The organism is Gemella sp. zg-570, from assembly GCF_018866345.1.
Taxonomy (GTDB): domain Bacteria; phylum Bacillota; class Bacilli; order Staphylococcales; family Gemellaceae; genus Gemelliphila.
In genome coordinates this window covers 1,127,912-1,185,582 of the sequence record NZ_CP076443.1, presented here as the reverse complement: position 1 = coordinate 1,185,582, position 57,671 = coordinate 1,127,912, and the positions used below count along the sequence as shown (strand labels likewise).

56 protein-coding genes, 2 tRNA genes, 1 other RNA gene and 2 other annotated features (2 of these 61 running past the window's edge) are annotated in these 57,671 nt (G+C 27.6%); of the genes, 49 read left to right on the top strand and 10 right to left on the bottom strand.

The annotated features are described in order from the left end of the window. Both murB and KMP11_RS05955 read right to left on the bottom strand, forming a co-directional pair. Positions 1 to 193, bottom strand: the 5' end (the start) of a protein-coding gene (gene murB / locus KMP11_RS05960) for a UDP-N-acetylmuramate dehydrogenase (RefSeq protein WP_216279707.1). The gene continues 704 nt to the left of window position 1, outside the view; 193 of the gene's 897 nt are visible here — the first part of the coding sequence; the start codon lies at positions 191 to 193; its stop codon lies off the left edge, out of view. After that, positions 177 to 704 carry a GrpB family protein gene (locus tag KMP11_RS05955; RefSeq protein ID WP_253195944.1) on the bottom strand — a complete coding sequence of 176 codons (528 nt, stop codon included), beginning with the start codon at positions 702 to 704 and terminating at the stop codon, positions 177 to 179. Before KMP11_RS05955 ends, murB begins: the two co-directional genes overlap by 17 nt. 159 nt (positions 705 to 863) lie before the next feature. Here KMP11_RS05955 and KMP11_RS05950 point away from each other — a divergent pair, with 159 nt between their 5' ends. Continuing rightward, positions 864 to 3,278 (top strand): transglycosylase domain-containing protein, encoded by a 2,415-nt coding sequence (locus KMP11_RS05950; RefSeq protein WP_216279706.1) that lies wholly within the window; start codon positions 864 to 866, stop codon positions 3,276 to 3,278. Positions 3,279 to 3,389: 111 nt separating this feature from the next. Beyond that, positions 3,390 to 3,929 (top strand): competence protein ComK, encoded by a 540-nt coding sequence (locus tag KMP11_RS05945; RefSeq protein ID WP_216279705.1) that lies wholly within the window; start codon positions 3,390 to 3,392, stop codon positions 3,927 to 3,929. 386 nt (positions 3,930 to 4,315) lie between these two features. Here KMP11_RS05945 and KMP11_RS05940 read toward each other — a convergent pair whose 3' ends face one another. Then, on the bottom strand, positions 4,316 to 5,950 hold the full coding sequence (locus KMP11_RS05940; RefSeq protein WP_216279704.1) for an Rqc2 family fibronectin-binding protein: 1,635 nt from the start codon (positions 5,948 to 5,950) through the stop codon (positions 4,316 to 4,318). A 141-nt stretch (positions 5,951 to 6,091) separates the two neighbouring features. Between KMP11_RS05940 and gmk the strand changes: the two genes are divergently transcribed. The 5 genes from gmk (at position 6,092) to KMP11_RS05915 (ending at position 9,120) form a co-directional block, all read left to right on the top strand. After that, positions 6,092 to 6,718, top strand: a complete 627-nt coding sequence (gene gmk / locus KMP11_RS05935) for a guanylate kinase (RefSeq protein ID WP_216279703.1) — start codon at positions 6,092 to 6,094, stop codon at positions 6,716 to 6,718. 13 nt (positions 6,719 to 6,731) lie between these two features. After that, entirely contained in the window at positions 6,732 to 6,926 is a 195-nt protein-coding gene (rpoZ, locus tag KMP11_RS05930; protein ID WP_216279702.1) for a DNA-directed RNA polymerase subunit omega, read from the top strand. A 31-nt stretch (positions 6,927 to 6,957) separates the two neighbouring features. Beyond that, positions 6,958 to 7,333, top strand: an RNA gene (gene rnpB, locus KMP11_RS05925) — RNase P RNA component class B. An 82-nt stretch (positions 7,334 to 7,415) separates the two neighbouring features. Continuing rightward, positions 7,416 to 8,549 (top strand): THUMP domain-containing class I SAM-dependent RNA methyltransferase, encoded by a 1,134-nt coding sequence (locus KMP11_RS05920; RefSeq protein ID WP_216279701.1) that lies wholly within the window; start codon positions 7,416 to 7,418, stop codon positions 8,547 to 8,549. Positions 8,550 to 8,616: 67 nt separating this feature from the next. Continuing rightward, positions 8,617 to 9,120 carry an RrF2 family transcriptional regulator gene (locus tag KMP11_RS05915; protein ID WP_216279700.1) on the top strand — a complete coding sequence of 168 codons (504 nt, stop codon included), beginning with the start codon at positions 8,617 to 8,619 and terminating at the stop codon, positions 9,118 to 9,120. A gap of 71 nt (positions 9,121 to 9,191) precedes the next feature. Here the strand turns inward: KMP11_RS05915 and KMP11_RS05910 are convergent, their stop codons facing one another. Continuing rightward, entirely contained in the window at positions 9,192 to 10,739 is a 1,548-nt protein-coding gene (locus KMP11_RS05910; protein WP_216279699.1) for a hypothetical protein, read from the bottom strand. A 34-nt stretch (positions 10,740 to 10,773) separates the two neighbouring features. Beyond that, positions 10,774 to 11,511, bottom strand: a complete 738-nt coding sequence (locus KMP11_RS05905; RefSeq protein WP_216279698.1) for an ABC transporter ATP-binding protein — start codon at positions 11,509 to 11,511, stop codon at positions 10,774 to 10,776. A 157-nt stretch (positions 11,512 to 11,668) separates the two neighbouring features. Between KMP11_RS05905 and trpS the strand changes: the two genes are divergently transcribed. The 4 genes from trpS to KMP11_RS07705 all read left to right on the top strand — a co-directional run bounded on the left by trpS (position 11,669) and on the right by KMP11_RS07705 (position 14,423). Then, complete coding sequence (gene trpS / locus KMP11_RS05900) at positions 11,669 to 12,685, top strand: tryptophan--tRNA ligase (protein WP_216279697.1); 1,017 nt, start codon at positions 11,669 to 11,671, stop codon at positions 12,683 to 12,685. Positions 12,686 to 12,868: 183 nt separating this feature from the next. Continuing rightward, positions 12,869 to 13,351, top strand: a complete 483-nt coding sequence (locus tag KMP11_RS05895) for a hypothetical protein (protein WP_216279696.1) — start codon at positions 12,869 to 12,871, stop codon at positions 13,349 to 13,351. Between the two features lie 704 nt (positions 13,352 to 14,055). Further along, the gene (locus KMP11_RS07710; RefSeq protein WP_252344707.1) at positions 14,056 to 14,268 is read left to right on the top strand and encodes a hypothetical protein; all 213 of its coding nucleotides are present in this window, start codon (positions 14,056 to 14,058) and stop codon (positions 14,266 to 14,268) included. Continuing rightward, positions 14,265 to 14,423 carry a rhodanese-like domain-containing protein gene (locus tag KMP11_RS07705; protein WP_252344706.1) on the top strand — a complete coding sequence of 53 codons (159 nt, stop codon included), beginning with the start codon at positions 14,265 to 14,267 and terminating at the stop codon, positions 14,421 to 14,423. The genes KMP11_RS07710 and KMP11_RS07705 overlap by 4 nt, the downstream gene beginning before the upstream one ends. A 235-nt stretch (positions 14,424 to 14,658) precedes the next feature. Here KMP11_RS07705 and KMP11_RS05885 read toward each other — a convergent pair whose 3' ends face one another. Continuing rightward, positions 14,659 to 15,921 carry a competence/damage-inducible protein A gene (locus KMP11_RS05885; protein WP_216279695.1) on the bottom strand — a complete coding sequence of 421 codons (1,263 nt, stop codon included), beginning with the start codon at positions 15,919 to 15,921 and terminating at the stop codon, positions 14,659 to 14,661. Between the two features lie 77 nt (positions 15,922 to 15,998). Continuing rightward, on the bottom strand, positions 15,999 to 16,958 hold the full coding sequence (locus tag KMP11_RS05880) for an IS30 family transposase (protein ID WP_216279571.1): 960 nt from the start codon (positions 16,956 to 16,958) through the stop codon (positions 15,999 to 16,001). 442 nt (positions 16,959 to 17,400) lie between these two features. Here KMP11_RS05880 and KMP11_RS05875 point away from each other — a divergent pair, with 442 nt between their 5' ends. The 8 genes from KMP11_RS05875 (at position 17,401) to KMP11_RS05840 (ending at position 22,184) form a co-directional block, all read left to right on the top strand. Further along, complete coding sequence (locus tag KMP11_RS05875; protein WP_216279694.1) at positions 17,401 to 18,168, top strand: tRNA threonylcarbamoyladenosine dehydratase; 768 nt, start codon at positions 17,401 to 17,403, stop codon at positions 18,166 to 18,168. A 218-nt stretch (positions 18,169 to 18,386) separates the two neighbouring features. Beyond that, entirely contained in the window at positions 18,387 to 19,379 is a 993-nt protein-coding gene (gene comGA, locus KMP11_RS05870; RefSeq protein ID WP_216279693.1) for a competence type IV pilus ATPase ComGA, read from the top strand. Further along, positions 19,351 to 20,400, top strand: coding sequence for a competence type IV pilus assembly protein ComGB (gene comGB / locus KMP11_RS05865; protein WP_216279692.1), 1,050 nt, complete (start codon positions 19,351 to 19,353; stop codon positions 20,398 to 20,400). The genes comGA and comGB overlap by 29 nt, the downstream gene beginning before the upstream one ends. 13 nt (positions 20,401 to 20,413) lie before the next feature. Next, the gene (gene comGC, locus KMP11_RS05860; protein WP_216279691.1) at positions 20,414 to 20,749 is read left to right on the top strand and encodes a competence type IV pilus major pilin ComGC; all 336 of its coding nucleotides are present in this window, start codon (positions 20,414 to 20,416) and stop codon (positions 20,747 to 20,749) included. Further along, entirely contained in the window at positions 20,724 to 21,164 is a 441-nt protein-coding gene (locus KMP11_RS05855) for a prepilin-type cleavage/methylation domain-containing protein (RefSeq protein ID WP_215756593.1), read from the top strand. Before comGC ends, KMP11_RS05855 begins: the two co-directional genes overlap by 26 nt. Further along, positions 21,154 to 21,429, top strand: coding sequence for a type II secretion system protein (locus tag KMP11_RS05850; protein WP_215756592.1), 276 nt, complete (start codon positions 21,154 to 21,156; stop codon positions 21,427 to 21,429). Before KMP11_RS05855 ends, KMP11_RS05850 begins: the two co-directional genes overlap by 11 nt. Continuing rightward, positions 21,422 to 21,931, top strand: a complete 510-nt coding sequence (locus tag KMP11_RS05845; protein WP_216279690.1) for a prepilin-type N-terminal cleavage/methylation domain-containing protein — start codon at positions 21,422 to 21,424, stop codon at positions 21,929 to 21,931. The genes KMP11_RS05850 and KMP11_RS05845 overlap by 8 nt, the downstream gene beginning before the upstream one ends. After that, positions 21,900 to 22,184: a hypothetical protein gene (locus KMP11_RS05840; protein ID WP_216279689.1), complete on the top strand. Its 285-nt coding sequence runs from the start codon at positions 21,900 to 21,902 to the stop codon at positions 22,182 to 22,184. The genes KMP11_RS05845 and KMP11_RS05840 overlap by 32 nt, the downstream gene beginning before the upstream one ends. Positions 22,185 to 22,191: 7 nt before the next feature. Here KMP11_RS05840 and KMP11_RS05835 read toward each other — a convergent pair whose 3' ends face one another. From KMP11_RS05835 to lysS, 3 genes are all read right to left on the bottom strand, one after another. Beyond that, complete coding sequence (locus KMP11_RS05835) at positions 22,192 to 23,058, bottom strand: DMT family transporter (RefSeq protein ID WP_216279688.1); 867 nt, start codon at positions 23,056 to 23,058, stop codon at positions 22,192 to 22,194. A 62-nt stretch (positions 23,059 to 23,120) separates the two neighbouring features. Beyond that, positions 23,121 to 23,426 carry a DNA topoisomerase IV gene (locus tag KMP11_RS05830; RefSeq protein WP_215756588.1) on the bottom strand — a complete coding sequence of 102 codons (306 nt, stop codon included), beginning with the start codon at positions 23,424 to 23,426 and terminating at the stop codon, positions 23,121 to 23,123. 113 nt (positions 23,427 to 23,539) lie between these two features. Continuing rightward, positions 23,540 to 25,042 (bottom strand): lysine--tRNA ligase, encoded by a 1,503-nt coding sequence (lysS, locus tag KMP11_RS05825; RefSeq protein WP_216279687.1) that lies wholly within the window; start codon positions 25,040 to 25,042, stop codon positions 23,540 to 23,542. A 386-nt stretch (positions 25,043 to 25,428) separates the two neighbouring features. On the opposite strand from lysS, the gene KMP11_RS07700 reads away from it, so the two are divergent. From KMP11_RS07700 to KMP11_RS05680, 30 genes are all read left to right on the top strand, one after another. Next, positions 25,429 to 25,608: a hypothetical protein gene (locus tag KMP11_RS07700; RefSeq protein ID WP_252344705.1), complete on the top strand. Its 180-nt coding sequence runs from the start codon at positions 25,429 to 25,431 to the stop codon at positions 25,606 to 25,608. A 4-nt stretch (positions 25,609 to 25,612) separates the two neighbouring features. Next, positions 25,613 to 26,002: an HAD hydrolase family protein gene (locus KMP11_RS07695; RefSeq protein WP_371741377.1), complete on the top strand. Its 390-nt coding sequence runs from the start codon at positions 25,613 to 25,615 to the stop codon at positions 26,000 to 26,002. Positions 26,003 to 26,053: 51 nt separating this feature from the next. Continuing rightward, positions 26,054 to 26,248 (top strand) — a binding site (T-box leader). A 222-nt stretch (positions 26,249 to 26,470) separates the two neighbouring features. Beyond that, the gene (locus KMP11_RS05815; protein ID WP_215756586.1) at positions 26,471 to 27,283 is read left to right on the top strand and encodes a transporter substrate-binding domain-containing protein; all 813 of its coding nucleotides are present in this window, start codon (positions 26,471 to 26,473) and stop codon (positions 27,281 to 27,283) included. Positions 27,284 to 27,301: 18 nt separating this feature from the next. Further along, entirely contained in the window at positions 27,302 to 27,943 is a 642-nt protein-coding gene (locus tag KMP11_RS05810; protein WP_215756585.1) for an amino acid ABC transporter permease, read from the top strand. 10 nt (positions 27,944 to 27,953) lie between these two features. Continuing rightward, positions 27,954 to 28,679, top strand: coding sequence for an amino acid ABC transporter ATP-binding protein (locus KMP11_RS05805; protein ID WP_215756584.1), 726 nt, complete (start codon positions 27,954 to 27,956; stop codon positions 28,677 to 28,679). 149 nt (positions 28,680 to 28,828) lie between these two features. Beyond that, positions 28,829 to 29,353, top strand: coding sequence for a CtsR family transcriptional regulator (locus tag KMP11_RS07955; RefSeq protein ID WP_215756583.1), 525 nt, complete (start codon positions 28,829 to 28,831; stop codon positions 29,351 to 29,353). Continuing rightward, positions 29,353 to 31,821, top strand: coding sequence for an ATP-dependent Clp protease ATP-binding subunit (locus KMP11_RS05795; protein ID WP_215756582.1), 2,469 nt, complete (start codon positions 29,353 to 29,355; stop codon positions 31,819 to 31,821). The genes KMP11_RS07955 and KMP11_RS05795 overlap by 1 nt, the downstream gene beginning before the upstream one ends. A gap of 8 nt (positions 31,822 to 31,829) precedes the next feature. Further along, complete coding sequence (gene radA / locus KMP11_RS05790; RefSeq protein ID WP_216279686.1) at positions 31,830 to 33,215, top strand: DNA repair protein RadA; 1,386 nt, start codon at positions 31,830 to 31,832, stop codon at positions 33,213 to 33,215. 22 nt (positions 33,216 to 33,237) lie between these two features. Beyond that, complete coding sequence (locus KMP11_RS05785) at positions 33,238 to 34,320, top strand: PIN/TRAM domain-containing protein (RefSeq protein ID WP_215756580.1); 1,083 nt, start codon at positions 33,238 to 33,240, stop codon at positions 34,318 to 34,320. 61 nt (positions 34,321 to 34,381) lie between these two features. Next, positions 34,382 to 34,612 (top strand): preprotein translocase subunit SecG, encoded by a 231-nt coding sequence (secG, locus tag KMP11_RS05780; RefSeq protein ID WP_215756579.1) that lies wholly within the window; start codon positions 34,382 to 34,384, stop codon positions 34,610 to 34,612. A 75-nt stretch (positions 34,613 to 34,687) separates the two neighbouring features. Next, the gene (rnr, locus tag KMP11_RS05775; protein ID WP_216279685.1) at positions 34,688 to 36,865 is read left to right on the top strand and encodes a ribonuclease R; all 2,178 of its coding nucleotides are present in this window, start codon (positions 34,688 to 34,690) and stop codon (positions 36,863 to 36,865) included. A 2-nt stretch (positions 36,866 to 36,867) separates the two neighbouring features. Next, on the top strand, positions 36,868 to 37,329 hold the full coding sequence (gene smpB, locus KMP11_RS05770) for an SsrA-binding protein SmpB (protein ID WP_215756577.1): 462 nt from the start codon (positions 36,868 to 36,870) through the stop codon (positions 37,327 to 37,329). Between the two features lie 304 nt (positions 37,330 to 37,633). Continuing rightward, a complete protein-coding gene (locus KMP11_RS05765) occupies positions 37,634 to 39,280 on the top strand; it encodes an L-lactate permease (RefSeq protein ID WP_215756576.1) in 1,647 nt (548 codons plus the stop codon). A gap of 518 nt (positions 39,281 to 39,798) precedes the next feature. Further along, entirely contained in the window at positions 39,799 to 40,236 is a 438-nt protein-coding gene (rplM, locus tag KMP11_RS05760; RefSeq protein ID WP_215756575.1) for a 50S ribosomal protein L13, read from the top strand. Positions 40,237 to 40,255: 19 nt separating this feature from the next. Continuing rightward, positions 40,256 to 40,648, top strand: coding sequence for a 30S ribosomal protein S9 (gene rpsI, locus KMP11_RS05755; RefSeq protein WP_215756574.1), 393 nt, complete (start codon positions 40,256 to 40,258; stop codon positions 40,646 to 40,648). Between the two features lie 402 nt (positions 40,649 to 41,050). Continuing rightward, positions 41,051 to 43,108, top strand: coding sequence for a hypothetical protein (locus KMP11_RS05750; RefSeq protein ID WP_216279684.1), 2,058 nt, complete (start codon positions 41,051 to 41,053; stop codon positions 43,106 to 43,108). 312 nt (positions 43,109 to 43,420) lie between these two features. Further along, positions 43,421 to 43,711: a hypothetical protein gene (locus KMP11_RS05745; RefSeq protein WP_216279683.1), complete on the top strand. Its 291-nt coding sequence runs from the start codon at positions 43,421 to 43,423 to the stop codon at positions 43,709 to 43,711. A gap of 59 nt (positions 43,712 to 43,770) precedes the next feature. Beyond that, positions 43,771 to 43,987 (top strand) — a binding site (T-box leader). A gap of 111 nt (positions 43,988 to 44,098) precedes the next feature. Continuing rightward, positions 44,099 to 44,806, top strand: coding sequence for a DNA methyltransferase (locus KMP11_RS05740; RefSeq protein ID WP_215755692.1), 708 nt, complete (start codon positions 44,099 to 44,101; stop codon positions 44,804 to 44,806). Further along, the gene (locus tag KMP11_RS05735) at positions 44,796 to 45,476 is read left to right on the top strand and encodes a hypothetical protein (RefSeq protein WP_216279682.1); all 681 of its coding nucleotides are present in this window, start codon (positions 44,796 to 44,798) and stop codon (positions 45,474 to 45,476) included. The genes KMP11_RS05740 and KMP11_RS05735 overlap by 11 nt, the downstream gene beginning before the upstream one ends. Before the next feature lie 12 nt (positions 45,477 to 45,488). Then, positions 45,489 to 48,128, top strand: coding sequence for a valine--tRNA ligase (locus KMP11_RS05730; protein WP_216279681.1), 2,640 nt, complete (start codon positions 45,489 to 45,491; stop codon positions 48,126 to 48,128). Positions 48,129 to 48,425: 297 nt separating this feature from the next. After that, a complete protein-coding gene (locus KMP11_RS05725; protein ID WP_215755695.1) occupies positions 48,426 to 49,730 on the top strand; it encodes an isochorismatase family protein in 1,305 nt (434 codons plus the stop codon). A 52-nt stretch (positions 49,731 to 49,782) separates the two neighbouring features. Further along, a tRNA-His gene (locus tag KMP11_RS05720) sits at positions 49,783 to 49,858 on the top strand. Between the two features lie 17 nt (positions 49,859 to 49,875). Further along, positions 49,876 to 49,946 (top strand) — tRNA-Cys (locus KMP11_RS05715). Between the two features lie 361 nt (positions 49,947 to 50,307). Beyond that, positions 50,308 to 51,939 carry a Na/Pi cotransporter family protein gene (locus KMP11_RS05710; RefSeq protein WP_216279680.1) on the top strand — a complete coding sequence of 544 codons (1,632 nt, stop codon included), beginning with the start codon at positions 50,308 to 50,310 and terminating at the stop codon, positions 51,937 to 51,939. Positions 51,940 to 52,137: 198 nt separating this feature from the next. Continuing rightward, positions 52,138 to 52,968 carry an energy-coupling factor transporter ATPase gene (locus KMP11_RS05705; RefSeq protein WP_216279679.1) on the top strand — a complete coding sequence of 277 codons (831 nt, stop codon included), beginning with the start codon at positions 52,138 to 52,140 and terminating at the stop codon, positions 52,966 to 52,968. Beyond that, on the top strand, positions 52,944 to 53,828 hold the full coding sequence (locus KMP11_RS05700) for an ATP-binding cassette domain-containing protein (RefSeq protein ID WP_216279678.1): 885 nt from the start codon (positions 52,944 to 52,946) through the stop codon (positions 53,826 to 53,828). Before KMP11_RS05705 ends, KMP11_RS05700 begins: the two co-directional genes overlap by 25 nt. Next, positions 53,821 to 54,609, top strand: a complete 789-nt coding sequence (locus tag KMP11_RS05695) for an energy-coupling factor transporter transmembrane component T family protein (RefSeq protein ID WP_216279677.1) — start codon at positions 53,821 to 53,823, stop codon at positions 54,607 to 54,609. The genes KMP11_RS05700 and KMP11_RS05695 overlap by 8 nt, the downstream gene beginning before the upstream one ends. Positions 54,610 to 54,629: 20 nt before the next feature. Beyond that, on the top strand, positions 54,630 to 55,652 hold the full coding sequence (locus KMP11_RS05690; protein ID WP_216279676.1) for an L-threonylcarbamoyladenylate synthase: 1,023 nt from the start codon (positions 54,630 to 54,632) through the stop codon (positions 55,650 to 55,652). 22 nt (positions 55,653 to 55,674) lie between these two features. Then, positions 55,675 to 56,622 carry a glycosyltransferase family 2 protein gene (locus KMP11_RS05685; RefSeq protein ID WP_215755701.1) on the top strand — a complete coding sequence of 316 codons (948 nt, stop codon included), beginning with the start codon at positions 55,675 to 55,677 and terminating at the stop codon, positions 56,620 to 56,622. A gap of 11 nt (positions 56,623 to 56,633) precedes the next feature. After that, positions 56,634 to 57,671, top strand: partial view of a hypothetical protein gene (locus tag KMP11_RS05680; protein ID WP_216279675.1) — the 5' portion only. 513 nt of this gene lie beyond the right edge of the window; only the first 1,038 of its 1,551 coding nucleotides appear in the window; the start codon lies at positions 56,634 to 56,636; its stop codon lies beyond the right edge, outside the window.

Below are 57,671 nucleotides of genomic sequence, written 5' to 3'. Positions count from 1 at the left end.
AACCATTGCCCAAAATAGTTACATTGATAGAATATTTATTTGCAAATTCTATAACTTTTTTTAACTCTGCGACATTTTTTATAATAATTAAGGCATCACTTTTCCCACCAGTTTTTGTGTAAGAATAATTTTTTAGTGGCTGGTCATATTTAATAATACTGTCGACTAATATTTTTTCAAGTTCTTTTAGCATTTTTATCTCCATTTAATATTTTCTTAATAAAAATATCTCGTTTCTTTATATATTCTTTGCTATTACTTTTCAGATTAAAATTTTCTTTTTTAAAATTTTGATAGTCTTCAAATATTTTATTATTATTTTTTAATAAATAGTTAAAGAAAATAAAATTTTTATGTATGTCAGTATCTTTTTGCGCAATAAATAATTTTATGTTGTAATCCATTTTAGTAAAATCTTTTATTTTGCAGTAAGAAATAAATCCTTTTCCCTTATGAGCAAACCTGTGATAGCCCATATTATTCAATCTTTTTTCATCAAAATTATTTATTTCGTGTAAATTTTCTACCACGATTAAAATATCTATTATTTCTTCACCCAAAGAATTATTAATTGCAGTTGAACCGATATGTTCATAAGTGAAGCTAGGCATTTTAGGTATATCTTTAATTTTTTTAATTTCTTCTAAAAAATTATTTTTGAAAGAAAGATTATTTAATTTTTTGATACTTATATTTCTTTTCATGATAAATCTCTAATTTTATAATTTATATACATTTTATATTATATTTGTTCTTAACATAATTGTAAAGATAAAGTTACAATTATGAAATTGATTTTTTTTTCTTTTCGCTATACAATGGTATTAGTAAAAATATATAAAAATTAAGGAAATTAATTATTTATGAATAAAAAAAATGAACAGCTATCTAGGAGAGCAAGATATAAGAGTGTAGCACCTGGAGGTTTTGTTTCTAGGAATTATGTCAATGATAATGAAAATAAAAATAATAATTCTGATACTATACGCAGAACAGCTCCTAAAAGGTCAAGATATAATGAAATAGAAGAAGATAAAAATACTCAAAGAGTATATAAGAGAAACTCTCAAAATAGACCAGTAAATAATAATCTAACAAAAAAAGAAGATAAGAGAAATATAGCTAAAAAAAGAATTAGTAAACCAAATAAACCTAGAAAAAATAAAAAATGGCTTGCTGCATTAATAAAATATTGTTTGTATTTAGCTAGTATAGGTACAATAGCCCTGTTTTTAATTTGTGTTTATTGGATATACCAAGCACCAGAATTTAATTCTAGTCTACTTGACAATAATAATAGAACAATAGTTTATGACATTAATGATAAAGAAGTAGCGAAACTTGGGAATAAAATAGGGGACAATGCTGAAATGTCAGAAGTTCCTCAACAAATGCAAGATGCAATTTTAGCAACAGAGGACAACAGATTTTTTGAACATGGAGCAGTTGACTATAGACGACTTGTTGGAGCAATATTTTCTAACATCACAAGTGGTTTTGGGTCGCAAGGGGCTTCTACTATCTCGCAGCAACTTATCAAGAGAATATTTTTAGATGATAACAAGCATATTAAAAGAAAGGTTCAAGAAGCCTATCTGGCTTACAAATTAGAACAAAATTATGACAAAGAAACTATTTTTAATATGTATATTAATAGAATTTATTATTCTGATGGAGTATATGGTTTAAAAACAGCGGCAAATTATTATTACGGAAAAGAACTTAGTGCCTTGAGTTTACCCCAGACGGCATTACTTGCTGGGATACCGCAGCAACCAAACGGATATAATCCTTATGACCATCCAGAAAATGCAAAAAAAAGAAGGGATACTGTACTTTATCTGATGAAATATCACGGTAAAATTTCTGAAGAAGAAGCCAATGCCGCTGAGCAAGTTGATATTACAGACGGTTTAGTAAGAAGAGACAGTAGCAACAGATTTATTCTTTCTAGTGAATTTGATGAAAGTTTAACAGCTTATATGAGTCAGGTTGCTATGGAGTTAAGAAATAGTAAGGAATATAGAAATTATGACGGAGATGTATTAAATCTAGGTTTAAAAGTTTATACAAACTTAGATACTAATATTCAAAAATCAGTTTATAATTCTATGGCTAATAATTCAGTTGGAATAAAAAATTCTAGTGATATAGCCATGGTTGTTCTTAATAATGAAAATAGTGGAGTGTCTGCCTTGTACGGGGGACGAAACTTCAAATTCGGTGGCTTTAATTATGCAACACAAGCTAAATTACAACCTGGTTCATCTATAAAACCAATTTTAGCCTATGGGCCGGCAGTAGAATATTTAGGCTGGGCAACTAATCAAATGATTGAAGACAAAAAAATTCCTGGTTCAGAAATACAAAACTGGGATAGAAAATATCACGGCAATGTAACGATGAATTATGCTCTGATGATGTCCTTTAATATACCTGCAATAAAAACTTATCAAGCAGTTGGATTTAATAATATTAGAAAATATGCTAACAGTGTAGGACTTGAAGTTACAGACGATTCAATCACCACTCCTATCGGAGGAAGTGCTGACGGCTATAGCCCCCTACAAATGGCTGGGGCCTATGTACCATTTTCTAATGGAGGTTACTATGCAACTCCGAAAACTGTCAGAAAAGTTTTTGATAATGAAGGATTTGAAATTGCAAGTTTTAATTCTAATGATAGAAAACAAGTTATAAAAGATACAACAGCCTATATTATGACCTCTATGCTAAGAAATGTTATCAGCGGTACAGCGCAGTATTCAGCAGTTGGCGGTGTTGACATGGGGGTTAAAACTGGAACAACTACTTTTTCAGTTTCAGAAGCAGAAAAATTTGGTTTTGATGTAGACAATTATTCAAAAGATTCTTGGGTTATTGGCTATACAAGTAAATATACAATGGCAGTTTGGCAAGGTTTTGATACTATTGATGATAATAAAAAATTCATGACAAGTCAGGACAATGTAAAAACGCAAATGCTTTATAAAACTAATATGCAAAGCATAGCAAGACTTTATCCACCAAAAGCATTTACTGCACCTAACAATGTAGGAACATATAATGGTGGTTTGAAAGTTTTAACAAATGAAGAAAAATCACAATTAGAAGCCCAAGCAAGAAAAGAAGAAGAAGCTAAAAAAGAAGAAGAAAATAAAAAAGCAGCTGAAGCAGAAAAAAATAATAATAGCACTAATAATTCTAATAATAGAAATAATGATACCGCAACAATTAACAGTAGAAATACAACTAACAACTCAAACAATGGTGGCTAAAAATATAGTAGGCGAAAGCCTATTATATTTTTTATTATTTCTCCAAGAATATTTTATAAATACTAGAATAAAAAAACACTATTTGCTATAATAAACTTGAGGTGAGGAACTATGGAATATTTTAAGTCTAAAGACATAGTAGTGCTAATAAAAAAATATGAAATAATGGCAATAGATTGTTTTTATGATGAAATGGGAGCATTAATTTCTAAATTATATTGTTTGGATAATAATGAAATATTGGTTGATATAAAACCATCAAAAATTATAAATACAATATGTGAAATTTATAATAATGATGACTATATATCTTGTAGCAAAAAAACTAAAAAAATAATATTGTGTGATAAAAAAATTCCAGTTTTTATCAATGACGATTACGGAAGTATCTGGCTTCCTTTTGGAACGACAAATAATGATACTGATGGGAGTTTTTGGCTTAATATGAATTATATTTCTATTAATCCTCACACTGCTAAGGCAGATAAAAAAACAAAAAGATTAACTTTGATACTTGAAGACGGGCAAAAATTAGAACTTGATATAAATTATAAAAACTTTATGCTTAAATGGGGCGAAGGTGCTGCCCTAAAATATGAAATTGATAAAAATAAAAGAAGAATAATTGCTCAAAATCATTTTAACTATTAAAAAATTAATTTTTAAATTTCAAGAAGATAAAGAATCGGTAATAAGTTTATTACCGATTTTTATTTATTATTTTGTTTAATTAATAAAAAAACCTACCTTACAAAATGTGTAAGGTAGAAATAAGGGAGTAAATATGAAAAGTCTTTATTATAAGCTAGGGATACTTATAATAAAAGAACAATTGAAGTAATTAATTACTTCATATAACATTATAGCATAATTTTTTTAAAATACAAGTATAAAAATCAATTTTTTTAAAAAACATACTTTGAAAACGTTAATATAACAGGGTTAAGAGAAAAATTTATATTATTTATCTATAATTTTATTTTAATTACTTAAATTTTTAAAAAATGAAAATTGTAAAAAAAAAAATGTTTTAATTTTTACATATTTATTATTTTACTAATGAGTAATTTATCTATTTTTATTTTTAAAGTTTTTTGATTTGTATAAGTAACCATCCCAGCTTTTGCACCGGATATTTTTTTTACATATTTAATTAGGGTGTAGTCAACATTAACAAAATCTTCATTTTTAAATTTTGAATAATAGGCTGCTAACATGGCAGCTAGATTTATTAGTTCTTCCTTAGGATTATTTGAAAAAATAACAACATGGCTTCCAGGTATGTCTTTGGCATGAAACCACAGATAATTTCTTTTTGCCAATTTATTAGTTATATTATCATTTTGAATATTATTTTTTCCTATATATATAGGAGTGTTTTCGTAATTAATTACAGTATATTTAATATTTTTTTGTTTTTTGTTAATCTTATTTTTTATGTATTTATGTTTAACTAATTCTTCGTTTATTTCTTCTAAATCTGATATTTCAGCATTTTCTATTTGTATTTCTAAGTTTTCAAAATAATTTATTTCTTCTTTTGTTACTAGTATTTGCTTTTCAATGTTTTCTATACTTCTCTTATTTTTTTTATTTTTATTAAAATAGTTTTCTGCATTTTTTTCTATGGATAAATTTTCATCTAGGATGATTTTAATATTTTCTAAATTTTCATCATAAAAATTTTGCAGGACTACTTCTTTTGGTGTGAATTTTTTATAAAGATAATTATTTGCTAATAATAATTGCCCCTTTAATTCATTTAGATTATCTTTTTTTGCTTTTTCTAGTTCATCTTCTAAAATATTTATTTTATTTTTTAATTTTGTTATTTTATTTCTTACAAATAAATATATTTTTTTGTTATTATCTTTATTAGATATTAAATTATTTTCTAAGTAAACAAAGTCTAAGAGTTCAGAGTAGCTAGTAAATTTATTTTCCTCGCTAAAATTATTAAAATTGTAGTAGTAAAAATCTAATTTTCCACTATCTTTAAAGGCAAGAGGTTGATTATAATTATTAAATTTAGCACAGAAGTCTTTAAATTCAGCCAAGGAAGAAAATTGTTTACTAAGTAATTTTGAAACTCCGTAAAAATTATTTAGTAAAAATTTATTATTAAATTCTTTTTCGCTTGTTGGATATTCTTCAAAATTAAAAGGATTTATTTTTTTTGCTGTTGGAGGAAATTTATATTTTATTCCAGCCATTGTTGCCCTGCTGTATTCAATACTATAAGAATTTTTAATGGCTTCAATAATAGTATAGTCTTCATCAGTTAGAATAATATTAGAGTGTTTACCCATTAGTTCAAGGATCAAATAATAATTTTTTTCATATCCTAATTCGTCAGAATTTTTGAGTTTAATAAATATAATTCTGTCATTATTTTTTTGTTCAAAAGATACAATAAATGAATTGTTGATATATTTTCTTAATACTGTACAAAAATTAGATGGTGATTTTGGATTTTCATAGTTATTATTTGTTAGATGTATTCTTGAATTTTGTGGATGTATAGAAATAAGGAGTTTTTTATTGCTGAATTTTCTTATAGAAAAAATTAATTCTGTATTAGAAATATTATTTATTTTATTAATTCTTCCAGTTTTTAATTTTTCATTTAATTCATCAACTATTTTTTTGATAAAAAAACCATCAAATGCCATAAAATCACTCCTTAAAATTTTTCTATAAAATACTATAACATATATTAAAAAAATATAATATTAATAGGTTTAAATTTACTTAAATTTATGTTATGATAGTAGTCAAATAGTTAAATAAAAATTTGATAACAAAGGTGTAAAATGAGTGAGAAAGGGTTATTAATTGTTCTATCTGGGCCATCTGGTGTAGGAAAAGGTACAGTAAGAAAAGCAATATTTAAAAATGGTGTAGATTTTGAATATTCTATTTCTATGACTTCTCGAAACAAAAGATCTGGGGAGATTGAAGGAGTAGATTATTTTTTCAAAACAAGAGAAGAGTTTGAAGAATTAATTGAACAAGGGGAATTATTAGAGTATGCTAAATATGTAGATAATTATTATGGCACTCCTGTTCGTTATGTTCGTGATACAATGGATAGGGGAAAGGATATTTTTCTGGAAATAGAAGTTCAGGGTGCAGAGCAGGTAAAAAACAAAATACCAGAAGCACTATTTATCTTTTTAGCACCACCAAGTATATTGGATTTGGAGTGTAGGCTAAAGGGGAGGGGAACAGAAAGTGATGAAGTAATCAAAGAACGTATAGCTAAAGCACGAAAAGAAATTCAAATGATGTACTTATATGATTATGTTGTAGAAAATAATGAAGTAGATTTAGCAGTTGAAAGAATTAAAGCTATAATACAAAGTGAACACTTAAAACGTGAAAGAGTAGAAATGAAATATCGTCGTGCCTTATTAGAATTAGAGGAAGAAGAAATTTAAAAGGAGAAAAATAATGTTATATCCAAAATTAGATGTGTTGAAAAAACAAATTGATTCAAAATATATGTTGGTTTCTTTAGCAAGTAAAAGAGCAAGAGAATTATTTGCTCAACCAGAAACTGCAAAATTAGAAGAATATGTATCTCACAAAGAAGTAGGGAAAGCACTAGAAGAAATAGCTGCTGGAAAAATAACAGTTTTAAAATAGTGCCTTATATGATATAATAAGCTAGTATTTACTTTTGATGTGGTCGCGCCTAACGGTGAGGAAAGTCCATACTCGCACAAGCTGAGATGCTTGTAGTGTTCATGCTAAACAAAAAAATAAGTTTGGGTACACCCAGTGTAACGGCAGACAATTAATCCTAAGTACCTGGTATATGGATTAATAAATCTTGAAGGTGCCACAGTGACGTAGTTTTTATAGAAATATAAAAAGTGGAACGCGGTAAACCCCTTGAGCGAGCAATTCAAATTTTGGTAGAAGCACTTATTTCGTAGAAATGAATACAGAAATAGGAGATTTAATATCTAGACAGATGACCACAGCTATTACTTACAAGAGCATTAGTTACTCGTTATAGTAAGAGTAGTTACAGAATATGGCTTATGATAAAGTAAAATAACTAGCTTAAAAGACCCCTAGGGTCTTTTTATTATAAAAATAATTTTGTTAAATAAAAATTAGGAGAAATTTATGCAATATAATTTGGTAGCTACAAGCCCCATGGGTATAGAAGCGATAGTAGCAAAAGAAGTTCAAGATTTAGGTTATGAAACAAAAGTAGAAAATGGTAGAGTATATTATTCTGGTGATAAGAGGGCAATAGTGCGTTCTAATATTTGGCTGCGTTGTGCAGACAGGGTGAAGGTAGTAGTTGCTAAATTTCCAGCCTATACATTTGAAGAATTATTTGAAAAAACAAAGGCGATAGCATGGGATAAATTTTTACCAGAAGATGCAAATTTTCCAGTAGATGGTCGTAGTCATAAATCAAAATTATTCAGTGTGTCTGACTGCCAATCAATCGTAAAAAAAGCAATAGTAGAAAAAATGAAAAAAAGTTATGGTCTTAGTGGTTGGTTGAAAGAAACTGGAGCCAGATATAGACTAGAAATAATTATGCTAAATGATGAAGCAACTATTTTACTAGATACATCAGGCGAGGGTTTGCACAAAAGAGGCTACAGAGAAAAGCAGGGTGTAGCCCCATTAAAAGAAACTTTAGCGGCGGCCATGGTAAAACTAACTAATTGGAATGGTGAAGTTCCATTTTATGATTTATTCTGCGGGTCAGGAACTCTATTAATAGAAGCAGCCATGATGGCACAAAATATGGCACCAGGTCTTAACAGAAAATTTGATTTTGAAAAATGGCATTGGATACCAAAAAATCTTGTTTCAGAAGAGAGAAATCGTGCAGAAGAAATGATAGATTACGAAAAAGAATTAGAATTATACGGCTCTGATATTAATCCCAAGATTATTGCTACTGCCCAAAATAATGTAGAAGAAATAGGCTTGGCAGGAGTAATAGAATTTAAACAGATGAGTGTTTATGATTTTGTTGCAAAAAAAGAAGCTGGGTGTGTCATAGCCAACCCACCTTATGGCGAAAGACTTGGAGAAAAACAAGAAGTTGAAAAAATGTATAAATTTTTAGGTCAAGCCCTAAAAGATAAAGAATATTGGTCGCTATACATATTAACTTCCCATAAAATGTTTGAACATCTTTATGGTAAAAAAGCAAGCAAGAGAAGAAAATTATTTAATGGTTCGATAGAGTGTACTTACTATCAATACTGGGGCAAAAGGTTAAAAAATTATTAAACTAGCAAATTGACAAATATAAATATATAAATTACAATGTAATTAAAGTTATAATAGGAGGTTTATTATGCACCTAACAAAGAGTACAGAACAAGCAATATGTATTATGGTCATGCTTTATATGCAGGATAGAAGAATTTACTTAAATTCAAAAGAAATAAGTGAACGCCTAGATATCTCCCCGACCTATTTAAAAAAAATAATGAGAAAATTAGTTCTTAGTGATTTAGTTTTAGCCAATACTGGAGTAGGGGGAGGATATAAATATCGCCAAAATAAAGTGATAACACTATATGATATTTATAAGGCTATCAATGGAGAAGTTAATTTATTTGTTCTGCAAGCTGACTACATAGAAAAAGTTTTTAAGGGTGCAGAAAATATGACTTCAAGATATAAGGATTATCTAAAAAAAATAAATACGATAAATCTATCCTTAAAAGAATCTTTAAAACAAATAACTATTGAAGATATAATTAGAGATATATTAAAGAAAACTGCTGATATAAGAATAGACTGGAATAATTGGGAAGTAGAATTTGAAATATTATATAAAAAATTAAAAAATTAAAAAATTAAAAAATTAAAAAAGAGTTACGAAATTTTGCAACTCTTTTTTAAAGATTAAATTTTTATAATAAATTATTTTTCAATATTTATTAATTTGAAAAATTTATTAAATATTTCAAATGCAAGTGCAAGGAGTATAATAATATAAATTAAAGTTAGTAGCCACCACAATTTAGGTAGGTATATGGTATAGAAAACAGTTATTGTTAAAATCAAAGCAAAAACTAAAAGAAATCCAGAGAAAATTAGCCACTGTTTTAAACCAGTTTTTCCTCTTAACATTAGCTGTGTGATATTGCCCCAACCTGTGAATGGTTTTTCAAGGTCATTATTAAAACCGTATGTTTCGTAAGAAAGCGAAACGATTAAAAATGTTATTAAAGAGGTTATGAAAAATATTAAATCTACACCCAAGATTAAGAGAATAATAGAATAAACTAAAAGTGCTGGTAATATCTGTAAAATAATTGATAGACGATATTTAACTAATAAATATTGTCTTATATTAATAGGTAGTGTTTTTAAAAATTCATAATTTTTATAATCAACCGAGATTGATAAAAATGATAATGAACCATGGCCATACATGGCAATACCAAATATAATAGAAATCATAATAGCAGTCGGTATAACAGCCAAGCCCTCTTTAAAATAAGGATTGCCAATCAAGGCAATAATAAATCCTAAAAATAGCATAGGAATAAATAAAGGAGTTAGTAAAACTTGAGTTATAAGACTTCCATTAGAAAAACTTTTTAGTGTCATGCCTTTATAAATTTTAATAAGATTAATTTTTTCATTTTTATCAAGTTTTTTAATTTCTTTTTTAGGGCTAGTTTTTACCTTAATAATATCTTCAAAATAAGTTTTAATAACAAACTTATTAAGTAAAATCATAGCTATTACAAGTAATAATACAATAGCTAAGATTTTAATTAGTGAATTTGTTGCAAGAGGATTAGCTACGATATTAAATAAGAAATCTCCCTTGTAATCTTTTGCACTGACAATTGAATTGTCGAGAGCATTCATAGCACCATAAAATCCAAAAACTAACAAGAAGCTAATAGTTTGTATTCCAGTATTAAATGTTTTTTTGTACTTAATAAATAATTTTATTTTTGACAGGCTAGAAAAAATTAAAATTATTAGACTTATCCATAAAGAAAATAAGGCGACACTATATACCAAAATAAGAAGGACAGCTACAATATTAAAATGTGAAAATTGTATACTAGAAAATATATTTATTAATATGTAAGATAAAAATAATCCTATGGAATTTGATATTAAAGTTAATAATTTGCTAACAAATATTTCTTTTTCAGAAATTGGTAGTGATATTAAGCTTGAAGTTTCCTTATCTTCATAAAAAACCGAAAAAAATGGTTGTATGATAGTTATAGAAGCAAATCCTAGAATAAATATCGAAATTGACATATATTTATTGGCGGCGGCAGATAAATTATTCATTCCTAAAAAAAATGTTAAAAATATTAAAAGAAAAAATTGACCTAATAAAAAGTTAATAAATAATTTTTTTTGTAAATTTTTACCCTGTTTTTGAGCCTTAATTCTTTGTAGGTCAGTTTTTGCAGGATTTACATATAATAAATTCATTAAAAATAGATTTTTTATAATAGAAAAACGCATTTTACTCACCACTTTCTTCATTAATATTTTTAATCAAGTTTAGGTATATGTTTTCTAATGAGTCGCCACTATATTTTTCTCTTAGTTCAGAGATAGTTCCCACAAAAATTAATTTTCCTTTTGAGAGAATACCTATTCTGTCGCATAGATTTTCTGCAACTTCTAAAACGTGGGTTGAGAATAAAACTGTATTTCCTTTTTGGATATGTTCTTTCATTAAATTTTTCAAATCAAAAGACGCCTGCGGGTCAAGTCCTGTCATTGGCTCATCAAGTATCCAGTATTTAGGATTGGCAATTAAGGCACCAATAATAAACGTTTTTTGACGCATACCGTGTGAAAAAGAATCTATTGCAGAGAATTGTTCGCTCAACATATTGAACATACCTGCATATTTTTTTATTCTTTCGTCAGCTTCTTCTTTAGAAAGTTCAAAAACATTTGCAATAAGTAGCCAGTATTCTAAGGCTGACATGGTTAAAAACATATTAGGATTGTCAGGAACATAATAAATTTCTTTTTTACATTCAAGGCGTTCATTTTTTAAATTTTTATTAGCAAAATAAATTTCTCCAGAAGTTGGTTCGATAACACTAACTAATGATTTTATTGTTGTACTTTTTCCTGCTCCGTTGTGTCCTATTAAACCAAAAATTTCTCCGTCATTTATTTCTAAATTCAAACTGTCTAAGGCGATTTTTTCGCTATATTTTTTCGTAAGATTTTTTATATTTATCATAGTGCAACTCCTTTTAAATTTTTATGTAAAAAAATATATGTATTAATTGTAACATATTGTCAAGTATTTTCAACCATTTTCATAATTTATAAAAGTATATTTTAAAAAATAATATGATGTGCTATAATTATTTTAGAGTAAACTAAGGAGTTATGTTATGACTAAAAAAATTATACTTACAGGAGATAGACCGACAGGAAAATTACATTTGGGTCATTATGTTGGTTCTCTTCAAAACAGAGTAAAACTTCAGGCTGAAAAATATACGGAAATGTTTATAATGATAGCAGACCAACAGGCACTGACAGACAATGCAGATAATCCTAAAAAAATTATAGAAAATGTTACCGAAGTAGCCTTGGATTATTTAGCAGTTGGAATTGACCCAAGCAAAACAACAATTTTTATTCAATCACAAATACCTCAACTAGCAGAGCTGACAATGTACTACATGAATTTAGTTAGCCTAGCTAGATTGCAACGTAATCCAACGGTAAAACAGGAACTGAGTAGCAAAAATTTTGGTGAAAGTGTACCAACTGGTTTTTTAACTTATCCAATTAGTCAGGCTGCTGACATTACAGCTTTTGGTGCAACACACGTTCCAGTAGGTGAAGACCAAAAACCAATGTTGGAGCAAACTCGAGAAATAGTTAGAGATTTTAACAGAATTTATAATAAAGAAGTTTTAGTCTTGCCAGAAATAGTTTTACCACCTAAAAATCAGGGGCGTCTTATGGGTATAGATGGTAATGGTAAAATGAGTAAATCATTAAACAACGGAATTTATTTGGCTGACTCACCAGAAGAAATAAAAGCAAAAATTATGAAGATGTACACAGACCCTAATCATATTAGGGTAGAAGACCCGGGACAAGTAGAAGGAAATGTTGTCTTTACATATTTAGATATTTTTGATGCTAATAAGGAAGAAGTAGCAGACCTAAAAGAAGATTACACAAGGGGCGGGCTAGGAGATGTAAAATTAAAACTTCGTCTTAATGATATAATGCAAGATTTATTAGCACCAATCAGAAAACGCAGGGAAGAATTTGCAAAAGATAGAGATTTAGTTTATAAGATGTTGCAAGAGGCAAGCCAAAAAGCAGAAAAAATAGCAGCAAAAACTTTAGAAGAAGTAAAAGACGCTATGGGAATAAATTATTTTAAATAGAAAAATATTTAGTGTAGATAAAATTCTGCATTAAATATTTTTTTATTTTTTAATATTATACTTCTTGTTTTTTTATTTTTTCTGTGTTATAATCTAAATGTAAGCGAATTATAAATATAATGTACTTAATCTACTTTATTCAAAATATCTATATTAATACTATTCATAAAGGGGGATAAAATTATGAATAAAAAATTAAAGTTTGCAAGTGCATTTCTTGTAACTACTTTACTTGTTGAACCTGTGGTAACTTTAATTAATGATAATAATATTATATTAGCTAGAGAAAAAAATACTATTAATGAACAGATTAAATTAAAAAAATTTTTAAAATATAATTTTAATTTAAGCAACAAAGAAAGTGAAGATGTTATAAAATTTTTAGAAAAGATAAAAGAAGAAGGTTATAATAGTCCCGAAGCAAGAGAAAGAGGAAAATTTGCGATTTTAAGAGGAATATTCAAAGTATTTGTAAGAAATGTAGATGCAATACCTTCTAAAACAATAAGACGCTATATAGATACTCATGGATACAAAATAATTGAAGCAGTTGACTATATAGAAGAAACTTCTACAGCTGGTTTCACAATAGCCTTTGAATCAGCAGGAATTCCTTATCCTCAAGCTAGGCTTCTTGCAGAATTTGTAGTCTTTTTTGTATTGTAAATTCTATAATTATTTAGAGGTATAAATGAAAGACATACATTATAAAATTTTAGCGGCATTGTATTTTATAGTACCTATAAGTGCCTATATATATATTAACTACATTATAATAAAAGACTTAAATAATATTTCTACAATACGAACTATAGTATATATGTATATTTTGTATAAGGTATCGGAATTAGTATATTATGTATTAGATAGGATAATAAAAAACAAAATATATATTTTGAATATTACTATATCTTTGCTTGCGGCCACTTGTGTACTATATATTTTTTTTAAAATAAGTTTGAAAAGCATAGTAATATTTATATTGTTTAATGTTATTTTAATACATTTATTAACTAGAAGAGGCGAGTGATTACTCTCCTTTTTATTATATATAAATTTAGATGAAGTAAAAATACAAAAAAATTACTTTTATAATGTATAATAATAAAATACAAGGTAAAAATTAATAAATGGGAAAAATTTATTTGAAAAATAATTTATTATGTAAGATAATTTTTAAATATAAAATAATAGAATTTTGCATAAAAAACTAAGTATTAAGATAGTAATAATTAAAAATATTTTTAATATTTTTTATTCATATTTATTGCAGGTAGTCAAAATAAAAATCTTTTTTAGCTTTTTATTTATTAAAGTATTTTTTAATATTATAATGATTTTGGGAAGATTGGTCTAAGGATCATACAGATATGAAAAATAAAAAATTATTATCAATACTAACAATAGGCTGTCTATCTTTATCCCTAGTTGGGTGTGGCGATAAGGTAGGAAGTGTTAAAGATGGTAATGAACAAAAAATCGAGCAAGCATCTATAAAATTAGTGAATGCAGTTGAACAAGGGAAATATAAACTTGTTAGCACAGAAGAATTAAAAAATGGATTGATGCTAAGCAAGATATGATTATTGTAGATACAATGCCGAAAGAAAATTTTGAAAAACAAAAAATTCCTGGGGCTGCAAATGCAACTTTACCTCCTAAAATGGAGTATGTAAGACCAGAGCAAAAAGAGAATTTTTTAAAAGCCTTGGGAAGATATAAAAATAAAAAATTGTAGTTTATTGTGGTTTTGTAGGTTGTCTAAGAAGTCATGTAGTTGCAATGATAGCTAAAGAAGCTGCCTATACAGATGTTTATCGTCAACCAGGTGGCATTATAGCTTGGCAAGATGCTGATAACAAATAAAATTTTTTATAATTTTTATCACTGCACTTGTCAAAGATAATTTTTTATAAACTTATAAGCAAAAATTTATAATCCTTATGGATTAACTTCCATAAGGATTATTTTATTTATATATTTTCTAAAATTAATTTTCTTATTTCGTTTAGGGCTTCTTTTGCTGCTCTATCACGAATTCTATTTCTATCTTCGTTGAACTGACATTCTTTTACACTAACTTGCCCCCTATAGTATATACCTATGTAAACAAGACCTACTGGTTTGTCAGAATTTTCTACTGGACTAGCAATTCCTGTTGTAGATATGGCTATATCACTTTTAGTTTTATTAGCCAGACCAAGAACCATTTCATGTGCTGTTTCTTTACTTACGTTTCCAAATTTTTCTAAAGTTTCTTTTTTTACACATAGTGAATTAATTTTTGATTGATTAGAGTAGCAGACTAGACCTTCAATAAATGAGTTAGATATTCCTGCATTATCTATTAAGATTGAAGATAGGTAGCCACCTGTTACCGATTCTGCTGTTGATAAACTTATATTATTTTCAATTAATAATTTTGCCACCACATATTGAAGTTCGCTTTGACTTTCTGCTATATCTTCATCACCAATTAAATAAATAAATTCTCCAACTATATCTTCAATTTCTTTAATTTTATTTTCAAGCAGTTCATTACAATAATCAATATTATTTCCACTTGCAGTTACTCTGATTAAGACTTCACCAGTTTTTGCATAAATAGCAACAGTAGGATTAGTTTGCTCATCTAATATATTTTTTATTCTATCTTCGAGTAAAGATTCTCCAATTCCATACAAGCGAATATATTTAGATATAAATTTTTGGTCGCTTAATTTTTCTAGGTAGGGCTTTACAGATTTTATAAACATATCTTTCATTTCATGAGGAGGGCCAGGCATTAGGATAATACGTTTATTATCTTTTTCTAATATTATACCAGGAGCAGTGCCGCAAAAATTTTCTAAAATAATTGCTCCATTTGGTATCATGGCTTGCTTTTTATTATTCATAGTAAGAACATTATTTTTATTAAATTTTTGAACGTAATTTTTAATTTTTTCCCAAGAGTATTCATCAAGATAAAAATCACGATTAAAATATTCAGCCGCACATTCCTTAGTTATGTCGTCATCTGTTGGCCCTAAACCACCAGTTACAATAATTGTATCAGAACTATTGAAGGCACGGTCAAAAGTTCTTAGTAATCTTCCTTTATTGTCGCCAACAGTAGTATGTTTAAAAACATTGATACCTATGTTAGCTAATTCTTTAGAAAGATAAGTTGTATTTGTGTTGACAATATCTCCTAATAAAAGTTCTGTTCCAACAGATATTAATTCTACATTCATATAATAACCTCCAAACTTTATTTATTTTATTATACTCTTATTTTCAAGAAAAATAAATTCTAGAAATATATCGCAAATTACAATAGTAAGTTAGCCACCTCAGGCAAGTCATAAGGACATACATAATTAAATAATTTACGTGGATAACGATTTATCCATTGTTCAACAGCCGTTACTTCGTTAGGAGTAACGGTTGTTGTGCCTTTTGGGAACCATCGTCTAATCAATCGATTTGCATTTTCGTTACTACCTCGTTCATAAGAAGAAAACGGATGTGCGTAATAAATAGGACAAGTGATGGCTTCGTCTAGTCTTAAAAATTCAGAACCATTATCAGCTGTTAAAGAGCGAATTAAATAGTCTTGTTGAATAGACGTCAAAGCGGTATTCACACTTTGGGCCGTTTTATCAGGAATAAGACGAATGATTTCATAGCGTGTTTTTCTGTCTGTTAATGTCAATAACTGTTGTCCACGTTTCTTGTTTAAAATGACTAAATCAATTTCAAAATGCCCAATTTCTTTTCGTTCGTTAATCTCTTGTGGTCGCTGTTCAATAGAGAGGGCATTCGTTTTTCTTGGTGGTCGTTTTTCATTTGATTTTATTGGTTTAGTTTTTCTAGGGTAAATCAGATGTTTACGTGAAATACCTGCTATCCATCCTTTATATATCCATGTGTAAATTGTCGTAAAAGACGGCATATCTGGTAATTGACTAATCATTTCAGGGGAATATTTATCCATAATTTTTTCTCTGATTACATTTTCTTTTTCTACAGTCCACGTATCCGTTCTACCTACGGCTAAACGTAAATGATTATAATCATTCTGTGCTTTTTGAGCAGAGTATTCTTTAGTGCCACCATGAAAAGATAAATCAATCAGTCCGCGTTTAATTTCGTTATTAATAGTTTGGTGATTTTTGCCTAATAATCTAGCGATTTCTCGGTTACTTTTTCCTTCTTTTTTCCATTTTTCAATTAAATAACGCTCTTTTTCTGTAATGTGTTTGCCTTTTGTGTTATAATGTTCTTGCATCTCTTGGTATCCTTTTTTTGTAGTTACTAAAAGTATATCCTATGAGATGCTTTTTTTGTACTACTGGCTAACTTAATTATATAATTTACTTTTCTAGAAATATATTGAAAATTTTAACTTGTTAAAGTAAATAATATATGCTAAAATATAAGTATAAAACTTGAGTATGCGTGTGGCTCATTTATATTCGGACCTAACACTTTTTGTAAGGGAATAAGAATCTCTTGTTAGTATGGCATGCATTTCCTCCTTATGTGACGAACTGACTTCAGAAGGCAAGGCTATTATACCCACCTGATTATAGCAGGACCAATTTTTGTGAGATACTACGATACTACGGTTTTGGGACTAGCATTTGCTAGTCCTTTTTTAGAATCAAAATAGCTAATAATATATTTTAGTGTATAATTATTGAAGTTATTAAAAATTTTAGGAGATAATAATGCTAAATCAATTTTCACGTAATGAACTTGTTATAGGTAAAGAGGGATTAGAAATTTTAAAAAATTCTTGTGTTGGTATTCTCGGTATAGGAGGAGTAGGAACTTTTGCAGTTGAATCATTGGCTAGAAGTGGTATTGGGTCTTTTGTGATTATGGACAAGGATAATATAGACATAACAAATGTAAATCGCCAAATTCATGCGACAACCAAAACAGTAGGACTTAGTAAAGTAGAAGAAATGAAAAAAAGAATACTTGATATTAATCCTGAGTGTCAGGTTATCGCTATTCAAGATTTTTATACGGAAGAAACATTTGAAAAATTTTATAAGGAAAAATTGGATTTTGTAATTGATTCTTGCGATACTGTAAAATATAAAATACATCTTATAGAACATTGCTTAAAAAATAAAATAAGATTTATCTCCGTAATGGGGGCGTCAAACAAAATGGATCCAACAAAATTTGACATAGCTGATATATCAAAAACTTCTATTTGCCCACTTGCAAAAATTGTGAGATTACATTTTAAAAAATTAAAAATCAAGGGTAAAATTCCTGTTGTTTATTCAACAGAAAGTCCCCTAGTCCCAAGAGATGAATACACAGAAAAAATTGGTAATAAAAATTCAGAAATAAGAAAAGCACAAACGCCACCAACATCTAATGCTTTTTGCCCAGCTACAGCTGGTCTTATAGCGGCAAGTTATGTATACAGAAACCTATTAAAAGATATTTCATTTAAAACTATAGAAAAAAATAATTAAAATATAGTCAAAATATTACTAAAATTCATAGTAATTTTTCAGTAGTATTTTGATTTTTTTTATTATATTTAATATAATTGAAGTGTATATAAGTATTATTAATAATAATTTTAAAAATTAAAAGAATAATATGCTCAAATTACTAGTATAAATATTTTCTTTGTTACCATTAATGAAGATATAGTATAAGTTTAATAACTATTATTTTTTTAGGAGGATTGATTAGCATAGATATAAAAGAATTAATGATAAATATTTTAAATATGGGGATAGAAAGTAATGCTAGTGATATACATATTTATCCTAAGTCAAGCGGAAGTGCTTCTATAAAATATCGTATTAAGGGTTCTTTGGAGGAGAAATTAAATTTAAAAAATTCAGAAATAGATAGTTTAATATCTCTTTTAAAATTTAATGCCAGCATTGATATTGCCTTGAATAAAACTCCTCAGTCAGGAAGATTTGAATATAAGTACAAGGAGAAAAAATATTATTTAAGAATTTCAACTATACCACTTAATGAATTGTATGAAGGCTGTGTAGTCAGAATATTTACAGATGAACTAGCTGAAGTTAATTTTAGTTTATTTGAAGAAGATGTAGAAAGTATAAATAAATTATCAAAATACGCTAATGGATTAATAATATTTTCTGGACCTACTGGCAGTGGGAAATCTACATCAATGTACAAATTAGCACTAGATATTGCAAAACAAAATCGTCAAATCATTTCCATAGAAGACCCTGTTGAAAAAAATTTTGATAGCCTTATTCAAATGCAGGTAAATGAAAAAGCAGGAATAAATTATGACAATGCCCTAAAATCCATTTTACGATGCGACCCAGACGCTATTATGGTTGGAGAAATAAGAGATAGTTTAACTGCTAAGTATGTGATTACATCATCATATTCAGGGCATTTGGTACTGACGACGCTTCATGCAGAAAATTGTATCGGAGTAATAAATAGACTTGTAGATTTAGGAATATCAAAAGAAGATTTAAGACAGACCCTCTTATGTATAATTTCACAAAGACTTGTTAACTTAGGAGAAAAACAAGAACTTATAACAGAAATAATGCCTAAAGAGAAAATAAATTCATACATACTAAATAAAGAAATAAATTTCACATCACTAAAAGAAAAATTTGAAAAAGCATATAAGATTGGAAAAATTTCTAATGAAGAAAAAGAAAAATGGGGATATTAAAAAATTATTAGTAAAAGATGAAAAAATTTATTTTATAAGAAGACTGTATGAATTAATAAATCATGGATATATGCTAGAAGATTCAATAGAATTTTTAATGCTACAATATAGTGCTAATGATAACACCATAAATTATTTAAAAACAGAATTAGCAAATGGTAAAAAATTATCTTTTATTCTAAAAAAATTAGGCTATCCCAGTTCTGTCGTAACTAAAATGGAATTTGCAGAGCATTACGGAAGAATTGAAAATATGCTTTTAGAAATAGAAAAATATCTCCGTATCCAAAAAGAACAAAGAGAAAAAATAGTAAAAACAACTAGGTATCCCTTCTTTTTAACTATGACACTAATAATACTAATAACAATTTTTAATTTATTAGTAATACCCCAATTCCAAAATATTTACACATCAACAAATATAAAAATGGATATGCAGGTAAGTATTTTAATAAATATACTTTATTATTTACCAAAAGTATTGATTAGTTTAATTTTGTTAATTGCAATATTAATTTTATATTTAACATATCTTTATCGTTATAAGAAAGCTAGATTTTTAAAATTAATAATAAAGATACCTTTAATTAATAACTACTTTATATACTATATATCATATCAATATTCACAAGAATTAAGTTTATTTTTAATGAGTGGATTTTCTATGAAGACAGCATTAAATGAAATAATAAGCAAAGAGTATAATTATTTTTTTGTAGAATTTTCAAAAAAAATAGAAATTTCATTGGCAGCTGGCGATACTTTTGAAAGAGCAACAGAAAAAATTATATATTTAGATAAGTCCATGGCAAAATTTATAAATCATGGAAGAAAAAATAGTATGTTGGATAAGGAATTAAGTTTATATAGTGATATTATGTTAGATTCCTTTTTAAAATTAGTAGATAAACGTCTAAAAAAAATTCAACCAGTATTATTTTTTATCCTAGCCTTAATAATTATAGGTTTATATTTAGTTATATTATTACCAGTTTTTAATATGGCAAGTTCAATACGTTAAAAAGGAGAACAATATGAAAGAGAAATTAAGAAAAATATTAAAAAACAATAAGGGATTCACACTAATAGAAATGTTAATTGTCATTTTTATTATAGCTATCTTGTTGGTGCTTATTATACCAAACATAACAAAAAATTTAGATTCTGCAAAAGATAAAAGTTCGCAAGCCTATGTAAAAACAGTGCAATCTCAAGTTACAGCTTATGAACTAAATGAAGGGGACAGTAATGTTACTTTTGAAAAGTTGGTAGAAAAAGGTTATCTAGAAGGTAGTGCAGCAGAGGCCAGCAAAGCACCTAACGGCAAAGCAGTAATAATAGAAAATGGCAAAGTTAGATTGCAAGAATAATCAAGGATTTAGTTTTGTAGAAGTTTTGGGAGTATTATTTATAGTATGTAGTGTTATTTTTATTTTATCATTAAATCCAGTTGCGTCTTATGAAAAATACAAGGAAAAAGTGGCAGTCAATGAACTGATTTCTAATATCTATATGGTGCAAACAAAAAGTTTAACCGACAGTAGAACTAATTATATAGAATTTTTTGAGAATGCTAACGAATATAGAATGTATTATGACGGTAAATCAGAAACAAGACATATCTCAGAAAATGGAAAAACTGGCGTGGGCCTTAGGTCTTTACAATTTAGGTATCGCAGGGGGAATGTCAACAGGGCTAATACTGTTCTAGTAAATTTTCCTAATAGTAGATATGAAATAATAATACATTTAGAAACGGGATATGTAACATTAAATGAGAAATAACAAGGGCTTTACTTTAATAGAAATTTTAGCGGGAATATTTATTTTTTCTGTTATTTTAATATTTCTTGTACCAAATATAGTAAGAGAATATGAAATTTTAAAAAAATCTGAAGACAAGTTGATTATGAAAGAAATTTTATATGAAGAAATATTAATAAATAAAGATGTTGGAAGATTCACAAGAAATAATTATGAAATAACAATAGGAGAAAATTCTGCCAGTATAAAAAATTTAGATACAGGAGAAATAATTTTATATGAATAAGGTTAGAAATGCAGGTTTCACTTTGATTGAAGTTATAATATCTTTAGCCTTATTATCAATTTTTTTATTGTTACTTTCTGCTATTTTGACTTTGACCTCAAATATATCTAAAAGTTTTTTAGATTATAGTAATTATGAATATGCTATGATGCACAAAAAAATTTTTGAAATGTATGAAGATAGTGAGCAGGTAAGTATTGATAGAAATAAAATAAAATTTATAAATGAAAAATACGACAGACAACATACTGTGATTTTTTCCAACTCAAAAATTTACAAGCAAACTAAAAATCCTGGAGAAAAATTTTCTGCAGGCTATTCACTACTGCTAGAAAAAATAAATAGCTACCAATTTAAAAAAATATCAGAAGAAATAGTAAGTGTAAAAATCATAGACAGAAAAAATAAGGAACACGTATTAAAACTAAGATTAAAAGATGAAATTAAAGAAAGAGAAAAAAATAACAGTGATGAAGATAATAAAAAAAATCAAGATGAATAATAGTGGCGGTGCAATTTTAATATCACTCTTAGTCTTAGTTTTAGTATCGCTTATTATAGCAGGCGTATCAAATATTTATGTTAGTAAGGTAAGAAGTATAAAAAACTTAAATGATTATTACGATAAAAAAATAATAGAAGAATTAAATAAAAAAGAAGAATTAAATAAAAAAGAAGAATTAAATAAAAAAGAAGAATTAAATAAAAAAGAAGAATTAAATAAGAAACAAGAAAAAAGTAGCAAGTCTGATTAAGACTTTGCTACTTTATTTTTATTTGTGCAAATAGTGATGAACCTAAAATTAATGTTGCTCCTATAATTTGGTAAAAATTTAAACTTTCTCCTAAAAAAATATAAGCAAAAAAGAGTGCTGAAATAGGGTCTACATAACTAAGAAAGGCTATATTAGTTGTTGGTAGTTTTGCTATTGCTGAAAAATATAATAAGCAAGCAAGACCAGTGTGAACTACACCAAGTATTAATAAATAAGAAATTTCAAAATTATTTTTTGGTAATTGAATAGAATCTCCATTTATAAAAATAACATAAATAGCTAAGACTAAACTTGCTACTATCATTTGAACAAAAGTAGAATTATGACCATCAATTTTTGAAATTTTTTTATTGATAATTACTAATAGAGTGTAGCCTACTGCTGAAGCTAAGCCATATACAATACCAGCATTTGCAGAAATTTCAAAAATATTTATATTTGCAACCAAGGTCATACCCAGAGTAGATAACAAAATGCAAATAGCTTTGACCAAGGGAAAACTATCTCTAAATATAAGAGGTGAGATAGCTATAACTAGAGTAGGAGTAAAATAATATAAAAGGGTTGCTATACTAATAGATGTGTAACTATAGGCTTCAAATAAAAATACCCAATTTATTCCTAGTGCAAAACCAGATAATACTAATAAAAATAAATTTCTTTGTATATCTTGCAAATTTATTTTATTTTTTGTAAAAGTGAAAAGTAATATAAAAAATATTGATGCAATAATTGTTCTGAATAATACGATATGGCTACTTGGCATATTTATATTTTTAACCAATATACCAATGCTACCAAAAATTAAGAGTGATATTATATATTTTATATAATCTATTTTTGAATAATTCATTATTTCCTCATTAATAAAAAAGACGGCAAGCCGTCTTTGAATTTATTTTTAATTTCATTTTACTATAGGTTACCGTCTGCGGCATCTTCTAACATTTTTTGATCATTAGATATACTTACTTCATCATATTCAAAATCATCTTCATCATAAGAATAATCCATTGTAAGACCAATTCCTAAAGAGTAATCAGAAAAATCATCTTCTGTTCTATCCATAATTAACTCGTTAGAGTTGTAACTTTCATCAGCATAATCAGATAAAATTTCATTTTCATAATAAATTTCGGTATTGAAGTCCTGGGAATACTCATCGTCATCAGAAAAAATGAGGTGAGGCGACTCCAAATTAGATAAGTTTGTTGTATACATATAATAATCTCCTTTTAAAATAATATATATTTTTAAAAATTATATAATAAAAAATTTTTCTAAGCAAGTAAAAAGAAAATTTTATAAAAAGAGAGGTAAGACCTCTCATAATTTTATTTGTGTTTCATATATGGGAATAATAGAACATCTCTTATTGAAGGAGCGTTAGTTAGGAGCATAACCAATCTGTCAATTCCGATACCAAGACCACCAGTAGGAGGCATTCCATATTCTAATGATTCTACAAAATCTTCGTCCATTTCATAAACTTCTTCATTACCCGCATCTTTCTCGTCCATTTGAGCAAGAAATCTTTCTTTTTGGTCGATAGGGTCATTTAATTCACTAAAGGCATTTGCGTGTTCACGTTTTACTATAAATAGTTCAAACCTGTCTGTAAATCTGCTATCTTCCTTATTTGTTTTTGCAAGTGGAGAAACTTCAACAGGGTGTCCGTATATAAATGTTGGTTGAACTAATGTTTCTTCAACAAATGTTTCAAAAAATTCATTAATAATGTGTCCAACTTTCATATCCTTGCGTGTGTGTATTCCATGTTTTTTTGCCAAGGTGTGAGCTTCTTCATCAGTAATTTTTTGCCAAAAATCAATTCCTGTTATTTCTTTTATGGCATCAACCATATGAACTCTACGCCATTTTGGAGTTAAGTCTATTAGATGCTCGCCATAAGTAATTTTAGTTGTACCGTGGATAGTCTCACAAATATAAGCTATCATATTTTCAGTTAAATCCATAATGTCATTATAGTCGGCGTATGCTTCATATAATTCAATCATTGTAAATTCTGGATTGTGTCTTGTAGAAACTCCCTCGTTACGAAATGCTCGACCAATCTCATAAACTTTTTCAAGTCCACCAACAATTAGACGTTTTAAGGGCAATTCTAATGCGATACGCATAAATAATTGCATATCTAAAGCATTGTGATGTGTAACGAATGGACGAGCTGCTGCTCCTCCAGCTATGCTGTGCATCATAGGAGTTTCAACTTCTAAATAGCCTCTTTCATTCAAATAGTTACGCATAGTTTGAATGATTTTAGAACGCAGAATAAAAGTATCTTTGCTTTCCTTATTCATTATTAAATCAACATATCTTCTACGGTATCTCTCTTCAACATCTTTTAAACCGTGAAATTTATCAGGGAGAGGTCTTAATGATTTTGTTAGTATTTGAAAACTATTAGCCTTAACTGATAATTCACCAACATTCGTTTTAAATAAAATACCTTCTATTCCGACTATATCACCAAGGTCGGCAGATTTGAAAAATTCATAATTTTCGCCAACTCTATCTTGACGAACATAAATTTGTATTTGACCACCTAAGTCTTGCACGTGGGCAAAACCAGCTTTTCCTTTACCACGCTTTGTCATAACTCTACCAGCTATAGTAACAGAAATATTTTTTTCTTCTAGTTCTCCCTTGTTAAAGTCATTAAATTTTTCAATAATTTCATTTGTTAAATGTGTTCTTACAAATTTACTTCCGAATGGGTCGATACCGTTTTTACGAATATCTTCCATTTTTTCACGGCGGACTAACATTTGGTCGTTTAAATCTTCTGTGTTTAGATTAACATTTTCTCCAGTCATTAGATAATCCTTTCTTTAATATCAAAATAATAATTTTTACATAAAGGTTATTATATCATAATTTTATATACTTTTACAAAATAAAATTTTAGAAAATGTAATATGTAGAAAAAAGAAATGTGCTATAATATTTTTATTATAAATTATAAGATTTTAGGACTAGTTATGAATAATATAAAAGTTATATTTTTTGATATTGATGGAACGCTTAGAAGTTTTAAAACTAATGAGATAAGGTCTTCTAATAAGAAATATTAAGACGACTAAAAGAGTCTTGGATAAAAATATTTTTAGCATCCAATATAGCACCAGAAAGTTTATTTGGATTAAAAGAATTACTAGAATTTTATTTTGATGCTTATATTACAATTAAAGGATAGCTATGTTTGAATAAGAATAGAGAAATAATATTTGAAAATTTTATTTCTAAAGAAGATATTAAAAATGTTTTCCCCTATATCAATAAACAAAAAATAGCTTGTGATTTTGTAAAGTTGGATAGACGCTATGTAAATATAAAAAATGACAAAGTAAAAAACTTAAAAAGATTTAGGAGAAAGTCATAAATTTATAGAAGTTGATGGCATAAACATAGCCTTAGAAAATAAAATTTGTCAGTTAAATGTTTTTGTTGATAAGGGAGAAGAAGAGCAAGAATTTTTAAAATATATGTCTTCTTCTAAATCAGTACGTTGGACAAGTTGGTTTACAGATATAATAGCAAAAGATGGTGGCAAAGATGTAGGTATAAAAAAATTAGCAGCTTATTACGGAATTGATATAAAAGAAACTATGGCTTTTGGTGATGGTGGTAATGATATGGACATGTTAAAAAGTGTAGCACTTGGTGTTGCCATGGGTAATGCTAGAGATGATGTAAAAAAAGTTGCTGACTATATTACGGATACTGTTGATAATGATGGTATAGAAAAAGCCCTAAAATATTTTAAAATAATTTAAAAATAACTTGACAAATAATTTTAAAAGGCGTATAATTGTAAGAAATTAAATATTTGTACGTTGAAGAAGAGTAGTAGTTTATTATTTGATAAAAGCGAGCTAGTGTTGATGGGAGATTAGTATTAAAAATAAATGAACGCACTTTGGAGTAAATTTTTAAAATAAATTGGTAGTTCTGCCTTAAAGAATTTGAGTGGATATATTTTATATCAATGAGAGTGGCAACGCGGGTATTTCGTCTCTTACAAATCATCTTGGTTTGTAGAGAAGTACCTGCTTTTTTAATTTATAGTTTTGAATTAGTTTTATAATTTCTAAATTCAATAATCTTAAATTCTATTTTCATATATATTTATATCAATAAGAGTGGCAACGCGGATAATTCGTCTCTTACAAGTCCATTGATTTGTAAAAGACAATTATCCCTTTTTTATTTTAAAAAGAAAAGTACAAAAATAGGAGGTTAAAATGAAAAAAATATATTTATTATTTATATCTTTTATAATTTTAATAACGTTGACAGCTTGTAGCAACAAGAGTGCTGTTAATAAATTAGATGAAATAAAAGAAAAAGGAAAGTTGAGTTTAGCAGTTTCTCCTGACTATCCCCCTTATGAATTTTATGTTGCAGAAAATGGTAGTGTAAAAATTGTTGGGGCAGATATCCAGTTGGCTCAAGAAGTTGCAAAAAAATTAGGAGTTGAATTAGAAATTGTACAATTATCTTTTGACTCTTTACTACCAGCTTTAACATCTGGACGTGTTGATATGGTTATATCAGGAATGAATCCAAACAAAGAACGCCGTCAAGTAGTAGATTTTTCTGATATTTATTATGTTAGTGGTAGTGCATTTATAGTTAGACAAGATGACAAAGATATAACTTCAATAGATGATTTAAAAACTAAAAAAATAGGGGTTCAAAAAGGAACAATTCAAGAAAAAGCCCTGCTAGATGATTTGAAAATTTCACAAGAAAATATTCAGTCTTTAGCAGATGTTCCAAGTGTGCTTCAAGATTTAATAAATAAAAATGTTGATGTAGTATTTTTGGCTGAAGATGTAAGTCAAATATCCTTAAATAAATATCCGTCATTAAAAATTAGCTCTTTCAAATTAGAAAAAGATGCAGAATTAGACGGAATGGCAATAGCCTTTAGTAAAGGAAATAATGCTGAATTAATTTCAGCTGTTAATGAAGTTATAAAGAAACAAAATTCAGAAAATATATTTGCAAAAGAGTTAGAAAAATATGCAGCACTTGCAGCAAAAATTCAATAGTTAAGGAGAATAAAATAAATGTTTAATTTTTTATCAGAATATTATCAGATGTATATAGATGCTACAATAACAACTTTAGAAGTTTCATTTTTAGCATTGATAGTAGGTTTAATTTTAGGAATATTAATTTGTATTGCAAAAATTGGCAATATAAAAATATTAAAATGGTTAGCTAGTATTTATATAGAAATTATTAGAAATACGCCAATTTTAGTACAAATAATGATTATTTATTTTGCCCTGCCAGAAATAAATATTAAACTTTCACCATTTATGTCAGCCATAGTAGCCTTGTCAATAAATTCAGCTGCCTATGTAAGTGAAATATTTAGAGCGGGAATAAATGCAATAGACAAGGGGCAAATGGAAGCTGGACGTTCTTTAGGGCTTAGTTATGGTCAAACAATGAAATTAATTATTTTACCCCAAGCATTTAAAAATTCTTTACCAGCTTTAGGAAATGAATTTATATCTCTTGTTAAAGAATCGTCAATAGTTTACTTTGTAGGTGTTGCTGATATAATGTTTGCCGCCAATGCAATTAAAAATGCAACTTATCAAACATTTGGTCCTTACTTAGTAGCGGCATTAATTTATTTCATTATAACGTCAATACTTTCACAATTTGTAAAAGCACTTGAGAAAAAATTAGATAAATAAGGAGAATATTATGTTAATAGAAGTTAAAGATTTAAAGAAAAATTTTAAAAATGTAGAAGTCCTTAAAGGAATTAATTTTAAGGTAGATAAGGGAGAAAAAGTTGTAATAATTGGTTCAAGCGGTAGTGGAAAATCGACAGCTTTAAGATGTCTTAATTTATTAGAAATATCTAGTGGTGGAGAAATATTTTATAAGGGAGAAAATATTTTAGAAAAAAATTATAATATCAACAAACACAGAAGCAAGGTAGGAATGGTATTTCAAAATTTTAATTTATTCAATAACATGACAGTATTAGAAAATATAATATTAGCTCCTAAAAATTTAGGTTTAGATACTGAAGAAAATTTGAAATTAAAAGCTGTAAAATTATTAGAAAGAGTTGGACTGCTTGATAAAAAAGATGCTTATCCAAATAGTTTATCAGGAGGACAAAAACAACGTGTTGCCATAGCTAGAGCCTTAGCAAACGAACCAGAAGTTTTATTATTTGACGAACCAACAAGTGCTTTAGATCCAGAAATGGTAAAAGAAGTTTTAGAAGTAATAAAAGAATTATCTGCTGAAGGACTTACTATGATTGTTGTAACTCACGAAATGGGATTTGCAAAAGAGGTGGCAGATAAGGTAATATTTATGGACGGTGGCTACATTGTTGAAGAAGGGAAACCAGAACAAGTATTTAATAATCCAAAAGAAGAAAGAACAAAAGAGTTTCTTAGTAAAATTTTATAATTATTCAAACAAAGAGAGAACACAGTTTTAAAACTGTGTTTTTTATATTTTATTTAAAATACAAACTAAATAAATTGGTTTGTAAAATATAAATATTTATAGTATAATTTTTTAAAAGTCAATTTTAGTCAATGAGGAGGTTTATGCCTATGAATAATATGACTGATATAATAGAGCAATATATAAAACAATTATTTTTAGAAGCAAAAGATGATTATATAACCCTAAAAAGAAGTAATGTTGCAGAAAAATTTGACTGTGTTCCCTCGCAGTTAAATTATGTAATAAAAACTAGATTCACACCCGAACATGGATTTATAATAGAAAGTAAACGTGGGGGAGGAGGCTTTATTAGAATTACAAAAATAACACTCCAGAGTGATGATTATATAGATTATTTAATAGAAACTATTGAACAAGTAGAAGCAAAAGAAATTGATTATATTAAAATATTAAAAATATTAAAAAATGAAAAATATATAGATTACTTTGACTATGAAGTTATGAATAATTCTTTATCAATATTACAAAAAAATACATTTGATACACTTCAACTTCTCGATGATATAGATATTTTGACTACAAAAAAAATAAAACTAACAATGGACAAAAATTCAAAAGAAATGTTGTTGCAATTTTTAACAAATATAAAATACAGTAAGGAGAAAAAATAATGTATATTAGATTTAATGAATCAGCTCTTATGGTTCTTACAAATGCCAAAGAAGAATCTAAAGAATTTGGTTTAAAAGCAGTTGGAACAGAACATCTATTATTAGGTATTTTAGATATGAACAACACTTTAGCTTGTAAAATTTTAAACAAGTATGGAGTTAATTATCGCGACTTTAAAAGAGATGTTGAAAAATTTTATGAAGTAGAACTTAAGGGGACAGAATTTTTCAATAATGTAATGTTACGTCTTGATTATACAACTGGAGCTGTACAAACAATAGAAAAAAGTCAAGCTTTTGCTGATAATACTAGAAGTTTTGTAGTTACCAGTGAGCATTTATTATTATCTTTATTAAATCAAAAAGAAAGCACAGCTGTTAGAATATTAAGAGATATATTAATTGTTCATGTACAAGGATTAATAGAAGATTTAGAAACTTCATTAAAACAGAATCAAGGATTATTTTCAAAATTATTTGATACCTTTAGAAATATAGAAGAACAAGAAGACACTACTTCAAAAACAAAACTTTTAAATTCTTTAGCTAAAGACTTAACAAAAGATGCAGCAGATAAAAAACTTGACCCTGTTCTTGCTCGTGATAAAGAAATTACCAGAATGATAGAAATACTGAATAGAAGAACAAAAAATAATCCTGTATTAGTTGGAGAACCTGGAGTAGGGAAAACAGCGATAGTTGAAGGTTTAGCAGAACGAATAGTATTACAAAATGTTCCGAGTAATTTAATAGGAAAACGTGTTATGGTTTTAGATATGGCAACACTACTAGCAGGAACAAAATATCGTGGAGAATTTGAAGAAAGATTAAAAAATATTCTTAAAGAAATAGAAGAAGCTGGGAATATAATTTTATTTATTGATGAAATTCACACTATAATCGGAGCTGGAGGCTCAGAAGGTAGTGCTGACGCTTCTAATATTTTAAAACCTGCCTTATCGAGAGGATTAATTCAAGTTGTAGGAGCAACAACCATAGAAGAATATCGTAAATATTTTGAAAAAGATGCAGCCTTAGAAAGAAGATTCCAACCTATCAAGGTAGAAGAACCAAAAAATGAAGATACAATAGATATTCTAAAAGGATTGCGTCATAAGTACGAAGAACATCATAATGTAGAAATAACTGATTCAGCTATTGAAGCAGCGGTTAAATTGAGTAGCAGACATGTTACAGATAGATTTTTACCAGACAAGGCAATAGATTTAATTGATGAGGCAAGTTCTAAAGTTAAACTACGCAACTACAAATCACCAGAAGAATTGAAGCAATATGAAGAAGAATTAAATGCTTTAAATATAGAAAAAGATAATGCAGTATCTAATCAAGAATTTGAAATAGCGGCTAAGAAAAGAGATGAAATAAATTCTGTTGTAAGTAAAATAGAAAAATTTAAGGCAATATGGCAAGATAATCTAGCAAAACACAAAATTCAAATTACAGATGAACACATTGCAGAAGTTCTTGCAGCTTGGACAGGCATACCTGTTACAAAATTAACGCAAACAGAAAGTGAAAAATTATTAAATCTTGAAGAAATTTTGCATAAGAGAGTTGTTGGTCAAGATGAAGCAGTTGTAAGTTTAGCAAAATCAGTGCGACGAGCAAGGAGTGGATTTAAAGATGAAAATAGACCGATAGGGAGTTTTATCTTCTTAGGGCCTACTGGTGTAGGTAAAACAGAATTAGCAAAAAGTTTATCAGAGGCTCTATTTGGTTCGGAAGATAATATGATAAGAATTGATATGAGTGAATATATGGAGCCTCATTCAATAAGTCGTCTTATAGGAACTCCCCCTGGATATGTTGGTTATGATGATGCTGGCCAATTATCTGAACAAGTTCGTCAAAAACCTTATTCAGTAGTTTTATTTGATGAAATAGAAAAAGCTCATCCATCAATTTTTAATATTTTACTACAAGTCTTAGATGACGGAAGATTAACTGATAGCAACGGCAGACTTATTGACTTTAGAAATACAATTATAATAATGACTTCAAATGTGGGTGTTAATGAACTTAAAGACCAAAAATTTGTAGGTTTTGCAGGTAGTGAATCGATTAAAAATGATTACAAAAATATCCAAAATACAATGATGGAAGCATTAAAAAAACAATACAGACCAGAGTTTTTAAATCGTATTGATGATATAGTAGTCTTCAAATCTTTAGAAAAGGAAGAACTTGAAAAAATATCTTTATTGATGATAGAAGGTTTATCAAAACGACTTAAAGATAAAGATATTGAAATCAAATTAACTAGAAAAGCCCTTGATAAAATTATTGAAGATGGTAGTATCAAAGAATACGGAGCTAGACCTCTAAGAAGAAGTTTACAAAAAAATATTGAAGATTTACTAAGTGAAGAAATATTAAAAAATCCTGACTTGTCAGGGGCAGTAAATATAGATTATAAAAAAAATAAATTTGTTGTTAAACAAAAATAGGAATTGATATGGCAAAAAAAATTTCAACAAAATATGAATGTGATGCGTGTGGTTATCAAAGTATAAAATATTTAGGAAAATGCCCCAACTGTAATAAATGGGGCTCTATGGAAGAAGTAAAAGAAGTAAAAATCAGCGATAAGCACAGAACATATATGCCAGAAGAAAATTCTAAGGCAACTGTTGCGGTAGAAAAATTAAAAAATATTTCAACACAAGATGTACCTAGAACTCTAACTGATAGCAATGAATTAAATAGAGTTTTAGGTGGTGGAATTGTCCCAGGTTCACTTATATTGATAGGGGGAGATCCAGGTATAGGCAAATCAACCTTATTACTACAAATTTCATCTTATCTTGCTGATAAATCTGATGTCGTATATGTTTCTGGTGAAGAATCTGTAAGGCAGGTAAAGGTTCGTGCCGATAGAATGAAAGTTAGTACGGATGAATTATATGTCTATTCACAAACTGACTTAAATCTTATATATGAAATAATAAAAAAAATAAAACCAAAATTTTTAGTTATTGATTCTATACAAACAGTCTATAATCCAAATTTAGAAAATTCTCCTGGTAGTATCACCCAAGTTCGTGAGTGTACACAACAACTTATGAAAATTGCTAAAAATTTAAATATAGCAATATTTATAGTTGGGCATGTAACAAAAGAAGGAACGATAGCTGGACCTAAAATGTTAGAACACATGGTAGATACAGTTTTATACTTTGAAGGAGAAGAACACCACTTTTATAGAATTTTAAGAGCAGTAAAAAATCGTTTTGGCTCTACCAACGAACTTGGAATTTTTGAAATGCAAAGTTCTGGTTTAGTAGATATGGATAATCCTTCCCAAATATTTTTAGAAGAGAGAAGCAAGGAACTATCTGGTGCTTCTATAGTAGGAATTATGGAGGGGACTAGACCACTTTTAGTAGAGATACAATCATTAACTACACCTACAGCCTTTAATAATCCTAGAAGAATTTCATCAGGTTTGGAATATAATAAACTGGTACTGCTTATGGCAGTGTTAGAAAAAAAGGCGGCTTATCTACTGCAACAACAAGATGTTTATGTAAAAGTTGCAGGAGGAGTAAAAATAGATGACCCAGCTGTAGACTTAGGAGTTTTAGTAGCAGTAGCATCTAGTTTTAAAGATGTAGCAATAAATATGTATGATTGTTTTATAGGAGAAGTAGGTCTTACAGGAGAAATAAGGAGAGTCAGTAGAATAGAACAACGTATTGCTGAAGCTAAAAAACATGGTTTTAAAAGAATATTTGTTCCATACGGTAACAAAAAAGGTATAGAATTTCCAAGTGATGTGGAAATTCTACCTATAAGAAATATTAATGAATGTTTAGATATAATATTTAAAAATACATTTTAGTAAGTTATAAAGGAGGAAAAATATGCTAAGAAAAATTATAATAATAATATCTGGTTTAATAGGTATAACAATAGGGACACTTTCAGCTAATGCACTTATTAACAATAATATTTTTAATGATATTTTTAACAATACCATTCTTAGAATTATCACTATAACTGTTATTACACTGATTTTTATTTTAATGTCTTTATTATTTTCTGGTACATTAGTAGCAGTATTAAAAAGTGCTGAAGATAAAATAGCAAAAATTCCAATGTCAAAAGTTGTTTTTACAACTCTGGGTTTAATTTTAGGTCTATTAGTCGCAACTTTACTAACAACAGCAACGGTTTCAATAGTTTCTATATCTTGGTTAGCATCTATAATATCAGCATTTTTCTATGTGATCTTTGGTTATTTAGGATTTATTATAGGATATAGAAGAAGTACAGAGGTACTTAATATATTTATTTCAAAATTAATTACGCAAAAGCCAAAAAATGAAAAAAAATTATCTAAAAATATAGGTTTTTTAGATAAAGTAGTAGATACAAGTGCCTTAATAGATTCTCGCATACACGACATAGCCAAGACAGGATTTTTAGAAGGAAAAATAATTGTAACAGAATTTGTTTTAAAGGAATTACAATTAATTTCGGATTCAGAAGACCCACTAAAAAGAGCCAAGGGAAGGTTGGGACTTGATTGTGTTGAATATTTACAAAATATCAAAGAAATTGAATTACTTGTAGATAATTCATATAAGTATAAAGAACATTCACCAGTAGATGATTTATTAATTACTTATGCACATAAATATAATTGTGCAATCATAACAACAGACTACAATTTAAACAAGATAGCAACGGTACAATCAATAAGAGTATTAAATGTTAATGACTTATCGAATGCAGTCAAGCCAATTTTAAGTTCTGGAGAAAAAATTAATGTTCATATTCAACGTGAAGGAAAAGAAAATAATCAGGGTGTAGCCTATACAGATGACGGAACTATGATAGTAGTAGAAAATGGTAAAGAACATTTAGGAAAAAATATCGATGTTGAAGTTCAAAGTATTTTACAAACATCCTCTGGTAGAATTATATTTACAAAAATTATATAGTTGATTTTAAAGAAAATTTATGTTACTATATATTCTGTGTAAATAGGTAGGAGGAAGACTTATGCATACTTTTTTAATCGCATTATCAATAATAAGTAGCATTTTAATTATAATAGTTGTAATGTTACAAGAAAGTAAGTCAGGCGGTTTATCTGGGCTTACAGGTGGAGCAGAAGAATTATTTGGAAAACAAAAAGTAAGGGGAGTGGAATTAGTTTTACAGAGAATAACAGTAGTTCTTGCTTTTATTTTTTTCGTATCATTACTTTGCCTTACTTGGTTTAATATTTAAATATTATATTAAAAAGACCCAAAATGCTAATACATTTTGGGTTTTTCTTTTGCAGAAATATCAAGGAGATTATTCATGAAAGAAAAAATTATACAATTATTCAAAGAATACAAAATTTTAGATATAGAAAAAATCAAAGAAAAATTATACATAGAAGATTCAAAAAGTTTTGTAGACCTAATTAAAAATATAGAAGAACTTACAAGAAAAAAATTAATTATCCAAATAAAAAATGAAAAATTTATTTATACAGCAGAATCTTTAAATTTAGTTGGTACAATAAAAGTAAATACAAATGGTTTTGCATTTGTTTATTGTGATGAATTATTAGGAGAAGTTTATATATCTAAAAATTTTTTAAATTCGTCTATGACTGACGATAAAGTAGAAATAAAAATTGATAATTTTTATAGTGGCGATAAAAATTTAGAAGGAAAAGTAGTTAATATTTTAGAAAGAAATACAAAATACACAGTTGGAACATTAATAAAAGCAAAATTATTTTCTTATGTAAAAAGTGACGATAAGAATATAAATAAATACATTAAGATAAAAGATAATAATATTAAAAATTTAGATGAGGGTTCTAAAGTTTTAGTAGAAATAACAAATTATTCTAAGGAAAATATTGACGAACATCAAGGTCTTATAATTAAATATATAGGCCATAAAGATGAACCTGGAATAGATATATTGTCGACAGTTTACAAACACCAAATTCCTGTTGATTTTCCCGTAGAAATAAATGAGGAATTGGACAAAATAAAAGATGATGTAGAATTAGATAATAAATATATAGATTGTAGAGATGAATTAGTTGTTACCATAGACGGAGAAGATTCAAAAGATTTAGATGATGCAATTTCTGTTAAAAAAATAAGTAAGGGTTATAAACTTAAAGTTTTTATAGCAGATGTTAGTAAATATGTAACTGAAGAAAGTTTTTTAGATAAGGAAGCGCAAAATAGGGGTTGTAGTGTTTATCTTCTAGATAGAGTTATACCCATGTTACCTAGAAAATTGTCTAACGGTATTTGTTCTTTGAATCCAAATGTAGATAGATATACTATTTGTTGTGAAATTATTTTTAATGATAATGCTGATGTTGAAAATTATGATATTTATCCAGCCCTTATAAATTCAAAAGGTAGATTAACTTATAATAAGGTAAATGAAACATACGAAAATATTGAAGATAGCTTGCTAGAGTATAAAAAATATATTTCTATGTTAAATGTAGCTCTTGAATTATCAAAGAAAATTAGAAATAATAGAGAAAAAAGAGGAGCTATAGATTTTGACAAGGCAGAATCAAAAATCATAGTAGATGAAATGGGCAAAGTTCAAGATGTGATTTTACGAGAGAGGGGACAAGCAGAAAAAATGATTGAAGACTTCATGCTTAGTGCTAATGAAGTTATAGCTGAACATTTTTACTGGTTAGAAACGCCTTTTATTTATAGAATACATGAAGAACCTAAAATTGAAAAATTAAGACAATTTTTTGACTTAGCTACAAGTTTTGGATATAGGGAAAAAAAACTTAATATAAAAGAAATAGAGCCCTATGTTCTAGCTAATATGCTAGAAAAATTTAGGGGTAAAAATGTTGAACAGATGCTATCAACTATTTTACTTAGAACTATGAACCAAGCAAGGTATTCGAGTATAAATACAGGACATTTTGCCCTTTCTGCTAAATACTATACTCACTTCACATCGCCAATAAGACGCTATCCTGATTTACTAGTTCATAGAATGATAAGAAGTTATATTTTCAATGGAGATATTAGTTCTAACAACAAAGAACATTTTGAAAAAATTCTTCCTGAATTAGCCCAAAAAAGCTCCTTATGTGAGAAAAGGGCAGTAGACTGCGAAAGAGAAGTAGAGAGAATAAAAAAATGTGAATATATGTTAAATCACCAAGACCAAGTATATGACGGTATAATATCTTCGGTTACTAGGTTTGGCGTTTTTGTAACTTTAGCAAATATGATTGAAGGATTATGTCATATAAAATCTCTGGCATCTGATTATTTTGAATTTGACGAAAAAAATATTATGCTAATTGGTAGACGAACAAGTAAAATATACAGAATAGGCGATAGGGTAGGGGTTAAGGTTGAGAATGTTGATTTAGAAAATCAAAATATAGATTTTAAAATTATAAGGCACACAGAATTTTACAAAAAGAAAAAGAAAAATATAAAAACAAAAACAAAAATAAAAACAAAAAGAAAGAGAACATAGCCATGTCAGAAATAAAAATAATAGCCAGTAACAAAAAAGCTAATCATGATTATTTTATAGAAGATACATTTGAAGCTGGAATGGCACTTACTGGAACTGAGATAAAATCTATAAGAAGATGCAGAATAAATTTAAAAGATTCTTATTGCCAAGTAAGAAATGGAGAAGTATTTGCTTACAATATTTATATTTCGCATTTTGAAGAAGGAAATAGATTTAATCATGAACCACTTAGAGTAAGAAAATTACTTTTAAAGAAAAAACAAATATCTATATTATCAGAAAATCAATCTATTTTAGGTGTTAGCATAATTCCTCTAAAACTTTATATAAAAAATGGTTATGCAAAATTATTAATAGGCCTAGCAAAGGGTAAAAAAAATTACGATAAGCGTAATAGTTTAAAGAAAAAAGAAGCAAGTAGAGAAATAAATCGAGTTTTAAAGGAAAAACAAAAATATTAAATAAAAAACTTTTAATGAGAAAAATCATTAAAAGTTTTTTTATTATTTTAAAATATTTTTTGAAATGATTTTTTATATAAAATTTTAAAGAATAGTAACAATAATAATAACAATCTAATAGTTATTGATACATTATAATTAAAATTATTAATATAATAATTTTTTATTGTTATAATATAATTTAAAAATATATAAAATAATAAATATTAAAAAAAATTATAAAAACGCTTTACAAAAAATAAAAACTATTGTAAAATGTAAACATAAATTAAACGTATCCAAAAAAATTAAGGAGGAAAAATCCATGGATAAATTTACACAGTTATTACAGCCAGTAGCAGATAATATTTATATCTCTGCATTAGTAGCACTTATACCTATTGTTTATTACTTAGTAGCGTTGGCTGGATTTAAATTAAAAGCTTGGGTTACAGGCTTAACAACTTTAATAGTAGCAATAGTTATAGCTATTGTATTCTTCAAAATGCCAGCAGGTTTTGCTGTTATGTCATCACTACAAGGTATAGTTTATGGTATTATACCTATTGGTTGGATAATTTTGACATCAGTATTCCTTTATAAGATGACGGTAAAAACTGGACACTTTAACATAATACGAGACAGTGTTACTTCATTAACAGATGATCGTAGAATACAAGCATTACTTATTGCATTCTCATTCGGGGCCTTCTTAGAAGGAGCCGCAGGATTTGGAGCACCAGTTGCTATTACAGCAGCTTTATTAGTAGGTTTAGGATTTAAACCTTTGTATGCGGCTGGTATCTGTCTTTTAGCTAATACTGCACCAGTTGCTTTCGGAGCTGTTGGTGTTCCCGTAACTGCTATAGGTAACTTAACTACTTATGCTGATGGTAGTCCTATTCCAGCAACTGATATAGCTAGAATGATTGGACATCAATTACCTTTAGTTTCTATATTCATACCATTTTACTTAGTATTTGTAATGGCAGGATTTAAAAAAACAATTGAAATTTTGCCAGCACTGTTAGTTTCAGGCGGTTCTTTTGCTTTGGCACAATTTCTAAGTGCTAGTTTTATGGGACCTGAATTACCAGATATTGTTTCATCTTTATTTTCATTAATCTGTACAGTTATACTACTTAAATTCTGGAAGCCGAAGACTACTTGGAAGTTTTCAGATGAACCAAAACAAAGTATAACTCAGGTTAAACACTCTAATAAAGATATATTTATAGCTTGGGCACCTTTTGTAGTGCTTGTATTTACTATCTTTGTTTGGACTTTAGCACCTGTTAAAGCATTCTTTAAAAATTTTGTATTGCATCCAGCGGTACCATTAATTCATAATAATATTATTAACTCTGTATCACACAAGGCTGTTGCGGCAGAGTTTAAACTTGATATTCTAGGAGCGACTGGGACTGCAATATTAACAGCGGCTATAATCGGTAAGTTTATTATAAAAATTTCTTGGAAAGATACTTTTGCTACATTTGTTGAAACATTTAGAGAAATTAGATTAGCCTTATTAACAATTTGTTTCGTAGTAGGATTTGCCTATGTTATGAATGCTTCTGGTATGACTAATACTTTAGGAAGTGCCTTAGCAGCAACAGGAAAAGCATTTGCTTTCTTCTCAGCAGCTTTAGGTTGGACAGGGGTATTTATAACAGGTTCAGATACTTCAGCAAACTTACTATTTGCAAAATTACAACAAGTTACAGCACAACAAACAGGTATGGATCCATTATTAGCTGTGGCGGCTAACGCTTCTGGTGGTGTAACAGGTAAAATGATTTCGCCACAATCAATCGCAGTTGCAGCGGCATCTGTTGGTCTTGTAGGTAAAGAACCAGAAATACTAAGATTTACTGTTAAACACAGTATAATTTTACTATTAATGGTTTGTTGCTTAGTATACTTACAATCAACTGGACTATTAAGCTGGATGATACCAGTTCACCCATAAAATTAAATTTTTAGTACTAGCTAGAATTTTCGGGCTAGTATTTTTTTATTAAGATAATTTATTAAAATTTATATTTTACATTTTAAAAAATAAATTATTAATTGAATGTGATTTTAAAGTTTTAATAATGTAAAAATTAATATTTAAAAATTTTTAAAAATTATCAATTCAAATGTTTAATTAAAAAATTTAAAGTTAATTTGTTTTTGTAATTAAATAATATTAAAATCAATATTGAAAAATTTATTTATTAAACGTTAAGTAAAAAATATTAAAATAAAAATCTAGTAAATTAATATTATATATTTTAAAAAAATTTCTAGTTTTAATCTTTTAAATTAATTTTGAATAAAAAAATAAATTCTTGAAAATACTTAAAATATCTAACTTTCTTTGTTGACATTTACTATTAAATAATGTATCATAACTAGTGATATTGTTTATATATCTTCACGAGTAAGCCCCGGAAAACTTAGTCGTTACGACAGATTAAAAACAACATCTTAGGAGGAATTGACATGCGTCAAACTTATATGGCTAAGCCATCAACTGTAGAAAAAAAATGGTATGTTATAGATGCTGAAGGACAAACTTTAGGTCGTTTATCATCAGAAGTTGCATCAATACTTAGAGGTAAACATAAACCTACTTATACACCTCATATTGATACTGGAGATAATGTTATAATTATCAATGCTGAAAAAGTTGTGTTAACTGGTAGAAAATTAACTGATAAAATTTACCGTCGCCACACAATGCACCCAGGTGGATTAAAAGAAAGAACTGCTGGTATTATGTTAGAAAAATATCCAGAAGAACTTTTAGAATTATCTATTAAAGGTATGCTACCAAAAAATACTTTGGGTAGAGCACAAGGAATGAAACTTCACGTTTATCGTGGAGCAGAACATCCGCATGCAGCACAAAAACCAGAAAAATATGAATTACGTGGATAATTAGGAGGAAAATATTAATATGGCACAAGTAGAATACCGCGGTACAGGACGCCGTAAAAGTTCAGTAGCACGTGTAAGATTAGTACCAGGAACTGGGAAAGTAACTATCAACGATAGAGAAATGCGTGAATACTTACCATTAGAATCTTTAGTATTAGATTTAATGCAACCATTTGAAAAAACATCAACTACAGGAAACTATGACGTATTAGTTAACGTTCATGGTGGAGGATATACAGGTCAAGCTCAAGCAATTCGTCACGGAGTAGCTCGTGCTTTGTTGGAAGTAAACCCAGAATATCGTAAAGATTTAAAACCAGCTGGTTTACTAACTCGTGACCCTCGTATGAAAGAACGTAAAAAATATGGTCTTAAAGGTGCACGTCGTGCCCCACAATTTTCAAAACGTTAATATTACGTTAAATAAAACACCACATTGAAATACAATGTGGTGTTTTATTTTTGTATATAGAATTTAGTGTAATCCACACTAAATATTTTTTATTTTTGTGAAAATTATATTTAGAAAGTTTTAAGAAATAAAAAGTAAGTACTGAATAAACTAATTTCATAAAAACAAGTCAAGTAATAAAAACAAGATTTATTAGAAAAGTAAATAAAATATAAAAAATACTATTTGAATTTAATAATATATTAATCAGTTTATGTTTGCTAAAAAGTTTTATATCTTTGTTTTTTAAAAATAGCAATAAATTTTAAGTTAAAAAATAGTTATAAAAACATTTGCAAAAAACCATAAAAAATGCTATGATAAAATTAGGAATAAAAATATAAACATATAGGGAGAACGATTATGAAAAAATACACACTAAGGAAAATAGGAAAAAGATTGCTGCCAGTAGTATTTGCTACTGTATTAACAACTGGGGTGGCAATTACTAACCAAGTAAACGCACAAGATAATTTGTCAGAAGAAAAGGCACAAGAAAATACAGTGCCAACTAGAGAAGAAGTAAATAAACTAGAGGCAGAAAACAATCAAGCACAAGAAGACTATAATAAACAAGCAGAAAAAACAAATAGGGCCAAAGAAGAATATGATAAGACTAAAGAAGAACTTGATAAAGCTAATAGGGAATTAGAAGAAGCAAGCAAGTTAAAAGAAGAGTCAAAACCTGAAAATATAGACAAAACAAAACAAGAAGTAATAGCTAAAGAACAAGAAAAGCAAGTAGCACAAAAACAATTAACAAAAAAACAAGCAGAAGAAACAAAAAAACAAGAAGCATTAGACAAGCAAAAAGAAATATCAGCAGATAAAGAAAAATTAGTAGAAATAAAAAAGGCTGATGTAGCTGTGGCTCAAAAGGATGCAGAAAAAGCCCAAAGAGATTTAGACAATGCAAATCCTAGTCAAACAATAATTAATTATAATGAAGCCAATAAAAATGTGCAAAAAGCAGAATCGAAAATAGTCGAGGCTGCACAAAACCTAGAAAAAGCAAAAGAATTTGATAGAGAAAGACCAGAAAAAATAAAGAAAGCCCAAGTGGATTTTGATGCTAAGGATGTAGCTTTAAAACATGTTGAGAAAGATAAAAAAATACTTACAGATAAATATAAGGAAATAATGTCTCAATATGGTAACCAAAATACTGCAGAAGCAAAATCAAAAGTAGAACAGGCAGAAATTGCTAAAAAATTTATAGAAGAATTATACGAAAAAGGTTATGAAGCAAAAGTAAAAGCTAAAAAAGTTTTTGAAGAGGCTACAAATGAGCCAGAAAGAACACCGCAAGCCCATGCAGAAGTAGAAAAAGCAGTAGAAGAAGCTGAACAAGCTAAAAAAATCTTACTTAAAGCAAAAGAAAAATATGATAATATAGATGAAAATACAAGAAGTAAAAATGAGGCTTTAGAAAAGGCTAAGCAAGTTTTAGACTTAGAAAAACAACTATTAGAAACAGCCCAAACCCAACTAGAAACAAAGAAAAAAGAAGAAGCAAAGAAAGCAAAAGAGCTAGAAAAAGCAAAAACAGAAGTAGCAAAAACACAAAAACAAATAGAAGAAATAACTAAACTAATACAAGAAAAACAAAACTATGTAGAAAAACTAAAAAACGCCCAAGAAATACTAACAAAAGCCCAAGCAACACAAAAACAAGCCCAAGAAAAAGAAAAACAAGCCCAAGCAAAATACAACAAAGAAAAACAAGAACTAGACAAACTACAAGAAAAACTAGACAAGATAGAAGGCAAATACGAAAGAGCCCTAAAAGCCTACCTAGAAAGCCAAAAAAGACAAGAAGAAAATAAAAACAAAGAAGAAAAAGACACAGAAGTAAAAGCCCAACTAAAAAACAAAGAAATAACAGTAGACTTCAAAGAAAAAATAGGAGAAGGCTATGAACTAAGAACAGAACAAATAGAAGACAAAAAACTAACAGACCAAGTAAAAGAAAAACTAGCAACAAACGATATAAAAATCTACGATCTAAGCATATATAAAGAAGGGCAAGAAACAAAACTAAATGGACAAAGAACAGTAAAAATAGTAATAACAGAATATGCAGACAAAGAAGTAAAAGTATACCACCTAAAAGACAGTGGAGACCTAGAAGAACTAGCATCAAAAAACAACCAAGGAGAAATAACATTCCAAACAAACCACTTTAGCAAATTTGTAATAGCAGCCCAAGAAAAAATGAAACAAGCAGAAAAAACAAACAAAAAAGAAGAAACAAACAAAGAAGAAAAAACAACAAATAAAGAAAAACAAAAAGCAGACAAAAAAGCCCAAACAAAAGCCAAAAAACTAACAAAAACAGGACTAGAAAACACAAGCTCTATAGGAATAGGCCTATTTATGTTAGTAGGAACAATACTACTAGCAAGAAGACAACAAAAATAAAAAAATAAAAAGAACTAGATTGATTTCTAGTTCTTTTTCTATAAGGAAAATACAAACAACAAAACATTTTCAAGAAAAAGAAGATCATTAAAACAATAAACTTTATTGACTTAGGACATAGAGGTTTAATATTATAGAATTAGTAAATAGAAAAAACATGTTAAGCCTGACAGTAGAAGATATGAAACAATGTTTTACTATGAAAGAAGCTACTTATACTTGCAAAAAAGCCTTGTCTATGTATTAAAATGTTGCTAATATACCTATAGAAGAAATATAAATAATAAAAAATATAAAGGTCAAACTCTTTATATGCCAGGTTTGACTAGCGGTGAAATAGAAAGTCAAGTAGGTAAATTTGAAATAGCAGCCTCTGACAAATTTTTAAAGGAAGCTATAGGTGCCGTAAATTCAGAAAAAGTAGTTATAAAATTTACTGGAGAGCTTGGAGAATTAATTAATAAAAAAATTTCAGGAAGAAAATCACAAAATGAAATTACACTTTTTAAAACAGTAGGCAGTGCAGTATTAGATTTAGTTGTGGCAGAACTTATTTTAGAAAAAGCAAAAAATTCGAAGATAGGTATGCAAGTAGAAATTTAATTTATTATTCTTGAATTAAAATAATAATTATGATATTATAATAAAGTATTTTAAAAATATAAAATGCGATGAGCCGATAAGTAGGAGTTTTGCGTACCTAGGATACAGAAAAGAAATTGGTGGTTGAGAGATTTCTCCTAAGCAAACTTTGAAGTAGACGGTGAGCATCTTAGATGAAATTTGCAGTAGTCTTGGACGTGTTAGAGCGATAATCTAATAGAGAGCTAACTTATGCGTTAGAAAAAAGGTGGTACCACGGAGTAATTCGTCCTTTTGGATAATTTGCTAGGTTACCAAAAAAAAGATAATATATATAAAACTTAGTGAACAGTAGTTTACTAAGTTTTTTTATTTATAAAATATTTAGGAAAGGGGAAATGTATTTTTATGAATGAAATTTTTGATGATGTAGAAAAAATTAAATCATTCAATAAGGAAAAATTTTTAAATAAAAAAAATAAAATGAATGGATTAGATTTGTTAGAATTAGTAGAAGATGAAACTTTAAAAATAATTTTTTTTGACCCTCAGTACAGGGGGATTTTAGATAAAATGTCTTATGGAAATGAAGGTGTTAGTAGAGGGAAAGTTCGTTCTGAATTACCTCAGATGACTGATGATATAATTGAAAAATTTATAATAAATATAGATAGAGTCTTACTACCTAACGGTTATTTATTTTTATGGGTTGATAAATTTCATTTAGTCGAAGGAATAAAAAAATGGTTTTTAAATGTTAAGAAATTACATACAGTAGATATGATAACTTGGGATAAGAAAAAAATAGGTATGGGATATCGCTCAAGAAGAAGAAGTGAATATTTAATTGTTATCCAAAAAGAACCTAAAAAAGCTAAATCAACTTGGAAATTACATAATATACCAGATGTATGGGAAGAAAAAATAATAAAAAGTCATGCTCACTCTAAACCAATAGAATTACAAAAAAATTTAATACTTGCAACAACGGAAGAAAATGATATTGTAGGAGATTTTGCAGCTGGTGGATATTCTGTTTTTACTGCTTGTAAGGATACTAATAGAAATTTTTTAGGTTGTGATATAATTTATGGAGATGAAACAAATGAAAATTAGAAATGCAAAAGGACGAACAGACGGTAATTCGGGTTATACTAGAACTTTGGGAAATGAAGAATTAGGAAAATTAATATCAAAAGTACAGGCGACAGTTATCTCCAATGGAACTGAATTAGAAAGAATTATAGTAGATAAATCTAACAAAATAGAAGATATAGATTATTTTATAGAGCAAGCGATTATTTCTAGTATAGATAATGGCGTATATTTATGTACTAAAAAAGTTTTTAAAAAATCTAAAAAATATTCAGCTCCACTTAGAGATAAAGAACCAGATTTATTGATATTTATAGTAGAAAATAATAGAATTTGTAAAGTTATAGAACTAAAAGATGGTGATGCTTTTGATACTAAAAAATCTAGGGCAGAAAAAGAAAATTTAGAAGAATTTTCAATGAAGTTTGGAGCAAAAATACCTTTTGCAACAGATTATTATATATGCAGTTTTAACCAAGAAAATAAAGATGTTATAAAATCAGGATTTAAGGGAGTTTTCGATGAAGAACACATAATGACAGGTAGGGAATTATGTGAATTATTAAAAATAGATTATGAAGAAATAATAAATAAAAGAAAAAATGATATGGAAGATAATTTTGAATATTTTATAGATGAATTAATCAAAATATCCGAAGTAGTAGAAACTTTAAAAATGAAATTAAAATAAAGGAGAATTATTATGTCAGAGATGTCAACAAAATATAATCCCCAAGAAATAGAAAAAAATCGTTATTCTTGGTGGCTAGAAAAAGAAGTTTTTAAGGCTAATAATAAAAGCAAAAAAAATCCATACACAATAGTTATTCCACCACCCAACGTAACAGGTAAATTACACATAGGTCATGCTTGGGATACGACTTTGCAAGATATGCTAACTCGTTACAAAAGATTAAAAGGTTTTGATGTTTTGTACTTACCGGGTATGGACCATGCAGGAATTTCTACACAAGCAAAGGTTGAGGAAAAATTAAGAAAATCAGGAATTTTACGTCATGACTTAGGACGTGAAAAATTTTTAGAAAAAGCTTGGGAGTGGAAAGAAGAATATGCCAGCTACATTCGTGAGCAGTGGGCGAAATTGGGTCTTGGACTTGATTATTCTCGTGAAAGATTTACTCTTGATGAAGGTTTAAATAAGGCAGTTACAAAAATATTTGTTGACCACTACAATAGGGGAATAATATATAGAGGAGAAAGAATAATTAACTGGGACCCTATGCAAAGAACTGCCTTGTCAAATATAGAGGTAATTTATAAGGACGTAGAAGGAGCTTTTTACCATTTAAAATATTTTCTAGCTGATGGTTCTGGAGATTATTTAGAAATAGCGACAACTCGTCCTGAGACTTTATTTGGAGATACGGCAGTAGCAGTTCACCCCAAAGATGAACGTTATCAAAAATATATAGGTAAAACTGTTTTACTACCAGTTACTAATAAAGAAATACCAGTAATAGCAGATGAATATGTAGAAATGGATTTTGGAAGTGGTGTTGTAAAAATTACACCAGCCCACGACCCTAATGATTTTGAAGTTGGCAATCGTCATAACTTAGAGCGTATAATAGTTATGGACGAATCAGCTGTAATGAATGAACATGCAGATAAATATGCGGGCTTAGATAGATTTAGTTGCCGTAAGCAACTTATAGCTGACTTACAAGAAAGCGGGATATGTTTTAAAATTGAAAAACATATTCATTCTGTTGGTCATTCAGAACGTTCTGGAGCAGTAGTTGAACCTTATCTATCGAAACAATGGTTTGTTGCCATGAAATATTTGGCAGATAAGGCTTTAGAAAATCAAAAAAATGAAAATACAAAAGTAAATTTTTATCCAAATCGTTTTGAAGGAACTTTTGCAAACTGGATGGAAAATATTCAAGACTGGTGTATATCTCGTCAACTTTGGTGGGGACACAGAATACCAGCTTGGTACCATAATGAAACTGGAGAAGTTTATGTCGGTTTAACTTCTCCAAAAGATATAGAAAATTATACACAAGATGAAGATGTTTTAGATACTTGGTTTTCATCTGCCCTTTGGCCTTTTTCAACTCTTGATTGGCCTAATGAAGAAGCTGAAGATTTTAAACGTTACTATCCAACTGATTGCTTAGTTACTGGTTATGATATTATATTTTTCTGGGTTTCTCGTATGATTTTCCAAGGCTTAGATTTCACAGGTAAAAGACCTTTTAAAGATACTTTAATTCATGGTTTGGTACGTGATGAACAAGGACGAAAAATGTCTAAATCTTTGGGCAACGGAGTTGACCCAATGGAAGTTATTGAAAAATATGGAGCTGATAGTCTGCGTTATTTCTTAGCAACAAATTCTACACCTGGTCAAGACTTGAGATATTCTACTGAAAAAATAGAGGCTTCTTGGAACTATATCAACAAAATTTGGAATGCTTCACGTTTTGTTATTATGAATTTAGAAGATTTTAAATATGAAGATATAGATTTAAGTAGAGAAAAAACTTTAGCTGATAAATATATTTTAACTAAATTAGCACACACAATAAGTGATTACGAAAGATTATTTGAAAAATATGAATTTGGAGAAGCATCACGTATCTTGTATAATTTCATCTGGGAAGAATTTTGTTCTTGGTATATAGAAATTGCAAAAATATCATTAAATAGTCAAGATGAAAAAGTTAAAAATACTACGAAATCTGTTTTAGTCTATGTTTTAGATGCGTCTTTAAAAATGTTGCATCCATTTATGCCATTTGTTACTGAAGAAATTTGGCAGCACATACCACATACTGGAGAAAGTATCGTAACTTCACAATTTGCAGAAGTAAAAGAAGAATTAATATTTGAAAAAGAAAAAGCAGATATGCAGTTAATTCAAGATTTAATAACAGCAGTTCGTAACATACGAAGTGAAGTTAATGCACCAATGTCAAGAGAAATACCTATTAAAATTAAATATTTGAACGAGGAAATAAAAGATATTTTACTAAGTGGTAGTGTATATTTAGAAAAATTTGCTAAACCGAGTGAATTGATTATCGAAAAAGAAATAAATATACTAGAAACAGATATTAGTAGAATACTCCCTAATTTAGAAATTTATGTTTCTCTAGCAGACTTAATAGATATTGACAAAGAAAAAGAACGTTTAGAAAAAGAACTAGAAAAATTACAAAAAGAATTAGATTTAGTAAATAAAAAATTATCTAATGAAAAATTTGTTTCATCTGCACCAGAAGCTGTGGTGAATAAAGAAAAAGAAAAACAAATTATGTATCAAGAACAGTTTAACACTGTGAAAGAAAGAATACTTAGTTTAAATAATTTATAATAAGAATATTTGGCGTGGATAAAAAATTCACGCTAAATATTTTTTGTTTTTTTATCAGCTTGATTTCTAAAAATAAATTTTTTTAATTTTACTTAATAAAGCTCGAATATTTTTATTTAAAGTATATTTATAATTGATTAGATAAAATAACTTAGAAAGTAAAAATTAATTTTTAAATTTTGCTTAGCTATTTTTAGTAAACAAGTAAGGTTGCTTTTGAATTTTAAATATTATATAATAAGTTAATATTTTAATTTTTAAAGACAGTAAAATTCTTTGGAGAGGTGTAACAAATTAATGGAAGAAACATTATTTAGATTATTAACAGAACATGTTTATTTAATATTATTTGTTTCATTAATATTAGAATTTGTTGCTCTGCCTATACCAGGAGAAACAATGATGGTTCTAGCTGGAGTTATGGGTTATTACGGACACGCAAATTATTTATTTATGATAATTTCTGGCTCCTTGGGAACTATTATAGGTATGCAGTTATCTTATGAAATAGGAAGAAGATTAGGTACAAAGGCTATTGACAAGTACGGTTCTTATATCGGTTTAACCAAGTCAAGAATGACAGAAGCCAATAAATTTTTTAATAAGTATGGAAATATTGTAATAATTATTGCTTATTATCTGCCAGGAGTTAGACATATACTGGGTTATTTTTCTGGTATTTCAAGAATTGATGCTAAAAAATTTCATATTTATTCAACTTTTGGTGGTATTCTCTGGGTATTTACTTTTATAACTATGGGTTATATATTGGGTCCAAGTTGGAAGCATGTATTCTTTTTATTGCATAGATACGGTATAATATTAGTTCTTTTAGTAGCAACAGGTTTATTAATATATATTTTGTACAAGAAACTAGGTAAAAAAGAATTTTTCTTAGAATTAAAAGCTAAATTAAAATTTATAATTACATTTTTATTGCTAATTATTATTGTAAATATTTTAATATTAATAAATTATAGAAATATTAGAATGCTTGATGAATCTTTAATAATTTCATCTGCAATAATTTTTGTCTTAACTCTATTTATATTTATTAAATACAATATTAAAAATAAAACAAGTGAAAAATTATTGGTAGTTGTTGATTACCAAAAAGATTTTGTCGACGGTAGTTTAGGATTTTCAGAAGCTGAAAAAATAGAAGCAGTAATAGAAAATAAAATAAAAGATTATTTAGAAAAAAATCAAGATATAATATTTACATTAGACACTCATAAAGAAGATTATTTTGAGACTAGAGAAGGAAAACATATTCCTGTTGAGCATTGTAAAAAAGATACAGAGGGTCATCAGGTACATGGTCATATAAATCAATATTTAAATCAAGCAAAAAGAATTTTTGAAAAAGAAAGTTTTGGGAGTATAGACTTGGCTAAGTATATTTCTAAAAGTCAATATAAGGAAGTAGAATTTTGCGGCTTAGTTTCTAATATTTGTGTTTTAAGCAATATAGTTTTAACGCAGAGCTACCATAAAGATATAGAAATAAGGGTTGATTTAGAAGCAACTGCAAGTAACAAAGAGCTTGTAAATAAGACGCTAAAAGAGTATTTGCAGGCACTCGGTGTAAAAATATTATAAACTATTGACAAGATAAAACAAAAAATATATAATATATATGTTCTAAGACATGGCGGCTGTGGCGAAGTGGTTAACGCATCGGATTGTGGTTCCGACATACGCGGGTTCGATTCCCGTCAGCCGCCCCATTTAGAATTTATATGCTGGTGGATTAGCCAAGTGGTAAGGCATGGGTCTGCAAAACCTTGATCACCGGTTCAAATCCGGTATCCACCTTATAGAAAGACACTTTTAAAGTGTCTTTTTTTATTTGTAAAATTATACGGTTAGATAAAAATAAAAATTTGCTAATACAAGTAAAATTTTATATTTTAAATTATTTTTTAAAACACTCAGTGAGAAATATTTAAAATTTAAAATCTAGTAGAAGAAGTTAAAATTAAAAATAAATTATTTTAAAATTAAATTTTATCCAAATAATTTTATTAAAAAAATTTATTCTAAATAAAAATTTTTAAACTTTATAAATATTTTGAATTATAGTTTTGTATATGGTTGTTTTTGAAATTTATATTTGATATAATTTAAGAGTATTTATCAATGATAAATACATATTTATAATTTAGGAGGACAATTTATGTCATCTATATGGCAAGAAATTTTATTTACTTTCTTTGGAGGTTTAGGTCTATTTTTATTCAGCATTAAATATATGGGGGATGGACTTCAATTAGTTGCTGGAGACAAGATACGTAATGTCTTAGACAGATACACATCCACACCATTTAGAGGAGTTTTAGCAGGTATTTTTGTAACAATATTAATTCAATCAAGTTCTGGAACAACGGTAATTACGGTAAGTTTGGTTTCAGCAGGGCTTCTTAAATTAAAACAGGCTATTGGTATTGTTATGGGGGCTAATATTGGGACAACAGTAACTTCATTTATTATTGGTTTTAATATTTCTAAATATTCATTACCAATTATTTTTTTAGGAGCAGCCCTTTTATTTTTCACACGAAATAAAATGATTAATAGTTTTGGTCGTATTTTATTTGGTTTTGGTGGGATTTTTTATGCTTTGAAATTGATGTCTAGTGCAATGAAGCCAATGAAAGAAATGTCATGGTTTATAGATGTTTTTAACTGGATTGGTGATAGTGCATTTTATGGAGTATTAGTAGGTACTATATTAACTATTATTATTCAATCATCATCAACGACAATAGCTATATTACAAAATTTATATGCTGATAACTCTATACCATTAGACGCGGCTTTACCTGTTTTGTTTGGAGATAATATTGGTACTACAATTACAGCAGTTCTTGCAGTCATTGGTTCTAATTTAGCAGCAAAGCGTGTTGCGGCATCTCATGTACTATTTAATGTTATTGGGACTATTATTTGTCTTGTTTTATTAGCTCCATATACAGCTTTTATTAATTATGTACAAAACGCTTTAGGTCTAAATCCTAAATTATCAATAGCTTTTGCTCATGGTACCTTTAACATATTTAATACAATTTTGCAATTTCCTTTCATTTGGTTATTAGCTACTACGGTAACTAAACTTATACCTGGTGAAGATGAAGTTATAAAATATAAACCTCTACTTCTTGAAAAAACTTTAATAACAAGTGCACCTACAGTAGCATTAGGGCAAGTAAAAAAAGAGTTTGTTGATATGTTATTACTATCAAGAAAAAGTTTAGAAAATTCGGTTAAATATTTCTTTAGTAGAGATGCAAAACTTAATGAGAAAGGTAATACTTATGAAGAAGCTATTAATTCTATTGATGAGGAAATGACAAATTATTTAACCCTATTATTCAGGGAAAAATTAAGTCCAAAAGAAGGTACAGAAGCCTCTAATTTACTAGATAGTACACGTGACATAGAAAGAATAGGAGACCATGCCAAAGATATAGTTGAATCTGTAAATTATCAAATCAGAAAAAATATAAATTTTTCAGATACTGCAAAAAAAGAAGTTCAAGAAATGTATGAACAATCAGTAAGAATGCTTGAACTTACTGTAAAAAGTTTGGAAGAAAATAATAATATAGTAGCAAGTGAGGCTTTAGCAATTTGTGATAAGGTTTATTCATTAGAAAAATCTGCCCGTAAGGGACATACTAACCGTATGAAAGCAGGAGAATGTGATATTCCAGCTGGGGTAGTTTATATTGATTTAATTACACACTTTACTAGAGTTTGTGAACATTTAAGAAATATATTAGAGAAAAAACTAACAGGTTCAATTTAAAAATGAAAAATTATAAATATTATTTTATAGTATTAATATTATTAATTTTATTTTTAATATTAGTTTATAGAATGTATAAAATTCAAATGATATAAAATTAAACAAGTAGACTTTTATAAAGTTTACTTGTTTTTATATTTCTAGTCATTTACATTTATATATGTTATAATAAGTGGAATATCTTTTGGGAGAAAAGTAATGCTAAAATTTGAAGATGTATCTTTTACATATCCAAATACAAATATAGAAGTATTAAAAAATATTTCTTTTGAAATTTCTAAGGGTGAGTGGATAAGTATATTAGGAAATAACGGGAGTGGCAAATCTACGATAGCTAAGTTAATAACAGCTCAGTACGAAAAAAATAGTGGGCAAATTTGTTTGGATAATAAAATTTATAGTAGAGAAAATTTAGAATATATAAGAAATAATATCGCTATAGTTTTTCAAAATCCTGATAATCAATTTGTGGGAGCAACAGTTGAAGAAGATATAGCATTTGGTTTGGAAAATAGAAATATTGACAGTAAGCTTATGGATAAGATTATTTCTGAAGTATTAGATGTAGTAGATATGAAGGATTTTAGAAAAAAAGAACCCAAAGATTTATCTGGTGGACAAAAACAACGTGTTGCCATAGCCTCAGCCTTAGCATTAAAACCTAAAATATTGATTTTAGATGAAGCGAGTAGTATGTTAGACCCAGAGGCTAGAGAAAAAATATTAAAATATCTAAAAAAAATAAATGTAAACCACAATATAACGATAATATCTATAAGCCACGATGTAGAAGAATTAGTATATAGTGATAGTGTTATACTAATGAATAATGGGGCGTTAATTCAGAAAACTAATGTAGCAGAAATATTTAAAAATATTAATTTACTAAAAAAATATTCTTTAGAAATTCCTTTTTTATACAGATTAAAGCAAGATTTAAGTAAGTATATTAATAATAATATTTTTGATGTGAATGATAATATGGAGGTGACTATAAGTAAATTATGCAAATTGAATTTAACAAGGTAAATTTTACTTATAATGCAAAAACTCCTTATGGAAATAAAGTTTTAAAAAATATAAATTTAAAAATAAAATATAATAGTTTTACAGCAATAGTAGGAAAAACTGGTAGTGGCAAATCAACTTTAATTGAACATATTAATGGGCTTGTTTTGGCAGATAGTGGTTTTGTAAAAATAGGTGATTTAATATTAGAAAAAAATAAAAAAGGAAAAGCTAGAAAATTGTTAGAAAATAATCTAGTTGATATTAGAAAAAATATTGCGGTACTTTTTCAATTTTCGGAACAACAACTTTTTGAAACAAGTGTTTTAAAAGATATTATATATGGTCCGATAAATTACGGTTTATCAGAAAAGGAAGCTATTGCAAAAGCAAAAGATTTAATAAAATTAGTAGGTTTAGATGAAACTTATCTGGAGAGGTCGCCTTTTGAATTATCTGGAGGAGAAATGAGGAAGGTGGCTTTATGTGGAGTTTTAGCTCTTAATCCAAAAGTTTTAGTCTTAGATGAACCGACTATTGGTTTAGACTTTAAAAGTAAAAGTGAGTTCATGGAATTAATAGCAGATATTTACAAAAAAGAAAAGATAACTATTATTTTAGTAACTCATAATATGGAGTACGTTTTAGAATATGCCAATCATATAGTGATAATGGAAAGTGGAAAAATTGTAGAAGATATTGATGATAAAGAATATTTTATAAAGATAATAGAAAATAATAAATATAGTTTACAAGCTCCCGAGATGATAAAATTTCAAAAAAAAATTATGGAGAGGGGACTAAAACTTTCTAAGATACACTATAATTATGAAGATTTAATTCAAGACTTGTACAGCAGGGTGGGTTCTTATAATGAGTAATTATTTTACTAATAAATATATTCCTATGAATACAATAATTCATAATTTAGACCCGAGAGTAAAATTATTTTTTTCGATTGTTTATTTAATAAATATTTTTTTAGCTAGTAGCATTATAGAATTTTCAATATTATTTTTTATTTTATTACTTGTTAAATATTATTCAAAAATTAAGTTTGTATATCTATTAGCAAGTTTTAAATTAGTTCTAATCTTGATAATATTTACATCACTTATTCATTTAGTATTTAATAGCCAAGGGAATATACTTATTTCTATATTGGGTTTTAATATTTACACAGGAGCAGTAATAAGTATAATACTAATAAGTGTAAGATTTTTTTTAGTTGTTGCTTGGATGGTAATTTTTACGATAACTTGCTCATCAAATGAAATAACACATGCCATAGAAAAAAGTTTAAACTTTTTGAATAAAGTAGGATTGCCCATTTCATCTTTTGCCCTTCTAATTTCAATATGTTTAAGATTTATTCCAACTATTTCTGAAGAAACAAATCGCATAATTAATGCCCAAGTATCAAGAGGGGCTAATATTAATGCTAAGGGTATGATAAATAAAATAAAAAACTTTATTCCTATCCTAGTTCCTATTTTCGTAGCTACTTTAAAAAGAGCAGATGAACTTGCAACAGCTATTGAAGTAAGAGGATATGACCCGAATAAAAAAAGAAGTAAGTACAAGCAACTAAAATATAAAAAATATGATATTTTTGCCTATATATTAATATTTTTAATAACTATTACTATATATATAATATAGAATTTATTATGGAGAATTTTATGAAAACTGAGATAATAGATTTAAGAAATAATAGTGATGAAGAGATATTTAAAAAATTACAAGCCTACTATTTAGATAATAAATTGATAGCTATACCGACAGAAACCGTATATGGTCTTAGTGCTGATGCAAGTAGTGAAGCTGCAGTAAAAAAAATTTATTTTTCCAAGGGCAGACCTAGTGATAATCCCTTGATAGTACATTTTTATAAAATATCTCAAGTAAGTCCCATAGTAGAAATTAATAACACCTATGTAAAAAAATTAATTGATAATTTTTGGCCTGGTCCCATGACTTTGATACTAGCCTTAAAAAATAAAAACTTAATATCTAAAAGTGTCAGAGCAGGTTTGGATACTCTAGCTATAAGAATGCCAAATGATAATATTGCTAGAAAAATATTAAAACATACAAAATTATTACTCGCCGCACCTAGTGCCAATATAAGTGGCAAACCATCTCCAACAAAATTTGAACACGTCTATAATGATTTGAATAATAAGATTGATGTAATCATTAAGGGAAATGACTCTCATATAGGACTAGAAAGTACAGTTATAGACTGTACAAAATTTCCCTTTGTAATAGCAAGACCTGGCAGTATAACTTTAAAAGATATAGAAAAACTTTTAGGTGAGGGTAATATAGTTTATAATAAGGAAAATAATATGGAAAAACCTGCATCACCAGGAATGAAATATCGTCATTATTCTCCTAATGGAGATTTAATTATAGTAGATGAAAAGTTAGAAAATATTTTAGAAAAACTTAGATTAAAAAATAATAAGTTTGCACTAATAACTTATAAGAAATATAAAAATTTATTAAAAGATACACCTTTTAAGGTCAAATATCTTGCAGAAGATGAAGAAAATATTGAAGAAGCCAATAAAAATTTGTATAATATCTTAAGAGAATGTGATATTGAAAATATTGAAGAAATTTATATTTTAAAATTAAAAGAAACTGATAAAAATAAGGCTTTATTGAATAGAATAAATAAAGCTAGTAGTAAAAAATAAAGAATAGAGGTTAATAATAAATATGTCAAAAAAATTATATGTAGTAATACCGTGCTATAATGAAGAAGATGTATTATTAGAAACATCAAAAAGAATAAAAGTAAAAATTAATAATATGATTGCTGAAAATTTAATATCAGAAGATAGTCGGATAGTTTTTGTAAATGACGGTTCTGCTGATGAAACTTGGCAAATTATTGAAGACTTGCACAAGGAAGATGAATTATTTAGTGGTATAAATCTTAGTAGAAATAGAGGACACCAAAATGCCTTGTTAGCTGGTCTTATGACGGTCAAATCTTGCTGTGATGTTTGTATTTCTATGGATGCTGATTTGCAAGATGATATAGATGCTATGGATAAAATGACGAAAAAATATTTATCTGGTTGTGATATTGTATACGGAGTTCGTTCGGTCAGAACAACAGATACATTTTTCAAAAGATTTACAGCAGAAGCTTTTTACAAACTTATGGGGAAACTAGGAGCTAATACTGTTTTCAATCATGCTGATTACAGATTAATGAGCAAACGTGCATTAGAGGGATTATCAGAATTTAAAGAAGTTAATTTATTTTTAAGAGGTCTTGTTCCTATGATAGGGTACAAGACAGATATAGTTACCTATGAGCGTTCAGAACGTTTTGCAGGAGAAAGTAAATATCCCTTGTCTAAGATGTTGGCTTTTGCCTTTGAAGGTATTACTTCATTGTCAGTAAAATTAATAAGATTTATTACAATTTCAGGATTTTTAATGATTTTTGTTGCAATATTAGTGTTTGTATATAGCTTAGTAAGTTTTGTCTTTAGCGATGTGAGTAAGGGCTGGCCAAGTTTAATGATATCTCTATGGTTTATCGGTGGTATGATTATGATGTCTTTAGGTATTGTAGGAGAATATATTGGTAAAATCTACCTAGAAACTAAAGAAAGACCACGCTTTATTATAGAAAAATTCTTAAATAAATAGTTAGGTGAAAGATGAAAAAAGAATTACTAAGTAATATCTTGATAAAAATTGTAGCAAGTATATTTTTTCTACTTATGACTATTAATTCTATATTAGTATTTACTAAAACAGCAGTATTTCCTAAATACTATCAGGAAATTTTATATTATAAAAATGATAATGCTATTGTGAATATTATTTTATTAATAGTGTTCAGTATAGTTATATTAATTTTTAGTAAATATTTACAGAAAGTTATTAATATAAAAAGATTAGTATTATTAGTTATGATATATATGTTTATTCTTAGTTTATTATTTGCGATTCTAAGAAGAGATTATGTGCAGTTTGACCCCTTTAATGTTATTGCCCAAGCCAAAAATTTTATCAGAGATAATTATACAGGATTAGATAGGGGAAATAATTATTTATACATATATTCTCATCAGATAACAACAGTATTTTTATTTCAAATAATATTATCTTTATTCGGTATGACTACATTTATTTTATATATTATGCAGTGTTTTTCAATAAGCTATATAGTATTTATGTTATATAAAATTGCAGATATACTATTTAAAAATAAAGAAATAAATTATATTACGGTGATATTATCAGCTGTGTGTTTTCCTCTAATATTTTATGTTTCATTTTTATATGGTATTTTACCTGGTATGTTTTTAGCATTATTATCTTTTTATAATATTATAAAATACCTAAAAGAAGGATTTTGGTACAATCTTATTATAGCTATAATAAGTATTAACATAGCAATTTTATTTATCGGTAATAATTTAATAAATTTACTATCTATTTTCTCAGTTTTAACCATATATTTAATTAAAAAAATTGATAAAAAATTATTTTTGTTTATTATATATTCAATATTTTTTATGCTATCTTTTAAAAGTATCATAATAAATTACTATCAGACAGTATCACAAAAAGATATACCACAGGGTGTAAATAAAATAACTTGGGTAGCTATGGGTATGCAGGAAGGTGATAGAGAAGCTGGCTTCTTTAATGGGTTTAATTATGATATTATGACAGAAGAAAATTATGAT

What these genes read in the sequence shown, in the direction of transcription:
- KMP11_RS05955 (WP_253195944.1), bottom strand. Translation starts at nt 704, where the DNA reads ATGAAAAGAAATATAAGTATCAAAAAATTAAATAATCTTTCTTTCAAA.
- KMP11_RS05950 (WP_216279706.1), top strand. Translation starts at nt 864, where the DNA reads ATGAATAAAAAAAATGAACAGCTATCTAGGAGAGCAAGATATAAGAGT.
- KMP11_RS05945 (WP_216279705.1), top strand. Translation starts at nt 3,390, where the DNA reads ATGGAATATTTTAAGTCTAAAGACATAGTAGTGCTAATAAAAAAATAT.
- KMP11_RS05940 (WP_216279704.1), bottom strand. Translation starts at nt 5,950, where the DNA reads ATGGCATTTGATGGTTTTTTTATCAAAAAAATAGTTGATGAATTAAAT.
- gmk (WP_216279703.1), top strand. Translation starts at nt 6,092, where the DNA reads ATGAGTGAGAAAGGGTTATTAATTGTTCTATCTGGGCCATCTGGTGTA.
- rpoZ (WP_216279702.1), top strand. Translation starts at nt 6,732, where the DNA reads ATGTTATATCCAAAATTAGATGTGTTGAAAAAACAAATTGATTCAAAA.
- KMP11_RS05920 (WP_216279701.1), top strand. Translation starts at nt 7,416, where the DNA reads ATGCAATATAATTTGGTAGCTACAAGCCCCATGGGTATAGAAGCGATA.
- KMP11_RS05915 (WP_216279700.1), top strand. Translation starts at nt 8,617, where the DNA reads ATGCACCTAACAAAGAGTACAGAACAAGCAATATGTATTATGGTCATG.
- KMP11_RS05910 (WP_216279699.1), bottom strand. Translation starts at nt 10,739, where the DNA reads ATGAATTTATTATATGTAAATCCTGCAAAAACTGACCTACAAAGAATT.
- KMP11_RS05905 (WP_216279698.1), bottom strand. Translation starts at nt 11,511, where the DNA reads ATGATAAATATAAAAAATCTTACGAAAAAATATAGCGAAAAAATCGCC.
- trpS (WP_216279697.1), top strand. Translation starts at nt 11,669, where the DNA reads ATGACTAAAAAAATTATACTTACAGGAGATAGACCGACAGGAAAATTA.
- KMP11_RS05895 (WP_216279696.1), top strand. Translation starts at nt 12,869, where the DNA reads ATGAATAAAAAATTAAAGTTTGCAAGTGCATTTCTTGTAACTACTTTA.
- KMP11_RS07710 (WP_252344707.1), top strand. Translation starts at nt 14,056, where the DNA reads ATGAAAAATAAAAAATTATTATCAATACTAACAATAGGCTGTCTATCT.
- KMP11_RS07705 (WP_252344706.1), top strand. Translation starts at nt 14,265, where the DNA reads ATGATTATTGTAGATACAATGCCGAAAGAAAATTTTGAAAAACAAAAA.
- KMP11_RS05885 (WP_216279695.1), bottom strand. Translation starts at nt 15,921, where the DNA reads ATGAATGTAGAATTAATATCTGTTGGAACAGAACTTTTATTAGGAGAT.
- KMP11_RS05880 (WP_216279571.1), bottom strand. Translation starts at nt 16,958, where the DNA reads ATGCAAGAACATTATAACACAAAAGGCAAACACATTACAGAAAAAGAG.
- KMP11_RS05875 (WP_216279694.1), top strand. Translation starts at nt 17,401, where the DNA reads ATGCTAAATCAATTTTCACGTAATGAACTTGTTATAGGTAAAGAGGGA.
- comGB (WP_216279692.1), top strand. Translation starts at nt 19,351, where the DNA reads ATGAAGAAAAAGAAAAATGGGGATATTAAAAAATTATTAGTAAAAGAT.
- comGC (WP_216279691.1), top strand. Translation starts at nt 20,414, where the DNA reads ATGAAAGAGAAATTAAGAAAAATATTAAAAAACAATAAGGGATTCACA.
- KMP11_RS05855 (WP_215756593.1), top strand. Translation starts at nt 20,724, where the DNA reads ATGGCAAAGTTAGATTGCAAGAATAATCAAGGATTTAGTTTTGTAGAA.
- KMP11_RS05850 (WP_215756592.1), top strand. Translation starts at nt 21,154, where the DNA reads ATGAGAAATAACAAGGGCTTTACTTTAATAGAAATTTTAGCGGGAATA.
- KMP11_RS05845 (WP_216279690.1), top strand. Translation starts at nt 21,422, where the DNA reads ATGAATAAGGTTAGAAATGCAGGTTTCACTTTGATTGAAGTTATAATA.
- KMP11_RS05840 (WP_216279689.1), top strand. Translation starts at nt 21,900, where the DNA reads ATGAAGATAATAAAAAAAATCAAGATGAATAATAGTGGCGGTGCAATT.
- KMP11_RS05835 (WP_216279688.1), bottom strand. Translation starts at nt 23,058, where the DNA reads ATGAATTATTCAAAAATAGATTATATAAAATATATAATATCACTCTTA.
- KMP11_RS05830 (WP_215756588.1), bottom strand. Translation starts at nt 23,426, where the DNA reads ATGTATACAACAAACTTATCTAATTTGGAGTCGCCTCACCTCATTTTT.
- lysS (WP_216279687.1), bottom strand. Translation starts at nt 25,042, where the DNA reads ATGACTGGAGAAAATGTTAATCTAAACACAGAAGATTTAAACGACCAA.
- KMP11_RS05815 (WP_215756586.1), top strand. Translation starts at nt 26,471, where the DNA reads ATGAAAAAAATATATTTATTATTTATATCTTTTATAATTTTAATAACG.
- KMP11_RS05810 (WP_215756585.1), top strand. Translation starts at nt 27,302, where the DNA reads ATGTTTAATTTTTTATCAGAATATTATCAGATGTATATAGATGCTACA.
- KMP11_RS05805 (WP_215756584.1), top strand. Translation starts at nt 27,954, where the DNA reads ATGTTAATAGAAGTTAAAGATTTAAAGAAAAATTTTAAAAATGTAGAA.
- KMP11_RS07955 (WP_215756583.1), top strand. Translation starts at nt 28,829, where the DNA reads ATGAATAATATGACTGATATAATAGAGCAATATATAAAACAATTATTT.
- KMP11_RS05795 (WP_215756582.1), top strand. Translation starts at nt 29,353, where the DNA reads ATGTATATTAGATTTAATGAATCAGCTCTTATGGTTCTTACAAATGCC.
- radA (WP_216279686.1), top strand. Translation starts at nt 31,830, where the DNA reads ATGGCAAAAAAAATTTCAACAAAATATGAATGTGATGCGTGTGGTTAT.
- KMP11_RS05785 (WP_215756580.1), top strand. Translation starts at nt 33,238, where the DNA reads ATGCTAAGAAAAATTATAATAATAATATCTGGTTTAATAGGTATAACA.
- secG (WP_215756579.1), top strand. Translation starts at nt 34,382, where the DNA reads ATGCATACTTTTTTAATCGCATTATCAATAATAAGTAGCATTTTAATT.
- rnr (WP_216279685.1), top strand. Translation starts at nt 34,688, where the DNA reads ATGAAAGAAAAAATTATACAATTATTCAAAGAATACAAAATTTTAGAT.
- smpB (WP_215756577.1), top strand. Translation starts at nt 36,868, where the DNA reads ATGTCAGAAATAAAAATAATAGCCAGTAACAAAAAAGCTAATCATGAT.
- KMP11_RS05765 (WP_215756576.1), top strand. Translation starts at nt 37,634, where the DNA reads ATGGATAAATTTACACAGTTATTACAGCCAGTAGCAGATAATATTTAT.
- rplM (WP_215756575.1), top strand. Translation starts at nt 39,799, where the DNA reads ATGCGTCAAACTTATATGGCTAAGCCATCAACTGTAGAAAAAAAATGG.
- rpsI (WP_215756574.1), top strand. Translation starts at nt 40,256, where the DNA reads ATGGCACAAGTAGAATACCGCGGTACAGGACGCCGTAAAAGTTCAGTA.
- KMP11_RS05750 (WP_216279684.1), top strand. Translation starts at nt 41,051, where the DNA reads ATGAAAAAATACACACTAAGGAAAATAGGAAAAAGATTGCTGCCAGTA.
- KMP11_RS05745 (WP_216279683.1), top strand. Translation starts at nt 43,421, where the DNA reads ATGCCAGGTTTGACTAGCGGTGAAATAGAAAGTCAAGTAGGTAAATTT.
- KMP11_RS05740 (WP_215755692.1), top strand. Translation starts at nt 44,099, where the DNA reads ATGAATGAAATTTTTGATGATGTAGAAAAAATTAAATCATTCAATAAG.
- KMP11_RS05735 (WP_216279682.1), top strand. Translation starts at nt 44,796, where the DNA reads ATGAAAATTAGAAATGCAAAAGGACGAACAGACGGTAATTCGGGTTAT.
- KMP11_RS05730 (WP_216279681.1), top strand. Translation starts at nt 45,489, where the DNA reads ATGTCAGAGATGTCAACAAAATATAATCCCCAAGAAATAGAAAAAAAT.
- KMP11_RS05725 (WP_215755695.1), top strand. Translation starts at nt 48,426, where the DNA reads ATGGAAGAAACATTATTTAGATTATTAACAGAACATGTTTATTTAATA.
- KMP11_RS05710 (WP_216279680.1), top strand. Translation starts at nt 50,308, where the DNA reads ATGTCATCTATATGGCAAGAAATTTTATTTACTTTCTTTGGAGGTTTA.
- KMP11_RS05705 (WP_216279679.1), top strand. Translation starts at nt 52,138, where the DNA reads ATGCTAAAATTTGAAGATGTATCTTTTACATATCCAAATACAAATATA.
- KMP11_RS05700 (WP_216279678.1), top strand. Translation starts at nt 52,944, where the DNA reads ATGCAAATTGAATTTAACAAGGTAAATTTTACTTATAATGCAAAAACT.
- KMP11_RS05695 (WP_216279677.1), top strand. Translation starts at nt 53,821, where the DNA reads ATGAGTAATTATTTTACTAATAAATATATTCCTATGAATACAATAATT.
- KMP11_RS05690 (WP_216279676.1), top strand. Translation starts at nt 54,630, where the DNA reads ATGAAAACTGAGATAATAGATTTAAGAAATAATAGTGATGAAGAGATA.
- KMP11_RS05685 (WP_215755701.1), top strand. Translation starts at nt 55,675, where the DNA reads ATGTCAAAAAAATTATATGTAGTAATACCGTGCTATAATGAAGAAGAT.